This is a genomic window from uncultured Oscillibacter sp. (genome assembly GCF_950073225.1).
Lineage (GTDB): Bacteria > Bacillota > Clostridia > Oscillospirales > Oscillospiraceae > Oscillibacter.
The window spans coordinates 1-53,911 of sequence record NZ_CATMPS010000016.1; the positions used below are offsets into that span (position 1 = coordinate 1).

The 53,911-nt window shown below is 63.6% G+C and carries 58 protein-coding genes and 1 pseudogene (1 of these 59 cut by a window edge); 32 read left to right on the forward strand and 27 right to left on the reverse strand.

Going from position 1 to position 53,911, the window contains the following annotated elements; genetic code table 11:
- Both Q1M04_RS09170 and Q1M04_RS09175 read right to left on the reverse strand, forming a co-directional pair.
- Positions 1-99: pseudogene (locus tag Q1M04_RS09170) on the reverse strand (acetyl-CoA carboxylase biotin carboxyl carrier protein subunit); the annotation flags it as partial.
- 22 nt (positions 100-121) lie between these two features.
- A complete protein-coding gene (locus Q1M04_RS09175) occupies positions 122-388 on the reverse strand; it encodes an OadG family protein (RefSeq protein WP_293281376.1) in 267 nt (88 codons plus the stop codon).
- A gap of 223 nt (positions 389-611) precedes the next feature.
- Here Q1M04_RS09175 and sfsA point away from each other — a divergent pair, with 223 nt between their 5' ends.
- Positions 612-1,286: a DNA/RNA nuclease SfsA gene (sfsA, locus tag Q1M04_RS09180; protein WP_293281374.1), complete on the forward strand. Its 675-nt coding sequence runs from the start codon at positions 612-614 to the stop codon at positions 1,284-1,286.
- Here sfsA and ispE read toward each other — a convergent pair.
- Positions 1,283-2,149: a 4-(cytidine 5'-diphospho)-2-C-methyl-D-erythritol kinase gene (ispE, locus tag Q1M04_RS09185; RefSeq protein WP_297998497.1), complete on the reverse strand. Its 867-nt coding sequence runs from the start codon at positions 2,147-2,149 to the stop codon at positions 1,283-1,285. The two genes, sfsA and ispE, sit on opposite strands and share 4 nt — an antisense overlap.
- A gap of 10 nt (positions 2,150-2,159) precedes the next feature.
- Positions 2,160-2,936 carry a triacylglycerol lipase gene (locus tag Q1M04_RS09190; RefSeq protein ID WP_297998500.1) on the reverse strand — a complete coding sequence of 259 codons (777 nt, stop codon included), beginning with the start codon at positions 2,934-2,936 and terminating at the stop codon, positions 2,160-2,162.
- Positions 2,937-3,391: 455 nt separating this feature from the next.
- Between Q1M04_RS09190 and Q1M04_RS09195 the strand changes: the two genes are divergently transcribed.
- Complete coding sequence (locus Q1M04_RS09195; RefSeq protein ID WP_297301431.1) at positions 3,392-4,744, forward strand: sodium-dependent transporter; 1,353 nt, start codon at positions 3,392-3,394, stop codon at positions 4,742-4,744.
- Between the two features lie 127 nt (positions 4,745-4,871).
- On the forward strand, positions 4,872-5,198 hold the full coding sequence (locus Q1M04_RS09200) for a transposase (RefSeq protein ID WP_300447482.1): 327 nt from the start codon (positions 4,872-4,874) through the stop codon (positions 5,196-5,198).
- Positions 5,199-5,327: 129 nt separating this feature from the next.
- Here the strand turns inward: Q1M04_RS09200 and Q1M04_RS09205 are convergent, their stop codons facing one another.
- A complete protein-coding gene (locus Q1M04_RS09205; RefSeq protein ID WP_297998501.1) occupies positions 5,328-5,507 on the reverse strand; it encodes a hypothetical protein in 180 nt (59 codons plus the stop codon).
- A 108-nt stretch (positions 5,508-5,615) separates the two neighbouring features.
- Here Q1M04_RS09205 and Q1M04_RS09210 point away from each other — a divergent pair, with 108 nt between their 5' ends.
- Both Q1M04_RS09210 and Q1M04_RS09215 read left to right on the forward strand, forming a co-directional pair.
- Complete coding sequence (locus Q1M04_RS09210) at positions 5,616-5,867, forward strand: helix-turn-helix domain-containing protein (RefSeq protein WP_204789818.1); 252 nt, start codon at positions 5,616-5,618, stop codon at positions 5,865-5,867.
- A complete protein-coding gene (locus Q1M04_RS09215; RefSeq protein ID WP_307819243.1) occupies positions 5,864-6,091 on the forward strand; it encodes a helix-turn-helix transcriptional regulator in 228 nt (75 codons plus the stop codon). Before Q1M04_RS09210 ends, Q1M04_RS09215 begins: the two co-directional genes overlap by 4 nt.
- Before the next feature lie 42 nt (positions 6,092-6,133).
- On the opposite strand, the gene Q1M04_RS09220 is transcribed toward Q1M04_RS09215, so the two are convergent.
- Entirely contained in the window at positions 6,134-6,565 is a 432-nt protein-coding gene (locus tag Q1M04_RS09220) for a hypothetical protein (protein WP_297998502.1), read from the reverse strand.
- Positions 6,566-6,741: 176 nt separating this feature from the next.
- On the opposite strand from Q1M04_RS09220, the gene htpG reads away from it, so the two are divergent.
- Positions 6,742-8,625, forward strand: coding sequence for a molecular chaperone HtpG (gene htpG, locus Q1M04_RS09225; RefSeq protein ID WP_297998504.1), 1,884 nt, complete (start codon positions 6,742-6,744; stop codon positions 8,623-8,625).
- Positions 8,626-8,745: 120 nt separating this feature from the next.
- Here htpG and Q1M04_RS09230 read toward each other — a convergent pair whose 3' ends face one another.
- Together Q1M04_RS09230 and Q1M04_RS09235 are read right to left on the reverse strand one after the other, a co-directional pair.
- Positions 8,746-8,919 carry a protein CrcB-like protein gene (locus Q1M04_RS09230; RefSeq protein ID WP_297998505.1) on the reverse strand — a complete coding sequence of 58 codons (174 nt, stop codon included), beginning with the start codon at positions 8,917-8,919 and terminating at the stop codon, positions 8,746-8,748.
- 34 nt (positions 8,920-8,953) lie between these two features.
- Positions 8,954-9,499 carry a GNAT family N-acetyltransferase gene (locus Q1M04_RS09235; RefSeq protein WP_297998507.1) on the reverse strand — a complete coding sequence of 182 codons (546 nt, stop codon included), beginning with the start codon at positions 9,497-9,499 and terminating at the stop codon, positions 8,954-8,956.
- A gap of 218 nt (positions 9,500-9,717) precedes the next feature.
- Between Q1M04_RS09235 and Q1M04_RS09240 the strand changes: the two genes are divergently transcribed.
- The 10 genes from Q1M04_RS09240 (at position 9,718) to atpC (ending at position 19,055) form a co-directional block, all read left to right on the forward strand.
- Positions 9,718-10,170 (forward strand): MarR family winged helix-turn-helix transcriptional regulator, encoded by a 453-nt coding sequence (locus Q1M04_RS09240; protein WP_297998509.1) that lies wholly within the window; start codon positions 9,718-9,720, stop codon positions 10,168-10,170.
- Positions 10,164-11,549, forward strand: coding sequence for an MATE family efflux transporter (locus Q1M04_RS09245; protein WP_366131884.1), 1,386 nt, complete (start codon positions 10,164-10,166; stop codon positions 11,547-11,549). The genes Q1M04_RS09240 and Q1M04_RS09245 overlap by 7 nt, the downstream gene beginning before the upstream one ends.
- Before the next feature lie 372 nt (positions 11,550-11,921).
- Positions 11,922-12,635 (forward strand): hemolysin III family protein, encoded by a 714-nt coding sequence (locus Q1M04_RS09250; protein ID WP_297998512.1) that lies wholly within the window; start codon positions 11,922-11,924, stop codon positions 12,633-12,635.
- Positions 12,636-12,872: 237 nt separating this feature from the next.
- Entirely contained in the window at positions 12,873-13,697 is an 825-nt protein-coding gene (locus Q1M04_RS09255) for a F0F1 ATP synthase subunit A (RefSeq protein WP_293280566.1), read from the forward strand.
- Between the two features lie 192 nt (positions 13,698-13,889).
- Positions 13,890-14,096 (forward strand): ATP synthase F0 subunit C, encoded by a 207-nt coding sequence (gene atpE, locus Q1M04_RS16160; protein WP_366131887.1) that lies wholly within the window; start codon positions 13,890-13,892, stop codon positions 14,094-14,096.
- Between the two features lie 14 nt (positions 14,097-14,110).
- Positions 14,111-14,596, forward strand: coding sequence for an ATP synthase F0 subunit B (locus tag Q1M04_RS09265; RefSeq protein ID WP_293280570.1), 486 nt, complete (start codon positions 14,111-14,113; stop codon positions 14,594-14,596).
- Entirely contained in the window at positions 14,583-16,337 is a 1,755-nt protein-coding gene (gene atpA / locus Q1M04_RS09270) for a F0F1 ATP synthase subunit alpha (protein WP_297998515.1), read from the forward strand. The genes Q1M04_RS09265 and atpA overlap by 14 nt, the downstream gene beginning before the upstream one ends.
- A 1-nt stretch (position 16,338) precedes the next feature.
- Positions 16,339-17,235: an ATP synthase F1 subunit gamma gene (gene atpG, locus Q1M04_RS09275; RefSeq protein WP_295757280.1), complete on the forward strand. Its 897-nt coding sequence runs from the start codon at positions 16,339-16,341 to the stop codon at positions 17,233-17,235.
- A 6-nt stretch (positions 17,236-17,241) separates the two neighbouring features.
- A complete protein-coding gene (gene atpD, locus Q1M04_RS09280) occupies positions 17,242-18,645 on the forward strand; it encodes a F0F1 ATP synthase subunit beta (RefSeq protein WP_293281493.1) in 1,404 nt (467 codons plus the stop codon).
- Entirely contained in the window at positions 18,645-19,055 is a 411-nt protein-coding gene (gene atpC, locus Q1M04_RS09285; RefSeq protein ID WP_295757309.1) for an ATP synthase F1 subunit epsilon, read from the forward strand. The genes atpD and atpC overlap by 1 nt, the downstream gene beginning before the upstream one ends.
- 49 nt (positions 19,056-19,104) lie before the next feature.
- Here atpC and Q1M04_RS09290 read toward each other — a convergent pair whose 3' ends face one another.
- Both Q1M04_RS09290 and Q1M04_RS09295 read right to left on the reverse strand, forming a co-directional pair.
- Positions 19,105-20,427: a sensor histidine kinase gene (locus tag Q1M04_RS09290; RefSeq protein ID WP_295757278.1), complete on the reverse strand. Its 1,323-nt coding sequence runs from the start codon at positions 20,425-20,427 to the stop codon at positions 19,105-19,107.
- A 3-nt stretch (positions 20,428-20,430) separates the two neighbouring features.
- The gene (locus tag Q1M04_RS09295) at positions 20,431-21,147 is read right to left on the reverse strand and encodes a LytTR family DNA-binding domain-containing protein (RefSeq protein WP_297998517.1); all 717 of its coding nucleotides are present in this window, start codon (positions 21,145-21,147) and stop codon (positions 20,431-20,433) included.
- Positions 21,148-21,405: 258 nt separating this feature from the next.
- Between Q1M04_RS09295 and Q1M04_RS09300 the strand changes: the two genes are divergently transcribed.
- The 3 genes from Q1M04_RS09300 to Q1M04_RS09310 are packed head-to-tail and all read left to right on the forward strand — an operon-like array spanning position 21,406 to position 25,055.
- Entirely contained in the window at positions 21,406-22,164 is a 759-nt protein-coding gene (locus tag Q1M04_RS09300; RefSeq protein WP_297301260.1) for a TraX family protein, read from the forward strand.
- Between the two features lie 15 nt (positions 22,165-22,179).
- Positions 22,180-22,923 (forward strand): ABC transporter ATP-binding protein, encoded by a 744-nt coding sequence (locus Q1M04_RS09305; RefSeq protein WP_297998565.1) that lies wholly within the window; start codon positions 22,180-22,182, stop codon positions 22,921-22,923.
- A 2-nt stretch (positions 22,924-22,925) separates the two neighbouring features.
- On the forward strand, positions 22,926-25,055 hold the full coding sequence (locus Q1M04_RS09310) for an FtsX-like permease family protein (protein ID WP_297998519.1): 2,130 nt from the start codon (positions 22,926-22,928) through the stop codon (positions 25,053-25,055).
- 53 nt (positions 25,056-25,108) lie between these two features.
- On the opposite strand, the gene Q1M04_RS09315 is transcribed toward Q1M04_RS09310, so the two are convergent.
- The 4 genes from Q1M04_RS09315 to Q1M04_RS09330 all read right to left on the reverse strand — a co-directional run bounded on the left by Q1M04_RS09315 (position 25,109) and on the right by Q1M04_RS09330 (position 28,385).
- Complete coding sequence (locus Q1M04_RS09315) at positions 25,109-26,551, reverse strand: S-layer homology domain-containing protein (protein WP_297998521.1); 1,443 nt, start codon at positions 26,549-26,551, stop codon at positions 25,109-25,111.
- Positions 26,552-26,573: 22 nt separating this feature from the next.
- Complete coding sequence (locus Q1M04_RS09320) at positions 26,574-27,557, reverse strand: LCP family protein (RefSeq protein WP_297998523.1); 984 nt, start codon at positions 27,555-27,557, stop codon at positions 26,574-26,576.
- Positions 27,558-27,775: 218 nt separating this feature from the next.
- Positions 27,776-28,108, reverse strand: coding sequence for a hypothetical protein (locus Q1M04_RS09325; RefSeq protein ID WP_293279753.1), 333 nt, complete (start codon positions 28,106-28,108; stop codon positions 27,776-27,778).
- A 28-nt stretch (positions 28,109-28,136) separates the two neighbouring features.
- Positions 28,137-28,385 carry a sporulation transcriptional regulator SpoIIID gene (locus tag Q1M04_RS09330; protein ID WP_293279754.1) on the reverse strand — a complete coding sequence of 83 codons (249 nt, stop codon included), beginning with the start codon at positions 28,383-28,385 and terminating at the stop codon, positions 28,137-28,139.
- A gap of 139 nt (positions 28,386-28,524) precedes the next feature.
- Here Q1M04_RS09330 and Q1M04_RS09335 point away from each other — a divergent pair, with 139 nt between their 5' ends.
- From Q1M04_RS09335 to Q1M04_RS09350, 4 genes are all read left to right on the forward strand, one after another.
- The gene (locus tag Q1M04_RS09335; protein ID WP_297998525.1) at positions 28,525-29,673 is read left to right on the forward strand and encodes an aldo/keto reductase; all 1,149 of its coding nucleotides are present in this window, start codon (positions 28,525-28,527) and stop codon (positions 29,671-29,673) included.
- An 8-nt stretch (positions 29,674-29,681) separates the two neighbouring features.
- Positions 29,682-30,098 (forward strand): DUF3842 family protein, encoded by a 417-nt coding sequence (locus Q1M04_RS09340; RefSeq protein ID WP_297998528.1) that lies wholly within the window; start codon positions 29,682-29,684, stop codon positions 30,096-30,098.
- Positions 30,095-31,159, forward strand: coding sequence for a uridine kinase (locus tag Q1M04_RS09345; protein ID WP_297998530.1), 1,065 nt, complete (start codon positions 30,095-30,097; stop codon positions 31,157-31,159). Before Q1M04_RS09340 ends, Q1M04_RS09345 begins: the two co-directional genes overlap by 4 nt.
- Before the next feature lie 119 nt (positions 31,160-31,278).
- Positions 31,279-31,854 carry an ECF transporter S component gene (locus Q1M04_RS09350; protein ID WP_297998533.1) on the forward strand — a complete coding sequence of 192 codons (576 nt, stop codon included), beginning with the start codon at positions 31,279-31,281 and terminating at the stop codon, positions 31,852-31,854.
- 10 nt (positions 31,855-31,864) lie between these two features.
- On the opposite strand, the gene Q1M04_RS09355 is transcribed toward Q1M04_RS09350, so the two are convergent.
- The gene (locus tag Q1M04_RS09355) at positions 31,865-33,250 is read right to left on the reverse strand and encodes a PLP-dependent aminotransferase family protein (RefSeq protein ID WP_297998534.1); all 1,386 of its coding nucleotides are present in this window, start codon (positions 33,248-33,250) and stop codon (positions 31,865-31,867) included.
- Between the two features lie 106 nt (positions 33,251-33,356).
- Between Q1M04_RS09355 and Q1M04_RS09360 the strand changes: the two genes are divergently transcribed.
- Positions 33,357-33,917, forward strand: a complete 561-nt coding sequence (locus Q1M04_RS09360) for an ECF transporter S component (RefSeq protein ID WP_297998537.1) — start codon at positions 33,357-33,359, stop codon at positions 33,915-33,917.
- 59 nt (positions 33,918-33,976) lie between these two features.
- On the opposite strand, the gene Q1M04_RS09365 is transcribed toward Q1M04_RS09360, so the two are convergent.
- The 5 genes from Q1M04_RS09365 to Q1M04_RS09385 form a co-directional block, all read right to left on the reverse strand.
- A complete protein-coding gene (locus tag Q1M04_RS09365; RefSeq protein ID WP_297998539.1) occupies positions 33,977-34,789 on the reverse strand; it encodes a DUF975 family protein in 813 nt (270 codons plus the stop codon).
- 106 nt (positions 34,790-34,895) lie between these two features.
- Positions 34,896-35,873 (reverse strand): tRNA-dihydrouridine synthase, encoded by a 978-nt coding sequence (locus Q1M04_RS09370; protein ID WP_297998541.1) that lies wholly within the window; start codon positions 35,871-35,873, stop codon positions 34,896-34,898.
- Positions 35,870-36,220: an arsenate reductase family protein gene (locus tag Q1M04_RS09375; protein ID WP_297998543.1), complete on the reverse strand. Its 351-nt coding sequence runs from the start codon at positions 36,218-36,220 to the stop codon at positions 35,870-35,872. The genes Q1M04_RS09370 and Q1M04_RS09375 overlap by 4 nt, the downstream gene beginning before the upstream one ends.
- A 17-nt stretch (positions 36,221-36,237) precedes the next feature.
- Positions 36,238-37,329: a Xaa-Pro peptidase family protein gene (locus tag Q1M04_RS09380; protein ID WP_297998546.1), complete on the reverse strand. Its 1,092-nt coding sequence runs from the start codon at positions 37,327-37,329 to the stop codon at positions 36,238-36,240.
- 189 nt (positions 37,330-37,518) lie between these two features.
- Positions 37,519-37,779 carry a hypothetical protein gene (locus tag Q1M04_RS09385; RefSeq protein ID WP_295757262.1) on the reverse strand — a complete coding sequence of 87 codons (261 nt, stop codon included), beginning with the start codon at positions 37,777-37,779 and terminating at the stop codon, positions 37,519-37,521.
- Between the two features lie 106 nt (positions 37,780-37,885).
- Here Q1M04_RS09385 and Q1M04_RS09390 point away from each other — a divergent pair, with 106 nt between their 5' ends.
- The gene (locus Q1M04_RS09390; RefSeq protein ID WP_204789827.1) at positions 37,886-38,134 is read left to right on the forward strand and encodes a helix-turn-helix domain-containing protein; all 249 of its coding nucleotides are present in this window, start codon (positions 37,886-37,888) and stop codon (positions 38,132-38,134) included.
- Positions 38,135-38,164: 30 nt separating this feature from the next.
- Here the strand turns inward: Q1M04_RS09390 and Q1M04_RS09395 are convergent, their stop codons facing one another.
- A complete protein-coding gene (locus Q1M04_RS09395; protein ID WP_297998549.1) occupies positions 38,165-39,769 on the reverse strand; it encodes a CTP synthase in 1,605 nt (534 codons plus the stop codon).
- A 246-nt stretch (positions 39,770-40,015) separates the two neighbouring features.
- Here Q1M04_RS09395 and Q1M04_RS09400 point away from each other — a divergent pair, with 246 nt between their 5' ends.
- The 7 genes from Q1M04_RS09400 (at position 40,016) to Q1M04_RS09430 (ending at position 44,639) form a co-directional block, all read left to right on the forward strand.
- On the forward strand, positions 40,016-40,639 hold the full coding sequence (locus tag Q1M04_RS09400; protein WP_297998551.1) for a hypothetical protein: 624 nt from the start codon (positions 40,016-40,018) through the stop codon (positions 40,637-40,639).
- A gap of 79 nt (positions 40,640-40,718) precedes the next feature.
- The gene (locus Q1M04_RS09405; RefSeq protein ID WP_293279767.1) at positions 40,719-40,937 is read left to right on the forward strand and encodes a heavy-metal-associated domain-containing protein; all 219 of its coding nucleotides are present in this window, start codon (positions 40,719-40,721) and stop codon (positions 40,935-40,937) included.
- Positions 40,938-41,237: 300 nt separating this feature from the next.
- Entirely contained in the window at positions 41,238-41,903 is a 666-nt protein-coding gene (gene epsC / locus Q1M04_RS09410; RefSeq protein ID WP_297998554.1) for a serine O-acetyltransferase EpsC, read from the forward strand.
- Positions 41,904-41,927: 24 nt separating this feature from the next.
- The gene (locus Q1M04_RS09415) at positions 41,928-42,308 is read left to right on the forward strand and encodes a VOC family protein (RefSeq protein WP_297998556.1); all 381 of its coding nucleotides are present in this window, start codon (positions 41,928-41,930) and stop codon (positions 42,306-42,308) included.
- A gap of 20 nt (positions 42,309-42,328) precedes the next feature.
- On the forward strand, positions 42,329-43,771 hold the full coding sequence (gene cysS, locus Q1M04_RS09420) for a cysteine--tRNA ligase (protein WP_297998558.1): 1,443 nt from the start codon (positions 42,329-42,331) through the stop codon (positions 43,769-43,771).
- Positions 43,772-43,922: 151 nt separating this feature from the next.
- Entirely contained in the window at positions 43,923-44,156 is a 234-nt protein-coding gene (locus Q1M04_RS09425; RefSeq protein ID WP_204789146.1) for a helix-turn-helix transcriptional regulator, read from the forward strand.
- Between the two features lie 66 nt (positions 44,157-44,222).
- Positions 44,223-44,639 carry a hypothetical protein gene (locus Q1M04_RS09430; protein ID WP_295757253.1) on the forward strand — a complete coding sequence of 139 codons (417 nt, stop codon included), beginning with the start codon at positions 44,223-44,225 and terminating at the stop codon, positions 44,637-44,639.
- A 43-nt stretch (positions 44,640-44,682) separates the two neighbouring features.
- Here the strand turns inward: Q1M04_RS09430 and Q1M04_RS09435 are convergent, their stop codons facing one another.
- The 6 genes from Q1M04_RS09435 to purN form a co-directional block, all read right to left on the reverse strand.
- Positions 44,683-46,194 (reverse strand): IMP dehydrogenase, encoded by a 1,512-nt coding sequence (locus tag Q1M04_RS09435; protein ID WP_297998560.1) that lies wholly within the window; start codon positions 46,192-46,194, stop codon positions 44,683-44,685.
- Positions 46,195-46,324: 130 nt separating this feature from the next.
- Complete coding sequence (locus Q1M04_RS09440) at positions 46,325-50,041, reverse strand: phosphoribosylformylglycinamidine synthase (RefSeq protein ID WP_300345916.1); 3,717 nt, start codon at positions 50,039-50,041, stop codon at positions 46,325-46,327.
- A gap of 2 nt (positions 50,042-50,043) precedes the next feature.
- Positions 50,044-51,321 (reverse strand): phosphoribosylamine--glycine ligase, encoded by a 1,278-nt coding sequence (purD, locus tag Q1M04_RS09445; protein ID WP_293280623.1) that lies wholly within the window; start codon positions 51,319-51,321, stop codon positions 50,044-50,046.
- Positions 51,322-51,332: 11 nt separating this feature from the next.
- Positions 51,333-52,511 (reverse strand): phosphoribosylaminoimidazolecarboxamide formyltransferase, encoded by a 1,179-nt coding sequence (locus Q1M04_RS09450; protein ID WP_297999850.1) that lies wholly within the window; start codon positions 52,509-52,511, stop codon positions 51,333-51,335.
- A 34-nt stretch (positions 52,512-52,545) separates the two neighbouring features.
- Positions 52,546-53,655 carry a DUF2185 domain-containing protein gene (locus Q1M04_RS09455; RefSeq protein ID WP_297999853.1) on the reverse strand — a complete coding sequence of 370 codons (1,110 nt, stop codon included), beginning with the start codon at positions 53,653-53,655 and terminating at the stop codon, positions 52,546-52,548.
- 19 nt (positions 53,656-53,674) lie between these two features.
- Positions 53,675-53,911, reverse strand: partial view of a phosphoribosylglycinamide formyltransferase gene (gene purN / locus Q1M04_RS09460; protein ID WP_293280626.1) — the end only. 363 nt of this gene lie beyond the right edge of the window; the window shows 237 of its 600 coding nt (coding positions 364-600); the start codon falls outside the window, past its right edge; its stop codon occupies positions 53,675-53,677.

A 53,911-nucleotide genomic window follows, 5' to 3' on the forward strand; every position in this document is an offset into this window, starting at 1 on the left:
AGCGGGGGCCGCGGCGGCGGGCGCGGAGGCGGCCCCGGTCAGCTCCTCCAGTTCAATCTCATAGGCGGTGCCGTTGACGGTGACTCTGTACTTTTTCATGATGCTCTCTCCTTCTTGTTCCTTACAGTTTTTTCATGGATACGATGCGGATGCCCGTGATGCTGGTCCCCAGTTCCTCCGCGATGGCGGCGGAGACGGCGGCAGCGATCTCCTGGCGGTTCCCCTCCTGGGCGGCGGGGGCGGCGGCAACAGGGGCCGGGGCGGCGGGGGCCGGGCGGCCTCCCACGATTTTGCCCATGATCGTCGTCAGGACGATGAGGCAGATGAGCCCGAAGAACACGGTGCCCATGCCCATCAGGCAGACAAACAAACTTCCATATTCTGGCATATGCTCCCTCCTATAAATATAGATGCAGGGCTATTGTATCAACTTCCGCCGAAAAAAACAATGACTTTGGAGAAATTTTATCAGGGCTTTTTTGCCTAGTCCCCGGAGGCTGGACGTAAGTAATAAAACATGGTACAATTTTACGAATCCGGGGCGGGAAGCAGCGGGTTTATCCGTTAAGAAACCGGTAAAATTTCCCCGCCCCGCCGGAAAGGAGTCCGCTATGCAGTATCAAACCGTGGTCCCGGGCCGCTTTCTCGCCCGGCCCAACCGCTTCATCGCCCAGGTGGAGGCGGAGGGAGCCGTCCAGACCGTCCACGTAAAAAATACGGGCCGCTGCCGGGAGCTGCTGGTCCCCGGAGCGGCCGTCTATCTGGAGAAAAACAAAAACCCCGGCCGGAAGACGGCGTATGACCTCATTGCCGTGCGGAAGGGGGAGCTGCTGGTAAACATGGACGCCCAGGCGCCCAACCGGGTCTTTGCCGAATGGCTGGCGCCCCGCCTGCCGGAGGGGGCGGTCCTCCGCCGGGAGTACGCATATGGGGACTCCCGCCTGGACTTCTGCGTGGAGAGCCCCCGGGGCCTCTTCCTGATCGAGGTCAAGGGCGTCACCCTGGAGGACGGCGGCGCGGCCCGCTTCCCCGACGCGCCCACGGAGCGGGGGGTAAAGCACATCCGGGAGCTGCAAAAGGCGGCGGAGGCCGGGCTGGGGGCGGCGCTGTTCTTCGTGGTGCAGATGGAGGGCATGAAGAGCGTGGCCCCCAACGAGGAGACCCACCCCGCCTTCGGCGCGGCCCTGCGGGAGGCCGCCGCCGCGGGGGTCCGGGTGTGCGCGTGGGACTGCGCCGTCACGCCGGAGAGCCTGACCCTCCGGCGTGAGGTGCCGGTTTTGCTCTAAAGCAGCCGCCCAACCGGGAGCGCCTCAAAAACCTGGGCATAGCGGCGGCCCAGCTCCTCCAGCGCCCGGTTGGTTTCCGCCTCCGGGGAAAAGAGGCCGAACACCGCCGGGCCGGAGCCGGACATGGCGGCGGACAGGGCTCCGTGGCGGAGAAGGGCTTCCTTGATCCGCTGGATTTCCCGCCGCTCCGGCGGTTCCAGCACCGTCTCGAACACGTTGCCCACGCGCCTTGCCGCGCCCGCCAGGTCCCCCCGTTTCAGGGCGGCGGACATCCCGTCCACGTCCGGGTGGGGGAGGCTTTTGTCAAAGCGGAGCCGGGCGAACATGGGCCCCGTGGGCAGATCGAAGTCCGGCTTGCAGATCACAAAACGGCAGTCCGGCAGGGGGGGGAGGTCCGTCAGCAGGTCCCCCCGGCCCTCCGCCAGGGCGGTGCCGCCCCGGACACAGAAGGGCATGTCGCTGCCGATCTGCCCGCCCACGGCCTCCAGCGCCTCCCGGGGCATGGCCGGGGCGTATCTCTCCCGCAGCAGCCGCAGCAAAGCCGCCACGTCGGCGCTGCCGCCCCCCAGGCCCGCGTAGGCCGGGGTGTTCTTCTCCAGCGTCACCCGGAGGGACGGCCGGGGCCGTCCTATGGCGGCGAAGAACGCCTCCGCCGCCCGCTGTTCCAGGGTCTTCCCCTGGGGGAGGACGAGGCCCTGGGCAAAGAGAGCGAAGCCCTCCCCGGCCTCCTCCAGCGTCACGGCGTCGCAGAGGCTTACCGTCTGCATTACCATGCGCATCTCGTGATAGCCGTCCGGGCGGCGGCCCAGGATGTCTAAGGCCAGATTGACCTTTGCCGGGGCGGCCTGCGCATATCGTTCCATAAAGTCCTCCTTAAAATCCCATCTCCGCCAGCTCTTGAACCAGGCGGATATAGAACTCCCCGGCGTCAAAGCCGGGACGCTTCCGCCGCCGCCCTCCCGCGGCGTCTTGGTGGGACACGCCCGCCAGGGTGCCCCGCCAGCGCCCCCAGGCGGCGGAGTCCGGGGAGACCAGGCCGTCCGTGGGGGCGTCGGCCCTGGTGAGCCGGAGCTGGAGGCGGTCCATGGGGTCCCAGCCCGCCCCGTCCAGCCGGGCGCCCCAGCTTTGGTAGTAGACCAGGGGGCTGTCCGGGTTCTCTTCGTTGAAGCGGGCCATGGCCACGGGGGTTAGGGCGCTTACCGCCGCCGGGAAGTCCGGGTCCCGGTCTCCCCGGGCCCGCCAGAAGCCCTCCAGCCCCCGGCCCGCAATCCGGCAGACCCGCTCCCGCGCCAGCCACTCCGCCGCCGCCCGGGAGCCGTGGTGGGGCGTGCAGATGGTGGTGAGGGAGGCGGCCTTGGGGGCAAAGCCCAGGGTGGAGATGAGATACCGGGCCTCCAGCCCGCCCTTGGAGTGGGCCAGGAGGTTCAGCTTTTCGCTTCCCGTCTCCGTTAGGATGTCCTCCGCCCGGCGGAGAAGGGCCCGGGCGTTGCCGGGGACGCTGCCCCAGGCGTCCTGTCCGCTGAGAAAAACAGCGGCCCCATGTTCCCGGAGGATGTCCGCCACACGGCCCCAGTAGGGGAAAATCCAATCGTCCCGGCAGTTGAGGCCGTGGATGAGCAGAAGGGGGTATCGGGTCCGGCAGTCCGTCATAGGAGGCCTCCTTTCCGGCCTTGCGTGTCGGCGGATTTTGTGGTATGGCAGGGATAGGCGCCGCGAAAAGACGGCGGCGGTTGGTCCCGTTCCCCGAAAGGGGGTGACGGGATGGCGATTACATGGACGTTCCATATCCTTCATTGGACGATAACGCTCAAGGTAAAAAGCGGAAACCGCCACCGGGCAGGGTGACGGTTTCTCTTTTGAAGCTGTAATAATCTAGCCGGACCAACCGCTTGCCGCGGCGTCTGGAATTATTATAGGCCGAAACGGCCTTTCTGTCAAGCCCCGGCTTCGGCCGGGGCTTGACGTTCCAGTCTTTTTCCGCCCTTTCCGCCACGAAAGCATTGACATTTCCGCTAAGGCCCGTTATCATAAGAGAATCTGCCCGGGGCGGGATTTCCCGCCGGTGGGTTTTGCAACGAAATATACGAGAGAGGAACGAGAAACTTATGAAACGGGAGCGTTTTCAATCCCGCCTGGGCTTCCTTCTGGTAAGCGCGGGCTGTGCCGTCGGCATCGGCAACGTGTGGAAATTCCCCTATGTCACCGGGGAGAACGGCGGCGGCGTGTTCGTGCTGTTTTACCTGCTCTTTCTGGCGATCATGGGCGTGCCGGTTCTGACCATGGAGCTGGCGGTGGGCCGGGCCAGCCGCAAAAGCGCCGTGCAGGGCTATCAGGCCCTCCAGAAGCCGGGCAGCAAGTGGCACATTCACGGCTGGTTCTGCGTGGCGGGCTGCTGCCTTTTGATGATGTACTACACCACCGTCTCCGGCTGGATGCTGGGCTACTTCTTCAAGTTCGCCGGCGGGGCCTTTGACGGTCTTGCCGCCGGCGCGGTGGACGGGGTGTTCTCCGCCATGCTGGCGGACCCGGTGGAGATGACCGTCTGGATGGTTCTGACGGTGCTGGCGGGCTTTTTGGTGGTGAGCTTCGGCCTGCAAAAGGGCCTTGAGCGGATTACGAAGTGGATGATGCTGGGCCTTTTGACCCTCATCATTGTGCTGGCGGTCCACAGCCTGACCCTCTCCGGCGGGATGGAGGGCGTGAAGTTCTACCTCCTGCCCGACTTCCAGCGGGCGGCGGAGGCGGGCCTGGGCAATGTCATTACCGCCGCCATGAACCAGGCGTTCTTCACCCTGAGTCTCGGCATTGCCGCCATGGAGATTTTCGGCAGCTACATGAGCCGGGACAACACCCTCACCAGCGAGGCGGTGCGCATCTGCCTGCTGGACACCTTTGTGGCCCTGATGGCGGGCCTCATCATCTTCCCCGCCTGCTTCGCCTTTGACGTGGAGCCGGGACAGGGCCCGGCGCTGATCTTCATGATCCTCCCCAAGGTTTTCCTGAATATGGCGGGGGGCCGCCTCTGGGGGTCCCTGTTCTTCCTGTTCATGACCTTCGCCAGCTTCTCCACGGTCATTGCCGTCTTTGAGAACCTCCAGGCCAACGCCATCGACAACTTCGGCTGGAGCCGGAAAAAGGCGGCCCTGGCGAACTGCGTCTTCATCCTCATCGCCAGCATGCCCTGCGTCCTGGGCTATAACCTCTGGAGCGGACTCCACCTCATCGGCGGACGGGACGTGCTGGACAGCGAGGACTTCCTCGTCTCGAACCTGCTGCTGCCCCTGGGGTCCCTGGTGTACCTGCTGTTCTGCGTCAGCAAGAGCGGCTGGGGCTACGACCGCTATCTGGAGGAGGCCAACTCCGGGCAGGGCCTGAAAATGCCGCGCTGGCTGTGGCCCTACTTCCAGTTCGTCCTACCGGTGCTGATTTTGATCATTTTGATTCAGGGGCTGCTGTGAGCCGGAGCTCCAAAACTTAAATAAAGCGGCGGGGAATTTCCCCGCCGCTCAGCTTGTCGAAAAAGTCTGCCACAAGGCAGACTTTTTCATATAAAGACGATAAAATAGGGAATAAGGGGAGAGAGATATGTTGGAGCGAGGGAAAAACGAGCGCGGGGTCATAGAAATGGTGGATACGGAAAGTCTTGTGCCGGCGGAGCATCTGTTTCGGCAAGTGGATGCGGCGGTGGATTTTGAGGGGCTGTATGAAATTGCGGAGCCGCTGTACAGCGAGGATGAAGGGCGGAGGAGTATCGATCCGGCAGTGCTGTTCAAACTGGTGCTGCTCCAACACCTGGACGGGAACGTATCGCTGCGGGGGACGTTCCGCAGAGCACAGACGGATGCAGCGTACCGATGGTTCCTGCGATACACGCTGAGTGAAGAACTGCCTCACTCTATTTCCAAGCTTTGAGCTTGAAAATAATAACTTCCGGCATCGTTTTACAGAGGAAACAATCAATATCTTTGCGGCCTGTCTGGATATTCTCCAAACAGGCCGCTTTTCGACAGGCTGACGCGGCGGTTTTAAAACCGCCGCGTTTTACTTCTTCTTCCGGTGCCGCAGGTCATAGAGGAACTTTAGGGTGCGTTCTCCCTCTACCACCCGGCAGAACTTCCCGCAGCCCTCGCAGAGGTCCCGCCCATTGGACAGAACGTAGTCCCGCTCTGTCTTGCGGGTGTGGTTCATTCGGTTCCAGCAGTCCAGGCAAAATTCGGCCATTTGTACTCGCCCCCTATCTTAGTCATCTTTTGGATAATTCCATCATAGAGGGAATGCTAAAGTCAAGTTGATTCTACTCAATTAATGACTAAAACTGGCTTGGTGAGTATGAGGATATATGACCTGAACGGCAGATTTAACTGTTCCGGACTCCGCATCCGGGAGAGGCGGACAGAACTTGACCTTTCCCAAGAGCAGCTGGCGGCAAAACTGCAATTAGCTGGACTTGACATTACACAGAAGGCCATCAGCCGGATTGAGACGGGCCTTCGTGTGGTGGCGGATTTTGAAATCCCCTTTTTCGCCGACGCCTTGGGCGTGTCGCCGCTTTGGCTGTTGGAAAGGGAAGACAACGAATGATGGATTTCTGCGAGCGGATACGCGCTTTGCGGGAGGACCGGGATTTGACCCAGACGTTTGTCGCGGAGCTGCTGCATGTGGGACAAAAAACCTACTCGGATTATGAACTTGGCAGGACCCGAATTCCTCTGGACAGCGTGATTATCCTGGCGAAGTACTACAATGTCAGTATGGACTATATCTGCGGTGTCTCAAATGAGTGCCGGCACTTTCCAAGAGCATAGAAAAGACCGAAGGACTTGCATCCTCCGGTCTTTTTATTTTATTCAGGTCTTCGCCTTGATCTCCGCCCCGCACTTGGGGCAGGTAATCACAATTTTCCCCTTGCCCGTGGGAACCCGGCAGATGGTCTTGCAGCTCTTGCAGGTAAAATACTTGTGCTCCTTGTCGGCGTGGCGGGCCCTGGCCCCGGCGCTGCGGTTTTTTACGCCGCAGTACCAGTTTACCCACCGCTGATTCTCCATCCGCCGCCGGGAGAGATTCTTGGAAAACGAGCGGAACAAAATCACAATCATCAAAAAGAGCAGCACGCTCTCCAGAATCCGCACGGCCAGCCCCTTCTTCATAAAAAAGCAGACGAGCTCCGCCGCCCACAGGACCAGATACCCCCGGAACAGCGCCTGGTTCAGCTGGTCCCATCCGTTCCGCCCGTACATAAAGCGGGCAATCGCGCCGCCGATTCTCTGGAAGATGCTCATACCCTTGAACTCCTTTGCCGGTCCTGTCGTTTTCTGTTCCCTATATTCTACTCGCAACCAGGCGGACAAACAACCGCTTTGAGCGGAAATTTACAAAATGGTCATTTATTTTCCCCGAGGGCTGTGCTATATTTTAAAGTTGTTAAAAAATATAAAGAAGGAAGTGCAAGCAAATCATGGCAAAAAAACAGTTTAAGGCGGAGTCCAAGCGGCTCCTCGATCTGATGATCAACTCCATTTATACCCACAAGGAGATTTTCCTCCGGGAAATCATCTCCAACGCCAGCGATGCCTGCGACAAGCTCTGCTATCAGGCCCTCACCGACAGCGCCGTGGGCATGGACCGGGGGGATTTCAAGATTGAAATCACCGTGGACAAGGACGCCCGGACCCTGACGGTCTCCGACAACGGTATCGGCATGGACAAGGCGGACCTGGAAAACAACCTGGGCGTCATCGCCTCCTCCGGCTCCTACAAGTTCAAGCAGGAGTTGGGAGAGGACGCCAAGGACACCGACGTCATCGGCCAGTTCGGCGTGGGCTTCTATTCCGCCTTCATGGTTTCGGACCAGATCACCGTGGTGACCCGGAAATATGGGGCGGAGAGCGGGTATAAATGGCAGTCCTCCGGGGCCGACGGCTACACCATCGCCGAATGCGAAAAGGAAACCGTGGGCACCGACATCGTCATGCACGTCAAGGCCGACACGGAGGATGAAAAATACGGCGAGTTCCTGGAGAACTGGAAGCTCCAGGAGCTGGTGCGGAAGTACTCCGACTACATCCGCTTCCCCATTCGCATGGAGGTTTCCAAAACCCGGAAGAAGGAGGACTCCCCGGAGGACAAGCCGGAGTATGAGACTTATACCGAGGTGGAGACCCTGAACTCCATGGTGCCCATCTGGCAGCGGGCCAAGAGCGAGGTCACCGCCGAGGAGTACAACAAGTTCTACCGGGACAAGTTCCACGACTACGCCGACCCCCAGCGGGTGATTCCCGTCTCCGTGGAGGGCAGCGTCACCTACAAGGCCCTGCTCTTCGTCCCCGGGGCCGCGCCCTTCGACTACTACACCAAGGAGTTTGAAAAGGGGCTTCAGCTCTACTCCAACGGCGTGCTGATCATGGACAAATGCGCCGACCTTCTGCCGGAGCACTTCCGCTTCGTCCGGGGCGTGGTGGACTCCCCGGATCTGAGCCTGAACATCTCCCGGGAGCTTCTCCAGCACGACCGGCAGCTGAAGGTCATCGCCGGGAACCTGGAGAAGAAGATCAAGGCGGATCTGGCGAAATTCCTGGCGGAGGACCGGGAGGGGTATCAGACCTTCTGGAAGAACTTCGGCCGCCAGCTGAAATACGGCGTGGTGAACGAGTACGGCCGCCACAAGGATCTGCTCCAGGACCTGCTGCTGTTCTACTCCTCCACGGAGAAAAAGCCCGTCACGTTGGACGAATACGTCTCCCGGATGAAGGAGGACCAGAAATATATTTATTACGCCGCCGGGGAGACGGTGGACAAAATCGACAAGCTCCCCCAGACCGAGGGCCTGCGGGACGCGGGGACGGAAATCCTCTACTTCACCGAGGAGGTGGACGAGTTCTGCGCCCAGACCCTGCGGACTTACAAGGAGAAGGAATTCCGCTCCGTGCTGGACCAGGAGATCGAGGAGGGCGCGGAGAAAAAGGCCGAGGAGGAGGCCGAGGCCCACAAGAGCGCCTTTGACTTTGTAAAGGAGGCCCTGGGGGACAAGGTGAAGGAGGTCAAGGCCAGCGCGAGGCTGAAATCCCACCCCGTCTGCCTCACCGCCGGGGAGGGCCTGAGCTTTGAGATGGAGAAGTATTTCCAGGCCGTCCAGCCCGACGCGTCCATCAAGGCGGACCGGATTCTGGAGCTGAACGTGGAGCACCCCGCCTTCCAGGCCCTGGAGGCCGCCGTGGAGGCGGACCCGGAGAAGGCGAAGGCCTACGCCGCCCTGCTGTATAACCAGGCGCTGCTGATTGCGGGACTGCCCCTGGAGGACCCCTCCGGCTATACCGATTTGGTGTGCGGACTGATGAAATAAGCGTTTGCGTGCCCCGGCGAAAGCCGGGGCACGTTTTCGAAACAAGGCGGGAATCAAAAACGAGCAGCTGCCCCATACGGGGAAGCTGCTTGATAGCGTTCAGCTTTTCGATTTGGAGATTCACGATAAGATTCCCGCAGCCATTGCAATCGCACAAACGAATATTACTCCCGCGCTGAATGTGACAATCACTTTTTGAACCTTTTTATCCCCGTTTACCGCCATATCGATTTTACCTGAAAACAGGGCGCAGACAATGGCGGCTATCATCAATAATACTGAGAATTTTTCCATGCTTTCCCTCCATAAATTCAGCTTTATCCGTTTATCACAATTCCAATCTCATATAAATAACTTCCTGAAATCCTGCTGATCGAGAATGAAAGCCTTTCGGATTCCTGCCATATTCAACAAATCCAGCTTTTTGATACATGGCGAAAGCTCTTGTATTGCCTGCAACCATATTTAGTTCAAGCTGGATATATCCCGCGGCCTTTGCGCATTCAATACACGCCGCGGTTAATGCCCGTCCAATTCCCAGCCCCCAAAATTCTTTGGCGACACTGACGCCAAATTCGGCACGATGGCGAATCTTGTATTTTTTGCCCACTGCCTCAATCCCGGCGGTTCCTACAATGGCATTGCCGACTAAGGCGACAATTTCGATTTCATGCTCACTTTCCAATTTCTCTTTTAGGAATTGGCTTTCCTGCATAACATCAAAGCAATTCTCGTCTGGATAGGTAAGCAAATAATCCGTTTCTCCATGTGTCAGATGAAAGTTATCAAGTACAGCTTGCGCGTCAGATTCCATTCCGTTTCTCAAACAGCATTCAACACCATTTTTTAACAGGATCACTTGATTATATTGCATCGCGGATACCTCACAAATTCTCGCTTTTCAGAACTGATTATAGCACACAGCGGTTGCCGCATCAACCCGGTTTTGCAGAACCGGCCGGAGCGACGTTCCGGCGGTACGTTTTTCAAACGGGATATGTTCCATCGCCTCTTGACAGAGGCACGGCGCGGTGCTATACTCATATAGTTCTAAAAAGAACAGTTTGAAAAAGAACAAAGGAGGACGGGCCTATGATCACCATTGCCCAGCTTACCCGTCTGCCCCGGAAGTTTTCAAAATACTACGACCGGCAGTTTCTCCCCCTGCTGGAAAAGACGGGAATCTCCATGCGGGAGCTCCACGTCCTCCTCTTCCTGGCCAACCACCCCGGCCAGGACACCGCCCGGGACGTGACGGAGCTGCGGGGCCTGGCGAAGTCCCAGGTTTCCCAGGCGGTGGAGGCGCTGACAGGCCGGGGCCTTCTGGCCCGGCGGGCCGACGGGGAGGACCGGCGGGTCGTCCACCTGGAAATCACAGAACAGGGCGCGCCCCTGGCCCGGGAGGCCCAGGCGGTCCAGGCCGCCTGCGGGCGGCTGCTGCTGGCGGGGCTGACGGAGGAGGAGCAGGCCGTGTTCCTGGCTCTGCTGGAGCGGGTGCTGCGGGAGACGGAAAAATTGAGCGTGGAAAAGGAGCGTTTATCATGAATCAAAAAAGTGTGGACCTGGGCAGCGGGAAGGTAAGCAGGCTCCTGTTCTCCCTGGCCCTGCCCACCATCACCTCTCAGATTGTCAATATGCTCTATAACCTGGTGGACCGAATTTACATCGGCCACATGAAGCCTGTGGACACGGTGGGGGCCCTGGCCCTCACCGGGGTGGGGGTCTGCCTGCCCATCATCATGATCATTTCCGCCTTCGCCGCCCTGGTGGGCATGGGCGGCGCGCCCCGGGCCTCCATTCAGGAGGGGCGGGGGGACCCGGAGGGCTCCCAGAGGATCATGGGCAACAGCTTCACCCTGCTGGTAATCACCGCCGTTGTACTGACGGTGGTATTCCAGAGCTTTGCCGAGCCCCTGCTGCTGACCTTCGGGGCCAGCGGGAACACCATTGGCTACGCCCTGGACTATCTGAAGATTTACACCATGGGCACCCTCTTTGTCCAGGTGACCCTGGGCATGAACGCCTATATTACCGCCCAGGGCTTCACCACCGTCAGCATGAAAACCGTCCTCATCGGCGCGGGGCTGAACACGCTGCTGGACCCCATTTTCATCTTTGGTTTCGGCCTGGGGGTCCGGGGCGCGGCCCTGGCGACGATCCTCTCCCAGGCGGTTTCCGCCGCGTGGGTGCTCCGCTTTCTCACCGGGCCGAAGACCAAGTGGCGGCTGCGGAGGGAAGACCTGCGGCCCCGGCCAAAGGTATTCCTGCCCTGCCTGGCCCTGGGGCTGTCCCCCTTTATCATGCAGTCAACGGAAAGCCTCATCGCCGTGTGCTTCAACTCCTCGCTGCTGAAATACGGCGGGGATTTGGCGGTGGGGGCCATGACGGTGCTGACCAGCATGATGCAGTTCGCCATGATGCCCCTCCAGGGTTTGACCCAGGGCTGTCAACCCATCATCAGCTACAACTTCGGCGCGCGGAACGCCCGGCGGGTGAAGGACGCTTTCGTCTGCCTGCTGAAATCCTGCGTAGTTTACTCGGCAGTCCTCTGGGCGGCGGTGCAGCTGTTTCCGCGGGTGTTCGTGCAGATTTTCAACAACACCCCGGAATTGGTGGATTACGCCGCCTGGGCCCTGCGCATTTACATGGGCACCACCTGCCTCTTCGGCGTCCAGATCGCCTGCCAGCAGACCTTCGTGGCCCTGGGAAACGCCAAGACCTCTTTGTTCCTGGCGGTGCTGCGGAAGATCATTCTGCTGATCCCCCTCATCTATATCCTGCCGAACTTTTTCGCCGATAAGACCTTCGCCGTCTTCCTGGCGGAACCGGCGGCGGACTTCCTGGCGGTGACCGCCACCGCCTCCATGTTTGCCGTTCAGTTTAAACGGAGCATGGCGGAATTGGAGGGGAGCGCTGAAAAATGAGAATCGGGAAGCCGGGCCAAACGGTCCGGCTTCTTTTTTAGAAATGGGAGGCCTGGATGTGCGGCTCCGCTTTTGTGAAAAGGCGAATGGCCGCGGGAGAGAGGAAGCGCCGCCTCCCGCGGACGGGACAGCGCAGCTCCGCAGCCCGCGCTAGTTGAACTAGCGGGTACAATTGGAAGCGGACTGGAAAAATATGAAAAATTTCAGCGATTTATCCAAAGATTTCCGCGCCGGCTTGTGCTAAAATCCAGGGCGTTGGGATAGATTTAAAATATTTCGCAAAAACTACTTGCAATATAAATACAAATCGTGTAATATGGTTTTAGAAACTATATTACACGGTATAAGCAGCTTGCGCTGAGGAGGAGCATTATGGAGGCCGTTTTGACGAAACAGGAATTGCAGCGGGCCCGCCTGCGGGCGGTCCGCCGGGCGAAAATACAGGCCCGGAACGAGCCACCCCGGCTGACGCTGGGGGCGGAGGTCTTCAACGCCGTGAGCCACGGTCTGGGGGCCCTGGGTGCGGCGGTGGCGCTGACGCTGCTGCTGCTCCGGTCCCAGGGGGCTATGGAGCTGCTGGCCTCCTGCGTTTACGGAATCAGCATGGTGGCGATGATGCTGATGAGCTGCGTCTACCACGCCATGCCCGCCGGCTCCCAGGTGAAGCGGGTCTGCCGGAGGTTCGATTACACGTCCATCTATCTGCTGATCGGCGGCACCTTCGCCCCGATTCTGCTGGTGTATTTGGGCGGAGCCGCCGGGGTGGCCATCTTTTGCGTCCAGTGGGCGGTTATCCTCACCGGCGTGACGCTGGTGATGGTCTTCGGCCCGGGCCGCTGGCGGGCCCTGCACTTCACGCTGTACTTCCTCATCGGGTGGAGCGGGCTGGTATTCCTGCCCCGGATGTACCTTTACAGCCGGACCCTGCTGTGGTTCATCTTCGCGGGGGGGCTGGCCTACACCCTGGGGATGATTCCCTTCGCCGGGAAGAGGAAGTATGACCACTGTGTCTGGCACGTCTTCGTCCTGGCGGGGGCGGCCCTGCACTGGGTGGGCATTTACACCCAGATCTACGCCCTCCGCTGACCCAAGCCAAGCCGGAAATCCGGACTCCATCCTCCCGGGAATGGGGTCCGGATTTTTTTCGCGCCCTCCGGGCATCAAGGACGTGTTAAAGTTTGGGCCGGGAAAGGATTTACGCAAGCGTTTTCGCTCTTGAAAGACTTGACTTTTCCGGAGGAGTTACTATAATCAAACCGTAGCAAATCCACGCCCCCTGCCCGCGGGCCTGGGCGGGGGAGCTTGGGAGAGAGGGGATGCTTGATGAAAGAACATAAAAAGGGCCTGGCGCTGTGGCTGGCCGCAGTCCTGGCGCTGCTGGCGGGCGCGCTGCTGGCGGGGTCTCCCGGCCGGACGGAAACCGTGAAGGAGGCCATGCGGGATGCCGTGCTCCACGATGTGAACCGGATCAGCCTCTTCGGGCTGAAGGAGGTGAACCCGGGGCTGATCTCCGCCTTTACGGTGACGCTGATGCTGCTCCTGGCCGCCGCCTGTATCCGGGTCTTCGTGATTCCGAGGTTCCAGTACAGGCCGGGGAAATTTCAAATGCTGCTGGAGGAGGTGGTGGGCCTTTTCAGCGGCATGGCGAAAGGCAGCAGCCCCCACCGATGGGGCTTCCTGGGGGCCTATATCTTTGCCGCTGGGGCCTACATCTTCGTGGGGACGCTTTTCGAGCTGCTGGGCCTCCAGGCCGTCACGGTCCACGGCCACCCCATCACCCTGCCCGCTCCCCTGTCCGACGTGAACGCCGCCATTGCCATGGGGACCTTTTCCTACTTGACGATTCTCTCCGGCGGCATCGCGGTGAACGGGGTAAAGGGCGTGGGGAAGACGCTGAAGGAGTTCTCCCTGCCCATTTCCATGAGCTTCCGGCTCTTCGGCGCCCTGCTCAGCGGGCTGCTGGTGACGGAGCTGGTGTACTACTACGTGAGCCTGAGCTTTGTGCTGCCGGTGATTGTGGGCGTGCTGTTCACCCTGCTTCACGCGCTGATTCAGACTTATGTGCTGACCATGCTGACGGCCCTGTATTACGGCGAGGTGTCCGAGCCCTCCCCGCCGAAGGAGAAGAAAAAGCGCCGGGCCGCCTGAGCGGGGCCTGAAAACAAACATAATGGGAGGATTTTTGTGATGAGCAAGTTTGTAAAGAAGCTGTGGATGCTGGGCCTGGTGCTGCTGCTGGCGGCGGCCCTGGCCGTGCCCGCCCTGGCGGCGGAGGAGGAAACCGGGGCGCCCAACGCCCAAGAGGAGGTCCAGGGAGAGGACGCCTCCGGCGGAAAGGGCCTGGCCTCCGCCGTGGCCATCGGCCTGGCGGCCCTGGGCGGCGGCCTGGGCATGGGCATCGCCACCGGCAAGGCGGTGGAGAGCATCGGACGCCAGCCGGAGGCCGAGAGCAAGATTCGGACCATGCTGATGCTGGGCCTGGTCTTTATCGAGACGGCCATCATCTACGCCCTGCTGGTGGTCATCCTCATCATCTTCGTGTTGTAAGGCAGGTGGAGGCTGTGAATATTCCCCTGAATGTTGACTGGCAGCAGATTCTGCTGCACTGGATGAACCTGGCGATTCTCACCGGCGGGCTGTACTTCCTGCTCTACAAGCCGGTGAAGCAGTTCATGGAAAAGCGGGAAGCCTATTACCGGGATTTGGAGGATCAGGCCGCCGGGAAGCTCCGGGAGGCGGAGGAGCTGAAAGCCGCCTACCGGGCCAAGCTGGACGGGGCGGAGGAGGAGATCCACCAGGCCCGGGCCAAGGCCCAGGCGGCGGTCCAGCAGTCCGTGGAGGAGCAGATGGCCCAGGCGAAGCAAATCGTCGCCAAGGCCAAGGAGGAGGCCGCCAGCAGCCGGGAGCAGATCATCCGGGAGTCCCAGCGGGAGCTGCGGGAGCTGACGGTGGCCGCGGTGAAGAAGCTGACGGTGAAGGCCGACACGGACCTCTTCGACCAATTCCTGAATTTGGCGGAGGGAGGAGGAGCCCATGAGGACCACTAGAGGCAGCCTCAAGGCGGAGCTCCGCAGCGCCGTCAAGCCCACGGAGGAACAGCTCCGGCGCTTTGAGAAATTTCTGGCGGACAAGTACAAGCGGAAAATTCCCCTGCAATGGGAGGAGGACCCGGCGCTGAAGCAGGGCTTCCGCCTCCAGGTGGGGGCGGACATGTACGACTGGACCTTGCAGGGCCGGGTGCGGCAGTTCCGGGACTACGTCCGGGGACTGGAAAGCGGGTCCAACGACATCCTGCCCCTGATGCGCCAGGCGGTGGAGGACTGGACCGTGGCCGTGGCCCCCGAGGAGATCGGCGAGGTGACGGCGGTGGACGGCGAAATCGCCTCCGTCAAGGGTTTGGACCACGCCCAGTATGGCGAGATTTTGCTGTTCAGCTCCGGCGTGAAGGGCATGGTCCAGGATCTGCGCCGGGACGGCGTGAGCTGCATCCTCTTCGGCAGCGGCGAGGAGGTCTGCGCCGGAAGTATGGTCCGCCGGACCCTGAAAACCGCCGGCATGCCGGTGGGCGAGGGCTTCCTGGGCCGGGTGGTGAACGCCCTGGGCGTTCCCGTGGACGGAAAGGGAAAAATCATTGCGGAGGCATACCGGCCTATTGAGACTCCGGCCCCCGGCATTCTGGACCGCCAGCCGGTGAACACCCCCATGGAGACGGGCCTTTTGGCCATCGACTCCATGTTCCCCATCGGCCGGGGCCAGCGGGAGCTGATCATCGGTGACCGCCAGACCGGAAAGACGGCCATCGCCCTGGATGCCATCTTGAACCAGAAGGGGAAGGACGTGGTGTGCGTCTATGTGGCCATTGGGCAGAAGACCGGCAGCGTGGCCCAGATTGTGGAGAACCTGAGCCGCCGGGGGGCCATGGAGTACACCGCCGTGGTCACCGCCCCGGCCAGCGCCTCCGCCGCCCTTCAATATATCGCGCCCTACGCGGGCTGTGCCCTGGGGGAGCACTTTATGCGCCAGGGCCGGGATGTGCTGATTGTCTACGACGATTTGAGCAAGCACGCCATCGCCTACCGGACACTGAGCCTCCTTTTGGAGCGCTCCCCGGGGCGGGAGGCCTACCCCGGCGACGTGTTCTACCTCCACTCCCGCCTTTTGGAGCGGGCGGCCCACCTCTCCGACGAGCTGGGGGGCGGCAGCATGACCGCCCTGCCCATTGTGGAGACTCAGGCGGGGGACGTGTCCGCCTATATCCCCACCAACATCATTTCCATCACCGATGGGCAGATCTTCCTGGAGAGCGATTTGTTCTTCGCGGGCCAGCGGCCCGCCGTCAACGTGGGCCTCTCCGTCTCCCGGGTGGGCGGCGACGCCCAGACCAAGGCCATGAAGAAGGCCGTGGGAACCCTCCGGCTGGATCTGGCCCAGTACCGGGAGATGGAGGTCTTCACCCAGTTTTCCAGCGACCTGGACGACGCCACGAAGCGCCAGCTCCGCTACGGCCAGGGCCTGATGCGCCTTTTGCGCCAGCCCCGGTACGCGCCGCTGTCCCAGCACCAGCAGGTCATCATCCTGGTGGCCGCCATGGCGCGCGTGTGTCAGGACGTGCCCTTGGAGCGGATGGATGCCTTCCGGGCCCATCTGCTCTCGGAGGTGGAGGCGGAGGCCCCGGATCTGTGCAGCCGCGTGGACCGCACCGGCCGGCTGAGCCCGGAGGACCGGGAGGAGATAGCCGGCCTGGCGAGGCGGGCTTTGGAGAGCTTCGCCGGAAGGAAGGACGGCTGACATGGCGGGAACCAAGGAGCTCAAGACCCACATCGAGAGCGTGGGAGAGACCCGGAAAATCACCAACGCCATGTATTTGATCGCCTCCACCAAGCTCCGCCGGGCCCGGCAGGAGCTGGACCAGACCCGGCCCTACTTCGAGGCCCTCCGGGGGGAAATCCGGCGGATTTTCCGCACGGCCTACAACGTGGACAGCCGCTTCTTCTACCCGATGGGCAGCGACGCGCCTCTGAAGGGGACCTATGGCTGCCTCCTCATCACCGCCGACAAGGGCCTGGCGGGGGCCTATAACCAAAATGCCATCCGGGTGGCCCAGGAGCTTTTGGAGCGGCACCCGGACACGAAGCTCTTTGTGGTGGGGGAATACGGACGGCGGTTTTTCGACCAGCGGAAAATCCCCATTGAGCACAGCTTCCTCTACACCGCGCAAAACCCCACTATGGCCCGGGCCCGGGAGATCAGCGCGCTGCTGCTGGACGGCTTTGACCGGGGGGAGCTGAAGGAGATCTACCTCATTTACACGGACATGGAAAGCGCCATGAGCGCCCAAGCCCGCTCCACCCGGCTCCTGCCCTTCCACCGGACCCACTTCGCCGGAGCCCCGGCGGGGGAGGGGGCCATGACGGAGCGCTTCGAGTTCTACCCCGATGTGGGGACCGTGCTGAACAGCGTTATGCGGAGCTATGTCACCGGCTTTATCTACAGCGCCTTGATCGACAGCTTCTGCTGCGAGCAGAACGCCCGGATGAGCGCCATGGACAACGCGGACCGGAACGCGGAAAAGCTCCTGGGGGAGCTGTCCCTCCAGTATAACCGGGTCCGCCAGGCGGCCATTACCCAGGAGATTACGGAGATCTCCGCCGGGGCCCGGGCCCAGCGCCAAAAGAAGGGGAGGTAACCGAATTTGGAAAGAGGCATTATTGTACAGATATCCGGCCCTGTGGTGGACGTGGATATCCAAAGCGGAGAGCTTCCCCGGCTGCGGGAGGAGCTGACCGTGGAGAAGGACGGCGGCCTCCGGGTGATGGAGGTGGCCCAGCATGTGGGGAAGCGCACGGTGCGCTGCGTCATGCTCTCCCCCAGCGAGGGCCTGGCCCGGGGCCTGGCGGTGGACGTGCCGGATAAGACCATCGAGGTGCCCGTGGGCACGGCCACCCTGGGGCGGATGTTCAACGTCCTGGGCCAGCCCATCGACGGCGGCGGCCCCGTGCCCGAGGGCACGCCGAGAAAGAGCATCTACCGCAAGCCCCCCGCCTTTGACGAGCAGAGCCCGGCGGTGGAGATTCTGGAGACGGGCATCAAGGTCATCGACCTCTTGGAGCCCTATCCCCGGGGAGGCAAGATCGGCCTCTTCGGCGGCGCGGGCGTGGGCAAGACCGTCCTCATTCAGGAATTGATTCACAACGTGGCCACGGAGCACGGCGGCTACTCCATCTTCACCGGCGTGGGAGAGCGCTCCCGGGAGGGCAACGACCTCTGGCGGGAGATGCGGGAGAGCGGCGTCAGCGAGAAAACCGCCCTGGTCTTCGGGCAGATGAACGAGTCCCCCGGCGTTCGGATGCGGGTGGCCCTGGCGGGGCTCACCATGGCGGAGTACTTCCGGGACAAGGAGCGCAAGGACGTGCTGCTTTTCATCGACAACATTTTCCGCTTCGTCCAGGCGGGCAGCGAGGTATCGACCCTCCTGGGCCGGATGCCCTCCGCCGTGGGCTATCAGCCGACGCTGGCCAACGAGATGGGAGAGCTTCAGGAGCGGATCACGTCCACCAAAAACGGCTCCGTCACCTCCGTCCAGGCGGTCTACGTCCCCGCCGACGACCTGACGGACCCGGCCACGGCCACCACCTTCGCCCATTTGGACGCGACGACGGTGCTGAGCCGGAAGATCTCCGAGCAGGGCATCTACCCGGCGGTGGACCCCCTGGCCTCCTCCTCCCGGATTTTGGAGGCGGACGTGGTGGGAGAGCGGCATTACCGCGTGGCCCGGACCTGCCAGGAGATTTTGGAAAAGTACATGGAGCTTCAGGACATCATCGCCATCCTGGGCATGGACGAGCTCAGCGAGGAGGACCAGAAGACCGTGGCCCGGGCCCGGCGGCTCCAGCGCTTCTTTGCCCAGCCCACGACAGTGGCGGAGAAGTTCACCGGCATCCCCGGGGTCTACGTCCCCTTGAAGGACACCCTGGAGAGCTTTGAAAAGCTGGTAAACGGCGAGCTGGACCAGTACCCGGAGGCGGCTTTCTACAACGTGGGTACCTGGCGGGACGTGGTGGAAAAGGCGAAAAAGATCGAGGCGGGTGAGGCGTGATGGAAGTCTTTCAGGCCCACATCCTGGCGGCGGACCGCTCCTTCTACGAGGGGCCCTGCGTCAGCCTGACCGTCCCCACCAGCGACGGGGAGCAGGGCATCCTGGCCCATCACAGCGACATGATTGCCGCCATCCTGCCGGGGACCCTGCGCTACCAGACTCCGGAGGGGCCCGTCCAGCTGGCGGCGGTGTCCTCCGGCTTGGTGAAGATTGAGAAAAACGAGGTCCTGGTGCTGGTGGACTCCGTGGAACGGCCCGAGGAGATCGACGCCGCCCGGGCCCGCCGGGAGGCCGATGAGGCACGGGAGGCCATGCTCCAGAAGAAGAGCCGCCAGGAGTACCAGCTGGCCCAGGCGACCCTGGCCCGGGCCATGAACCGCCTGCGGGTGAAGGGTACGGAAATCAAATAGCAAATAGAGCGAAACGCGCCTCTCCCCAGATGGGAGGAGGCGCGTTTTTTCACGGCAGCAGAGGCAGGCACACCACCAGCTGGAACCGCCCGCCTCCGGCCCGGGTCTCCAGGGACCCGCCCAGGCGCTCCGCGATTTCCCGCATCCCCGCCAGGCCGAAGCCGTGGGACGTCCTGTCCGCCTTGGTGGTGGCAAGGTCCGGGGCCAGCTCCCCGGCGTAGGCGTTTTCCACCCGGAGCATGAAAAGGCCCTTTTCCGCCCGGCAGCGGAGGGTGACGGTCTTGTCCTCCGCTTCCTCCGCCGCCTCCATGGCGTTGTCCGCGGCGTTTCCCAGCAGGGCGCACAGGTCCACCTCTGCCAGGGGCAGATCCTTGGGCAGGGACACGGAAAAGTCCGCCGTGAGGCCCGAGCGGCCCATGGCCTCCGCCTTGGCGGAGAGGACGGCGTTGGCCGCGTCGTTTTCGCACAGCCGCTTCCCGCCCCGGAGGGCGGGGGAGTCGGCAAGCTGGTCGATGTATTGCAGGGCCTTGCCGTCCTCCCCCATGTCCACCAGGCCCCGGAGGGCCGTCAGGTGGTTCCGCAGGTCGTGGCGGAGGGTGCGGACCTGCCGCTCCTCCCGCTGGAGGCCCTGGTAGTAGCTTTCCCGGAGGGAGGCCAGCTTGTCTGCCTCCTCCAGCCGCTGGTGGTTTTCCAGTACCAATATGGCGTACAGCAGGGCCAGGGAGGTGAGGAAGATAAAGGGGAGCACCGCTACCCCCAGATTCATAATCAGGCCGTGGAGAAGAGCGTTGCTGTAGATATAATCCGACTGGAGAAGGGGCAGCAGCACCACCGCCAGCAGCGAGCTGAAGGGCATGGCGGCCAGGAGCAGCACCAGATTCCAAAACCGGGGGGAGAGCTGGGGCGGGCGCTTTGGCAGGTGTTTCCGCGGCGCCAGGTACAGCAGGGCCCAGACGGCGAGGCGGATGAATTTACTGCTGTAGTAATACAGATCGTCCAGGCCGAAGTTGGCCATAATGGGGCCATAATAGGTATCCAGCACGGCGTTGACGGACATGATGAGGCAGAAAAAGATGACCGTCAGCGTCAGCCGCCCGGCCCGGTCCCCCTTGGAGGCCAGCAGGAGCACGGGGAAAAAGAACAGCAGGATGAACAGCAGATTGGTGTCCCCCAGCCAAATCACCATGTCGGAGATGCTGCCCAGAAACAGGACCAGCGCGATTCGCCAGCCCCGCCGGGGCTTCACCGCCAAAAAGGCGGACACGATCCGAAAGAGGAAGAAGCCGCTGGTAAACACCAGGATCAGCCAGAACCAATTTTGAAAGCAGAGCAGCAGGTATTCCGCCAGGCTGATTAAAAACGTTGAAGCCATGGCCTAGCCCTCCAGGGCCGTCCGGGCCAGGGCGGCCAGGGCGGCGGAGCGGCAGGCCCGGCTGACGGGAAGCGCCTCGCCGCCCACAAAGACCTGGCTTCCCTCCATCCGCTCTACGGCGGCGGTGCGGACCAGATAGCGCTGGTGGACCCGGACGAAGGACTCTCCCACGTCCCGCTCCACGTCGTCCAGCTTGCCGTAAAAGGTATAGGTCCGGACGGCGGAGACGCAGGTGACCTGCCGCCGGTCGGAGGCGAAATAGAGAATGCTCTTCTTGGGAATCCGGTACAGCGTCTCGCCGCTGCGGCAGAGGAAGGCCTGGTCCCCCTCCCGGAGGCGGGCCTCCGCCGCCCGGTCCAGCACGCCGTCCAGCTGGTCCGGCTTGGGGGGCTTCATCAGGTAGCCCAGGGCCCCCACGGAATAGCCGTCGAACACGTAGTCCGTGTAGCCGGTGACAAAGACCAGCAGCAGTCCCTCGTCCGCCTCCCGGAGGCGGCGGGCGGTCTCCATGCCGTTCAGCTCCCCCATTTCAATGTCCAAAAATACCAGGTCCAGCTCCCCGGCGTGGCTGCCCAGCCAGCGGAGGAGGCCCTCCCCGGAGGAGAATTCAAAAAAGGACGTGTCCGCCCCGCTCCGCCGCCGCTCCAGGGCCCGCTCCAACGCGGCCCGGAGGGCGACGCGGGCGTCGGCGCTGTCGTCGCAGATGCCGATTCGCAGCATGGTATCATCTCCTTGCGGTTTGCTGGGGCTATTATAGCATATCCCCGGCCATTCGCCAAACCAATTATGACGGCAAAAGCGCCAAAGATGACGCCGCTTGCGCCGGAGCCCCCAAACTTTACAACAGACCCGCCAAAGAGAGCGGCCCCGTTTGCGGGGGCCGTTTTTTTGCGCTATTCTGGCAATGGAAGCGGACGTAAGCATTTACAGCCGGACTTCCGTATCAATCGCTGCCACAGAATAAAGGGAGTGCTTGCTATGAATTGGAATTCCATCCGCGCCGCCCTGACCACCCCCACGGAGGTCCCCCGGCAGGGGCCCCGGCTGCAAACGAATCTGGACACGGACCTTTTGAAGCTCGCGGCCATCGTCTCCATGCTCATCGACCATGTGGGCGGCGCCTTCTTTCCGGAGGTCGGGGCCTTCCGCTGGATTGGGCGGCTGGCGTTTCCGATTTTCTGCTACTGCCTGACCGTGGGACTGCTGTACACCCGAAACATCAAGCGGTATCTGGGCCGCCTGGCGGTGTTCGCCGTGGTCTCCCAGCCCTTCTACGTCCTGGCCTTCCACCCCCATGACTGGATGGTGGACCGGAATTGGAGCAACTGGAACATCTTCTTTACCCTGTTTTTGTCCCTCCTGGCCATGTACGGGCTGAAGGAGCGGAAGTGGTGGCTGTTCCTGGGGGCCTTCTTCGCGGTGAGCTGGTGGAACTTCGACTATTCCGGCATCGGGATTCAATTGATGCTGATTTTCTTCCTCTGCCGGAACCACCCCAAAATTGGCGCGGCCCTCTATGTGCTGACCTACCTGCCCTGCCTCTGGGGCGGCTATCTGGAGGACCCGCTGGCCTTGAAGCTGGGCGGCTTCGCCGTGGACTGGGCTGTGTTTGCCCTGCTGGCCGCGCCGCTGATCTTCCTCCCCACCCGCTCCGGGCTGAAAATCCCCAAGTGGTTCTTCTACGCCTTCTATCCCGCCCATCTCGCCGTCATTGCGGCAATTCAATTCATGCTGTAAGAAAGGATGACTATGATGCTGACTGTAGAAAATCTGTGCAAATCCTATCAAGTGGGAAAGACCTCCTACGAGGTGCTGAAGGGAGTCTCCCTTCAAGTGGGAAAGGGTGAGTTCGTGGCCGTTATGGGCCCCTCCGGCTCCGGCAAGACCACCCTCTTGAACTGTATCTCCTGCTACATCCCCGCCGACTCCGGCAGTATCCGCCTGGGGAAAACCGAGCTGGCCCGCCTGGGGGAGGACGCCCTGGCGGAGGTCCGCAACAAGCAGCTGGGCTTCGTTTTTCAGGACTTCCTCCTGCTGGACGGCCTGACGGTGCGGCAGAACATTTTGCTTCCCGCCATCATCGGCGGCGTCGTCTCCGGCATGACGGAGCAGCGGGCGGATCAGCTCTGCGAGGTCTTTGGCATCGCGGGCATCCGGGACAAATACCCGGCGGAGATCTCCGGCGGCGAGAAGCAGCGCACCGCCGTGGCCCGGGCCCTCATCAACCACCCGCTGCTGATTCTGGCCGACGAGCCCACGGGCAACCTGGACTCCAAGTCCACCCGGGCCGTCATCCGCTCCTTTGAGCAGGCCAAGCAGGCCCTGGAGGCCACGATTTTCATGGTGACCCACGACTCCTACGCCGCCTCTTTCTGCGACCGGGTGGTGATTCTCCGGGACGGCGTGGTCTGGAAGGTGCTGGAGAAGAGGGCCACGGAGCGGGAGACGTTCCAGGACCAGCTTCTGGACGCGGTCCGGGAAATGGGGAGGGAATAACCATGCGCCATTTTTCCGAAGTTTATGCCCTGATGCGCCGGAGGAACAAGAAGCAATACGCGCTCCTCTCGGGCTGCTGCTTTTTCTCCGTGCTGCTGATTACGGCCTACGTCTGCATGATGCGGGCCCCCACCATCCTGAACGTCCTCCCCGAGGGGGGCGACAGCCGCAAGCAGGTCATGATGATCTTCACCCTGGCGGTCATCGGCTGCGCCGTGTTCACCACCTACGCCTCCGGTCTCTTCTTCCGGCAGAAGTCCCGGGAGACCGGCGTGTTCCTGGCCCTGGGGGCCACCCGGGCCCAGGTGCGGGGGGAGCTGTACCGGGAGCTGGGAGTGATCTCCCTGGGCTCCTGCGCCGCCGGGGCTCTTCTGGGCGGGCCGCTGGCCTGGGTGCTGTGGCAGGTATTCCGTCTCTGCGTGGTGGATACGGAGGAGATGCGGCTGGTGTTTGACCCGAACGCCTATGTATTGTCCCTGGCCTTCTCCGCCTTTGTCATCGCCATGATGTTCTTCCTGGGGAGCCGGTCCGTGAAGCGGACCAACATCATCGACATCGTCCAGGAGTCCCACAAGTCCGAGCCCATCCGGGATGTCCCCCGGTGGTACGGGCCCGTTGGCATCGGCCTGCTGGCCCTGGGGGGCTTTCTGGGCTATATGTCCTCCGTCTTCTTCATAAGCATTCTCCACTGGTATCCCCCCGAGGGGCTGACCGCGGTCTTTTACGTCCCCGCTTTGATTGGCCTCTATATGATTCTCCTGCACACGGTGGTCAACGGCTGGAACGGGAAAAAGAAGCTCTACAAGGACCTGATCGCCACCAGCCAGATGCGCTTTCAGGGCCGCCAGACGGTGCGGAACATGCTGGTGATGACCCTGCTGATTGCCGGCGCGTACTTCGGCAGCTTCTACACCCCCATGCTGAGCACCGGGTCCATGATTTCCTATGACCAGCGTCCGGTGGATTACGTCTACAACTTCCGGGCGGACCAGGACATCCCCCTGGAGGAGGAGGTCCGGGCCCTGGCGGAGGAGTACGGCGTGACCGTCACGGACTTCGCCGCCGTCCCCATGCTCCGCCTGGCGGTGGACGGCGAGGACCACATTGAGGAGGAGGGCCCCATGGGCACCACCTGGCGCGCGGAGTACAAAGAGGTCATGAGCACCGAGCTGTTTCTTTCCGCCTCCGGCTACGAGGCTTTGACAGGGGAGCATGTGGACCTGGCCGGCGGCGAGATTCGCGGCGTCGTCGACACGGAGGGGAGCAAGCTGGGCTTTGCCCCGGACAAGAGCCTCGTGACCAACTATCTGACCGGGGAACAGCTCCCCGTCACGTCCCTGGAGCCCCTGCGCTATGACAGCCTCTTCGGGCGCTATGTGATGAACGACGCCGACTTTGCCGCCCTGGGGGCGGGCCTGACGGAGGAGTGGCGGGAGACCCAGGTCTGCTTCAACGTGGAAAACTGCGAGGAGACCTATGACTTCGCCAAAGCCCTGTTCAACGAGATTGTGGACCACTCCACCATCGAGGTGGCCCAGTTTGACGGCTGGGACCCGGTGGTCCGGGACCAGTACCTGGCGGAGGAGGGCGCTTACTTCCTGGACCGGGAGAACTGCGCGGAATACGGCTTTACCGTCATCGACTACGCTCAGCGGGACAGCTCCGCCTTCCGGATGGACTGGCAGTACATGCCTGCGTTCCGGATTTTGGACAGGATGGACTTTGTAAAGACCTCGGCGGTGTTCCTCATCCTCTTTGTCTTTGTGGCTGTGGTGTGCTTTGCCGCCGTGTTTGTGATTGCCTATACCCGGTGCATGACCATCGCCCTGACAAACCGGAAGGTCTACGACGACCTCAGGCATTTGGGGGCCTCCAACGCCTATCTCCGCCGCTCCGTCCGGGGGCAGGTGAAGCGGGTGTTCCTGGTGCCCGCCCTGGCGGGCACGGGGTTGATTTACGCCTTTTATGTCATGATTATGTACTTCAACGGCAGTCCCGCGGGCATTACGCCCAGCGAGGCGGCGGGCCTCCTGGCCAACCTGGCGGTGGTGGCGGCGGTGTCCGCCCTGATCTACGGCGTGTACCGCCTGACCCTGGCCCAGGTGTGCCGGGCCCTGGACATCCGGCGGTGAGCCTCCAAAAGACGGCAAAGCGGCGCGGGGACAAGTCCCCGCGCCGCCGGCGCTTACAGGATGCTTTTTTCCGCGTGGATCTCCATGGACTGCTGCGGGGTCATGGCAAAGTAGTCGTAGATGGTTTCGCTGCCGCTGTCCCCCCAGGTGGTGTCGATGTGGTACTCCGTGCCGTCCAGGATGGCCACGGACCAGATGTGGTCCCCCTGGATGATGGTGGAGCATTGGATGCCCTCCAGCTTTAGAAGCAGGTTGTAGGCCCCGGTGTAGCCGTCGCAGACGGCGGTCTTTTTGGCGAAGAGGCTGTAGGGGATGTGGCTGAGGGAGTCGTCCTTGGCGTGGTAGTCGTAGGCGCAGTTGTCGCAGATCCAGTCGTAGTAAACCAAGGCCTTTTCCTTCTCCGTCATGTCCAGGCGGAGGGCCCCCTCCTCCCAGAGCCGATCGTGGACGGCGGCGGCGGCCTCTATGCTGGCGGCCCGGTACTCCTGGGTGCGCCGCCCCGCCCCGGCGGCGGAAAAGCTTAAGGTCACCAGCTCCCGGCTCCAGGTGCAGTGGACCTGGTTATAGCCCTGCTCGCAGTGGTCCTTCATCACGGCCAGGGACTGGTCCATGAGCTGGCGGGACTTCTCCTCGGAGAGGCCGGGCAGGTGGAACACCAGCTGGTCGCTGCCCTGGGCCAGCATGTAGCGCAGGGCGCTTTCCAGCTCCTCCTGCGTGGAGGGGGAGGGCACGAACTCCCCCGGCTCCACCAGGTCCGGCAAGGTGGCGCCGGCGGCGCTGTAGAGGTGGCTGAGATCCCACTGAGGCCGGACCCGCAGGGCGGGGTCCAGCATACGGGTGAGCATGGCGGCCAGGGCCCCCCGGGTGATGGGCTCGCCGGGGAGGAAGGAGCCCGACGCGTCGCTGCCCGTGGAGACGCCCTTGCGGTAGAGGTCCAGGATGTCCTGATAGTAGGGGGTGTACTCGCTGACGTCGGAGATGAAGCGCCGGGAGGAGTAGGCCACGGTGACCAGTTCCCCGTGGACAGGGGGCAGGGCCTCCTCCGGCAGGACGCGGGCCAGGACGTGGGCCACCTGGGCCCGGGTGGCGGGCTCGTAGAGCTCCATGTAACCGCCCACGAAGTCCGCCTCCAGCGCGCCCTCCGCCTGGAGGTAGCGCAGGTAGGCCAGGGCCCCCGGGGTGCTCTCCCGGCGGTAGGCCAGGGCGGCCTCGGCGTCCCCGGCCCGGTAGAGGCCCCGGACCCGCCCGGCGAAGATGACGGCCTGTCCCAGGGTCACCGGGTCCCCCGGGCCGAAGGTGCCGCCGTCCTTCCCGTTGGAAAGGCCGTACTCATAGAGGGCCGTTACGTTGTCGTAGAAGGGGGAATCCGGCGTCAGGTCGGAGAACTCCCCGGCGTAGGTCCGGCCGCGGGCAAAGCCCGCCGCCTGGGCGGCCTGGGCGGGGAGGGCCAGCAGCAGGCAGACGGCCAGCAGCAGGGCGGAAAACGTTTTTTTCATGGCGTTCCTTTCGGACGGTGGGTTAGGTTAAAATGTTCAGATCCTCCGCCGTGCGGTCCTCGGTATAGGGGTTCAGGTACTGGTTTACCATGGCCAGGACCTCCTCCTGGTCCAGGTAGATGTAGGGGTCGTGCCACTCGCCGGGAAGGGTGGCGAAGCTGATGTTGTCCATTCCCATGTTAAGGACCTCTCCGCCCAGCCAGGCCAGGTTGCCCGCGTTGAGGTCGGTTTCCACATAGTTGATGAAGATGCCGCACAGGTCCGGCAGCTTCAGGGCGATTTCGGGGGTCATCAACTGCTTGGCCACGGCCTTCAGGAAGTCCTGCTGGGTCTGCATCCGGCCGATGTCCTGGGAGGCGTAGGCGCTCCGGCAGCGGACCACCTTCAAAGCCTCCTCCCCGCTCAGGTGCCGCATGCCCTTGGAGAAATGGATGGAAAGGTTCTGATAGGGGTCTTCATAGTGCATGTCCACCGGAATGTAAAAGTCCACGCCGCCGATGGTGTCCACCAGGGCCTGGAACCCCTTCAGGTTCACCAGCACCGTGTAGTCCACCGGGATGCCCAGCTGGCCGGATATCGTGTCCGCCAGCAGCTCCATGCCCCCGGCGTTGTAGGCGAAGTTAATTTTGCGGTTTTTCCCGTTGATGCTGGATTTGGTGTCCCGGGGGATGCTGACGCCGTATACATAGCCGTTTGGCACGTCCACGGCCACCAGGATGTTTGTGTCCGTGCCGCCGTTGTCGTCGTCCCGGCCGGAGAGCAGGATGGTCCAGAACTGGGGCTTGCGCTCATAGTGGGAGCGGAGGGCCTCCGCCTCCTCGTCGGAGAGGTCGTCCGAAACGGCGGGGGTATTTACCCGCTGGATCATGACGGAGTCCCCGGCTTTCTGGTCCGGGGCCCGGAAGTAAACCCGGACCACGGCGAAGCACAGCCCGATGAGGATGAACAACAGCAGCAGGGTCACAAGCCAGGGGCTGCGCTTCCGGCGGCGAAGTCTGGATGCCATGGGAAACCTCCTGTGCGCCCACCGCATGGGCGCGTATCATCAAAAGTAAGCGCGGGAAAAAGGCCCGTCCAAAGGCGGAACGGGGATGTTTGCTTCATTATAAAGCGGTCCCCGGAAAAAGACAAGAGAAAAAATAGCGGCATCGCCGCTATTTTTTCTGCCGGAATCTCGCGGTTTCTGTCATTTCTTACAAGGGATTTAAAATATTTTCAGAAAGTTTACAACTTAGACAAATTCTCGCCATCCTTTTCCGGCTCCGCCGTGTTTTCCGCCGCCGGGGGAGACGCCGCCAGCTGCTCCAGCAGGACCTTGATGTCCGCCAGAAGCTGGTTCTGGTAGGACAGGGCGCAGCGGATATAATGCATGGCGGGCTCCGGCGCGGGGGAGGGCGGGTCTTCCAGCGGGTGGGGCCAGCGGCGGACCTCCGGCTCCGTGTAGATGGGCGTGCCCGGCGGGGCGGTTTCCCGGCTCGGGGACCGGGAGACGGGCACGGCCCGGATGCTCCGCCCGCCCGCCGGGCTCCTGGGCCGTCCGTGTTGTCGATTTGCCATGATTCAGGGTCCCTCCTTCCGCGCTCTTTCAGTCGCCGCGGTATTTTTTGCGGGTGGCGATGCCGCCCCGGATGTGCCGCTGGGCCTTGTTCACGTCCAGCACTTCCTTCACCTGCAGGTACAGCGGGCGGTTGAACAGGGGCAGCCGCTCGGAGATGTCCTTATGCACCGTCGATTTGCTGATGCCGAACCTCTGGGCGGCGGCCCGGACCGTGGACCGGTTCTCTATGATGTAAAGAGCCAGGCGCTCCGCCCGCTCCTCCATATTTCCCTTCAAAACATCCTCACTCCCTGCCTCTTGTTGGTCCATCCTATGCGCCGCGCCGCCGGGAAATGCGAAAAACTTCTTGACATGGAGCGGGCTCCACATGTTATGCTGGGAGACGGACAAGTGAGAAAACAAGGAGGAACAGAATATGCGATATCGTACGTTGGGCCGGAGCGGCCTCCGGGTGGGGGAGATCGGCGTGGGCTGCGAGGGCTTTTTGGAAAAGACCCCGGAGCAGGTGCGGGAATGGCTGGACGTGTGCGAGGCGGCGGGGATCAACTGCATCGACCTCTACGCGCCCAACCCGGACTTTCGTTCCAATCTGGGCCGGGCGCTCCGGGGGCGGCGGGAGAAGTTCGTCCTCCAGGCCCATCTCTGCACCATCTGGAAGGACGGGCAGTACAAGCGGACCCGGGACGCCGCGGAGGTCCGGGAGGGCTTCGCGGACCAGCTCCGGCGGCTGGAGACGGACCATGTGGAAATCGGCATGATTCACTACGTGGATTCCCTGGCGGACTGGGAGACGGTGAAAACCGGCCCGGTGATGGCCTATGCCCTGGAATTAAAGGCGGCGGGGACCATCGGCTGCGTCGGCCTTTCCAGCCACAATCCCCAGGCGGCCCTGGCGGCGGTGAGGTCCGGGCTTATCGATGTGCTGATGTTCAGCGTGAATCCCTGCTATGACCTTCAGCCCGCTTCCGAGGATGTGGAGGAGCTCTGGGCGCCCAAGAACTACGCCGCACCCCTTTTGAACATGGACCCGGAGCGGCAGGAGCTCTATGAGACCTGCCAGCGGCTGGAGGTGGGAATCACCGTCATGAAGGCCTTCGGCGGCGGGGATCTGCTCAGCGATTCCCTCTCCCCGGCGGGGAAGGCCCTGACGGCCTTCCAGTGCCTCCAATACGCCCTGGACCGGCCCGGCGTGGGCTGTGTCATGTCCGGGGCCCGGAGCCTGGAGGATCTGAAAAAGAGCGCCGCCTTTGAGGAGGCCCCGGAGGCGGAGCGGGACTATGCCGCCGCCCTGGCGGAGCTGCCCAAGATCAGCTGGAAGGGCCACTGCATGTACTGCGGCCACTGCGCCCCCTGCCCCCAGGGCATCGCTGTGGCGGACGTGACGAAATTCCTGAACCTCTCCCTGGCCCAGGGCGCTGTCCCCGAGACGGTCCGGGAGCACTACGCCGCCCTTCCCCACGGGGCGGGGGAGTGCGTCCGGTGCGGGGCCTGTGAGAAGCGCTGTCCCTTCGCCGTGCCCGTTATGGAAAACATGGCGAAGGCGGCGGAGCTGTTCGGGAGGTGAGGGGCCGGATGCGCACGGTTTTGATATTGGACGGCCAGGGCGGCGGCGTGGGAAGCCGGCTGGTGAAGCTGCTGAAGCCCCGCCTGAGCGGGGACTGCCGCCTCCTCTGCGTGGGAACCAACGTGGCGGCCACCGCCGCCATGCTGAAGGCCGGGGCCGCCCAGGGGGCCACAGGGGAGAACGCCGTGGTCTACAACGCCGCCCGGGCGGACGTCATCCTGGGGCCCATCGGCGTGGTGCTGGCCAACGGCATTTTGGGGGAGGTGTCCCCCGCCATGGCCACCGCCGTCTCCGGGTCCGGGGCGGTGAAGATTCTGATTCCCTCCTCCTCCTGCGGCGTGTATGTGGCGGGAGTGGAGGAGTGCCGCCTGGAGGAGTACCTCCGCCGGGCGGCGGAGCTGGCGGTCCGGGAGCTGGGCCTATGAGCGGCGGCTTTTTGGGGACTGCCCGGGCGCACTGGGCGAAATACCCCCGGATGGAGCCCCGGGACTTCGCCAAGCTGGCCTATCAGAGCGAGTTTGGCCCCGCCCACATGGCCCAGGGCCCGGACAGGGTGCTGGCGGCCCTGCTGGCGGAGCGGAAGGAGGCGGGGCCGGATCCCCTGCCCCCGGAGCCCATCGGGGGCGGCCTGTGCCGCTTCCATATCACCCAGGCCCTGTCTTCCCTGTGGGAGCTGCCGCTGATTGGGCGGATGTTCGCCCGGACTGCGGGCCTGACGGAGGGCACGGAGGCGGGCCTCTTTGAAAAGCTGGAGGCGCTGGCGGTTCTTCCGGTTCCCGGCCTGCCGGACTATCTGGAGAGCTGGCGGCGGGAGGGCTGTCCGCCGGTGCGCCACAGCGAGGCGTTCCGAAACGCCTACAACCCCCACTACCGGGTTTTGCGGCTGGACTGCGCCCGGTACCTCCCGGCGCTGCTTCCCCTGGAAAAGCTGGCCCGGGACACCCCGGAGCGGCGGAAGGGCCCGGCCCTCATTGCCATAGACGGCCGCTGCGGCAGCGGGAAGACGGGCTTTGCCGCCCTGGCGGCGGGGGTGCTGACCTGCTCGGCCGATGTGGTGCACATGGATGACTTCTACCTCCCGCCGGATAAGCGGGGGACGGATTGGATGGAGGTCCCCGCCGGGAACATGGATCTGGAGCGGTTGAAAAAGGAAGTGCTGTCCTCCCTTGACCGGGACGGCGGCACGGCCTACCGGCCCTATGACTGCCGGGCGGGCCGCTTGAAGGAAGCGGTGGAGCTGTGGGAGCCCCTGACCCTTGTGGAGGGCACGTATTCCCAGCACCCGGCCCTGGCAAAGTACTATGATTATAAAATCTTCCTCACCTGTGAGCGGGAGGAGCAGATCCGCCGCCTCCAGGCCCGGGAGGGGGATTATTTCCCTACCTTCGACCGGGTGTGGCGGACGCTGGAGGAACGGTATTTTGCCGCCTGCGGCACGGAGGGGGCCGCCGATTTGGTGGTGGATACCACAGGATTTTTCGATTGAAAAAAAGGGGCTTGGCAAGCGCCGGGCCCCTGTGGTATACTGGTCGGGAAGCAACCCGCCGCCAGGAAGGCGGCGGACTGTCAGAAGACGGGAAAACTGATTTGCAAGGAGTTTTTCCCATGAACGAAACCAAGACCCAGCGACCCGTCCAAACCCTGGCCATGGCCGCCATGCTGATGGCCGCGGGCTTCGTCCTGCCCTTCTTCACCGGGCAGATCCCCCAGATCGGAAAGATGCTCTGCCCCCTGCACCTGCCCGTTTTGCTGTGCGGCTTCCTCTGCGGCTGGAAGTACGGCCTGGCCGTGGGCTTCGTCCTGCCCCTGCTGCGCAGCGCCACCCTGGGGATGCCTCCCATGTTTCCCACTGGCATCGCCATGGCCTTCGAGCTGGCGGCTTACGGCTTCCTGGCGGGCTTCCTCTATGCCCGGTCCCGCTGGCAGTGCGTCATCTCCCTGTACCGCTGCCTGATCGCCGCCATGATCGGCGGACGGATTGTCTGGGCCGTGGCCCGGGTGATCCTCTCCGGCGTGTCCGGCCAGGCGTTCACCTGGCAGATGTTCCTCTCCGGCGCGTTCCTCACCGCCATCCCCGGCATTATCCTTCAGCTGGTGTTCATCCCCGCGGTGATGGTGGCCCTGGATCGGACCGGGCTGGTCCGCTTCCGCAAAAGCAGGGAGACGGTTCCGGCGGCCTAAGCCGCCCGAATCAGCGGGAGGTCAGGAAGACCTCCGCCAGCATGGACTCCATTTGGTCCAGCCGCGCCGCGTCCAGCCCCGCGTAATTGACCACCAGCGTATGGTCATAGGCGGGATCGGGAACGGCGGCGTATTCCGACAAAAACCCAAGACGCACACCCAGGCCCTCCGCCCGACGGCGGAGGGCCTCGTCGTCCTCCTCCGTCTTCAGCCGGAGGAGGAAATGAAGCCCCGCCCCCCGGTCGGTGAGGGAGGCGGCAAAGGGGCACTGCCGGAAGCGCTCCAGCACCGCCTCCCGGAGGAGGCGGTATTTTTTCCGGGTCCGGGAGAGGTGCTGCTCATACCCGCCGCCGCCCAGGAACCGGGCCAGCACCTGCTGCTCCAGGGCGGGAACGGTGGAGGCGTAAAAGCCCAGCTCCCGGCGGCAGCGCTCCAGCAGCCGGGGCGGCAGGACCATGAAGCCCACCCGCATGGAGGGGGAGATGGTCTGGGAGAAGGTGTTCATGTAAACCACCCGCCCCCGGCCGTCGATGCTCTGAAGGGTGGGGATGGGCCGCCCCGTGAAGCGGAACTCGCTGTCGTAGTCGTCTTCGATGATGATCCCGTCTGCCTCCTCCGCCCAGCGGAGAAGGGCCTGGCGGCGGGCGATGGGGGTGACGATGCCCGTGGGGTAGTGGTGGGCGGGGGAGAGATGGGCCGCCGTGGCCCCGGAGGCGTACAGGGGATCCAGGGCCATGCCTTGGCCGTCCAGGGGGATGGGGCGGCAGGCCGCGCCCCACTTGCCGTAGACCTGGCGGATCTTGGGGTAGCCCGGGTCCTCCAGGGCGATGACCGCATCCCGGCCCAGGAGCTGGGCCAGAAGCAGATAGAGATACTCCGCCCCCGCGCCCACGACGATCTGCTCCGGGGATACCGCCATGCCCTTGAAGTCCCGGAGGTCCCGGGCGATGGCCTGCCGCAGGGCGGGGAGGCCCTGGTGGGGCACCGGGGATAGGTGGGCCCCCTCAGAGAGGACCTGGCGGGTCAGCCGGGCCCAGAGGGCGGAGGGGAAGAAGGAAGGGTCCGCCTGGCCGCTCTTTAGGTCCAGCCGCCAGGCGCGGGGAGGCGCCTCCGCCGGGAGCCCGCCTCCCGCCTCCGCCGCTGGAAGGCGGGGGTCCACCGAAGAGACGAAAAAGCCCCGCCGGGGCCGGGCGTCCACATAGCCCTCCGCCTCCAGCTGCTGGTAGGCTCCCTCCACGGTGACCACGGACACCCGCAGATGCTCCGCCAAAGCCCGCTTGGAGGGCAGGCGCTCCCCCGCCGCCAGGGCGCCGCTGAGGATGTCGTCCCGGAGGCGGCAGTAAAGGTATTCATAGAGGGACAGGCTCCCCCGGGCCTCTAAATCATATGTCAGCATGGCCGCGCCCTCCTCTGACCTTATAAAAAATCCCGGTCTTGGCTATTCCTATCCTATCACAAAGGCGGTATGATGGCAATATCAACCGGCAAAGGAGAAAGGCGCGATGGAAAAGATTTTGAACCGGGAGACGGGGCGGATGGACGCCCGGCTGCTGGCCCTGACGGGGCTGTTCGCCGCTCTGGGCTGCGTGGGGACGATGGTTTTGCAGGTTCCCTCCCCCACCGGCGGGTACATGAACCTGGGGGACGCGGTGGTGATTTTGGGGGCCTGGCTGCTGGGCCCGGTATACGGGGCGGTGGCCGGGGGTGTGGGCCCCGCCATGGCGGATCTATTGAGCGGCTACGCCGTCTATGTTCCCGCCACCCTGGTGATCAAGGCCGTCATGGCCCTGACGGCGGCGCTGATGTACCGGGCCCTGGGGAAGAAGGGGCTGCTTCTCTCCGCCCTGGCGGCGGAGGTTCCCATGGTTCTGGGCTACTGGCTGTTTGACGGGGCTTTGGCCGCCCTTTCCGGCGGCGGGACCCTGGGCCTGTGCCTTATGGGCAGCGCAGCGGGCCTTCCCAGCAACCTGGTCCAGGCCGCCTTCGGCGCGGCGGCGTCCACGCTGCTGGCCCTGGCCCTGCGGCGGAGCGGCTATGCCCGGAAGCGGTTTCCAAACCTCTGAGCGGTGGAAAACCCCAGCCCCCAAGGCGTTGCCTTGGGGGCTGGGGTTTCATACGAGGTTCAGCCCAAGCCGTCCGGGGCGTTCCAGCCCTCCCAGGGGGAAGCCTGGGGCGGTTCCGCCCCCAGGCCTACGCCGGAGGTGCGCTTGGCGGTTTCGAAGTAGCTGAGCTGGACACAGACGTAGTTGGGGAAGTAGAACAGGGCCACCGCTATCTGCCAGACGCCCAGGATGAGATCCAGGGCGATGAGGGGCAGGCCGAAATATGTATCCGGGGCGGGGATGCCGTAGAGCATCTGGGCGGTGATGTCCCGGGCCACCAGCTGGGCAAGCAGGGTGGAGGGAAGTCGGGCCAGCAGGATCCAGCCGATGTAGCTCAGGTCCAGCATGAACAGCTGGGACTTGTAGCCCAGGGTCTGCCGCTTGCTCATGTCCAGGGCCTCCATAGCGCCGATGCCCGGGTTCTCGTAGAGGTTGAACCGGGCGAAGCTGTAGCGGTAGGCGGCGATGATGCCGGGAATGAGGAAGAGCAGGGACCAGAGGAAGATGAAAAGGGCGGTGATGAGGTCCAGGAGAATGAGCTTCCCCACGAAGGAAAACCCGTCGAAGAGGGTCAGGTACTCGGCCCGCTCACCCCGGCGGATGGCCATGCAGTACAATACGAAGCCCGCCGACAGGACGGCGTTCAGCAAAAAGGCCAGGATGGAGATAAAAATGCCCAGGAAGCCGCCGCCCCCCAGGGACGAGATCAGCCCCAGGGCCAGGCACAGCCCCATGAGCAGGGCGGCCATGGCCTTGGGGGGAACCTGGGCCTCCCGCAGCAGCTCCGCCGCCTCTCGCTTGCATTGCTTCCGGTCGATATGTTCAAACATCATGATAGGGCCTCCTGATACGTGGTTATGTCATTGCCTTAGTTTAGCACAATCCGGGCCGGATGGCAAGCGGCAAAACGGACCCGCCGTTTCGGCGGGTCCGTCCATTTCATGCCAATTCCCCCTGGGGAGCGTCCAGAAGCTCCAGCTCCTGGAAGATCCGGGCCTCCAGCTCCTCATAGGCCCGGGGGCCCCGGGAGCGGCGCATCCGGCCCCCCAGGCGCTCGCCGTTTTCAAAGAGGTGGATGAGGTAAAACCAGACCTCCTTCATCCGCTGGGAGGCGGGGGCGGCCTGGCTGTCGGGGGCGGCCTGGCCGTAGAAGTCCTGATAGGCCTGGTAGAGCTCCTGGGTGAAGGCTTGCAGCTCTTCTTTAGAAGCGGCGGGACCGCCCCGGAGCCGCCGCAGAAGCGCCGGGTCCGCGACGGCCCCCCGGCCGATCATGGCGGCGTCCAAGCCGGGGAATTGGGCCTCCAAGGCCCGGACGCCCGCGACAGAGGTCAAATCCCCGTTGTAGCACACCGGGTTTTTGCTCTCCGCCACGGCCAGGGCGAACAGATCCATATGCACCGCCCCCCGGTACTTCTCCGGCCGGACCCGGGGGTGGACGGTGAGACAGGCGATGGGATAGCGGTTGAAGATCTCCAGCAGCCGGGGGAACTCCTCCGGCGTGTGATAGCCCAGCCGGGTCTTCACGGAGACAGGGACCCGGGCAGCGGAAAAGACCTGGTCCAAAAACCGATCCAGGCGGTCCGGGTCCATCAGCAGGCCGGAGCCCTTCCCCTTGGCGGTGACGGTGCCGGAGGGACAGCCCAGGTTCAGGTTGACCTCCTCATAGCCCATGTCCGCCAGGGCCTCCGCCGCCCAGACAAAGTCCGCCGCCTGTTTCGCCATCACCTGGGGAACCTGGGGGAGCCCTTCCGGGTTTTCCAGTTCCCGGCGGTCTCGGGGGGTGATGACATGCTGGTCCGTGGGGGAGATGAAGGGGACGAAATAGCGGTCCGCCCCGCCGAAGTGCGCGTGCCACACCCGGCGGAAGACCCGCTTTGTGATGCCGTCCAGGGGGGCGAAGTCCAGGCGGGCGATCATCCCAGCGTCTCCTCCCACTCCTGGGGCTTGAAGCCGGTGAGGACAAAGCCGTCCCCCACCAGAATGGGCCGCTTTACCAGCATCCCGTCGGTGGCCAGCAGGGCCAGCTGCGCCTCCTCGTCCATGCCGGGAAGCTTGTCCTTCAGGCCCAGGGCCTTATACTGGAGGCCGCTGGTGTTGAAAAAGCGCTTCAGGGGCAGGGCGCTGGCTTGATACCACCCGCGGAGCTCCTCCGCCGTGGGGTTTTCCAGCTTGATGTCCCGGACCTCACAGGCAAGGCCCTTCTCGTCCAGCCATTTTTTCGCTTTCTGACAGGTGGTGCACTTGGGATACCAGAGCATGAGCATGGGGGAATCCCTCCTTTTTAGAGAATCAGCAGTTCCTTGGGGGCCTTGGTCAGATTCCGGCGGCCCTCCGGGGTAATCAAAATCACGTCCTCGATGCGGACGCCTAAGTTCCCGGGAATGTAAATCCCCGGCTCCGCCGAAATCACCGCCCCGGCGGGGAGGGGCTTTTCGTTGGAAGCGGCGGCGTTGGGGGACTCGTGGATTTCCACGCCCACCCCGTGGCCGAAGCTGTGGGTGAAATACTCCCCATAGCCCGCCTCCGAGATGACGGCCCTTGCGGCGGCGTCCACCGCCTTGCCGGGGACCCCGGCCTTCGCGGCGGCGATGCCCGCCTCCTGGGCGGAGAGGACGGTTTTATAGACCCGCTCCATCTCCTCCGTCACGGACCCCACCGCCACGGTGCGGGTCATGTCGGAGCAGTAGCCCCCGTAAACGCAGCCGAAGTCCATGGTGACGAACTCCCCGGCTTGAATCTCCTTTTCCGAGGGCACGCCGTGAGGCAGGCTCCCGTTGGGGCCGGAGACTACGATGGGGTCGAAGGACATGTCCGACGCGCCGTAGTGCAGCATGAGGTATTGAAGCCGGGCGGCGATTTCCTTTTCCGTCACGCCGGGGCGGACTTCCTTCAAAATGTCCTCCAGGGCCCGCTCGGCGATGCCCTGGGCGGCTTCCATGGCTTGGAGTTCCGCCGCGTCCTTAGTCTGCCGGAGCTTCAAAATGGGTTCCGAGGCGGGAACCAGCTCGCAGGGGGGGTGGCCCTCCTCGTCCAGGGCCTTTTCCAGCCGCCGGAAGGACTGGACGGACATGGCCGCGTCCTCGAAGCCCAGGCGGCGGACGCCCTTTAAAAACACCAGCTCCTTGAGCTGGTCCATCAGGCCCTTTCCGGGCTTGACCTCCCGGAGCTCCGCCCCGTCCAGATGGCGGGCGGCGGCTTCCGTGTAGCGGGCGTCGGTGAAAAACACCGCGCCCTTTTTTGTCACGAGGGCCGTGGCGTCCGCGCCGGGGGTGAAGAAGCCGGAGGCGTAAAAGCGGTTGGCCTCCCCGGTGAGGAGGACCGCGTCCAGGTTTTCCGCCTCTAAGGCGGCGGCAATGGCGGGGTAGTGGTTCATAGAGCAATAGTCCTTTACTCGCCCTGACGGGCGGGGGAGATTTGGATACCAGCGATGGCTGGTTCATTGCACCCCCCATTTTCTCTTTTCCTTCCAGAAGGAAAAGAGAAAACGGGCCGTGCACGGTCCAAAAGAGAAAAGGAAGTATGGGCCCTTCGGGCCAATTTTTTGCCCTTCTATCGATAGAACTTACCAGTCATGGCGGGTGGTAAAAACACCGTGGTCCTCCAACGCGGTTAGGATGGCCTCAATTCGTTGGAAGCATTCCGGGTCCTCCAGGCTGTCGTCGTTTAGAATGCTGCGGATTTTCTCAAGGGCCCGCATGGCCCTTGATTCCGTCTCCGCGGCTATTCGCTTCACGGTTTCCTCCTGCTTCAAATACCGCATGACTTCCAGGCCGATGGCCTCCGCCGCCAGCTCCTCCTGCGCGGTCAGTTTCTCGTAGTTCATAAAAACCTCCTTTTGACCTTTAGCGAATGTCAATTATTCCCTCATTTTATCATAAAATAAATGAAACGGTCGAATGACAATTACCAAAGGTCAGGACGGGTTTTTCATGTATAAAAACCGTGCCCCGAATGGGCGGTACAATCTTTGCGGCGGCTGGGTGGCCGCCCTTCGCAAAGCGAAAATGCCCAAACTGTCCCAGCGGGGGTTGGCGGACTTGCTCCAGCTGGGCGGGCTGGACGTGGACAAGAACGCGGTCCAGCGCATCGAGAGCGGGCAGCGGTTTGTAACGGACATCGAATTGAAGGCCCTGGCCCAGGCATTGGGCGTGACGGTGGAGGAATTGTTGGAACCGTAGGAGCTCCGGGAAACCGGAGCTCCTGTTTTTTTATTCTTCCGCCGTTTTGGCCGCCGCCCTCACGAACCCATAGAACAGCGGGTGGGGCCGGTCGGGGCGGCTCTTGAACTCGGGGTGGAACTGGACGCCCACGAACCAGGGGTGGTCCGGCAGCTCCACGATTTCCACCAGGTGCCCGCTGGGGGACAGGCCCGCCAGACACAGCCCACGGGCCTCCATCTCGGCGCGGAAATCGTTGTTGAACTCGAAGCGGTGGCGGTGGCGCTCGGAAATCTCGGCGGAGCCGTAGAGGCGGCGGCTTTCGGTGCCCTCCTTCAACTCGCAGGGGTAGCGGCCCAGGCGCATGGTGCCGCCCTTGTCGGTGACGTTCACCTGGTCCGGCATCAGGGCGATGACGGGGTGCTGGGTGGTCTCGGAGAACTCGGAGGAGTGGGCGTCGGCATAGCCCAGGACGTGCCGGGCAAACTCAATGACGGCCATCTGCATCCCCAGGCACACGCCGAAGTAGGGGATCTTGTTCTCCCGGGCGTAGCGCACGGCCTGGATCATGCCCTCGATGCCCCGGTCGCCGAAGCCGCCGGGGACGATGATTCCGGCGCAGCCCCCCAGCTCCTCCTCCAGGTTCTTCTCCGTCAGGGTCTCGGAGTTCACCCAGCGGATATCCACCACCACGTCGTTGGCGGTGCCCGCGTGGTTCAGGGACTCCACCACGGAGAGGTAGGCGTCGTGGAGCTGGACGTACTTGCCCACCAGGGCGATTTCCACATGCCTGTGGGCGTTTTTCTCCCGCTGGACCATGGCGGTCCACTCCCGGAGGTCCGCCTGGGGGGTGATCAGGCCCAGCTTCCGGCAGACCACCGTGTCCAGTCCCTCCTTGGCCATGAGCAGGGGGACCTCGTAAAGGGTCTCGGCGGTGGCGTTTTGAATCACGCAGTCCGGCTCCACGTTGCAGAACAGGGCGATCTTCCGCCGGATGTCGGCGGTGATGGGGGTGTCGCAGCGGCAGACCAGAATGTCCGGCTGGATGCCCAGGCCCAGGAGCTCCTTGACGGAGTGCTGGGTGGGCTTGGACTTCAGTTCCCCGGAGCCGGGGACCTCGACAATGAGGGGCACATGGATGAAGAGCACGTCCCCCTGGGGCCGCTCGGCCCGGACCTGGCGGATGGCCTCCAGAAAGGGCTGGGACTCGATGTCGCCCACGGTGCCGCCGATTTCGCAGATGACCACGTCCACGTCCTCGCTGGCCATGGCGTAGACCCGGCTTTTGATTTCGTTGGTGATGTGGGGGATGATCTGGACGGTGGCCCCCAGGTAGTCCCCCCGGCGCTCCCGGTTCAGAACGGACCAGTAGATCTTGCCGGAGGAAATGGAGCTGTTGCCGCTCAAATCCTCGTCCACAAAGCGCTCGTAGTGGCCCAGGTCCAAATCGGTCTCCGCGCCGTCCTCGGTGACGAAGACCTCGCCGTGCTGGTAGGGGCTCATGGTGCCGGGGTCCACGTTGATATAGGGGTCGAATTTCTGATTTCGCACCCGGACGCCCCGCTGCTTCAAAAGCCGCCCCAGGGACGCCGCGCAGATGCCCTTGCCCAGGCCGGAGACCACGCCGCCGGTGACAAATACGTATTTTGTTGCCATACCGCTCTCCTATTCTTTCGTTCTGTCCGTCCGCCGGACCGCATATACCCTGTCATATTATCATTTGGCCCCCCGCTTGTCAACGGGGCGGGCGGAGCGAAAAAGGGGAGGAGGGGAAATCCCGCCCTCCGCGGCGCCGGCCCCTCCGGTTTTTCAGGCGGCGCTGGAATAAAAAGGATGCCCCTTGTAAAACGCCGCCGCCTGTGGTAGAATCAAGGGGAAATTTTGAGAGGAAGCGGTGGCCTTATGGAGAGTTATTCCTTTAAAAGCGTGGCCTTCGGCGGGTTTGACAAGCAGGACGTGGTGCGGTATTTGGAACAGTCCTCGGAAAAGGCCGCCGCCGCCCAGCGGGAGCTGGAGGCGGAGAACGAAATGCTCCACAGGCAGGCGGCGGACCAGATGGAGGAGCTGGACCGCCTCCGGGTCCAGGTGGAGGAGCTGACGGAGCAGCGGGACCGCCTCCGGGAGAAGCTGGAGACGGAAGCCGCCGTCCGGGCGGACTTGGAGCCCCTGCGGGCCCTGGAGCAGGAGGCGGCCCGGCTCACGGCGGAGCGGGACGCCCTCAAGCCCGACGCGGAGGCGTACGCCCGGTTCCGGGAGCGCCTGGGGGCCATTGAGTGCGAGGCCCGGAAGCGGGCCGACGATTTGGAGGAAGAGGCCGCCGCCCAGACCCGCCGGACGGTGGGGGAGTTCCAGGACCGGTACCAGCGGCTGGTGAGCGCCTTTGAATCCACGGCGGGCCATGTGAACAGCGAGCTGCGCAAAATTGAGGTGATGCTCAGCCAGCTGCCCCGGGCCCTGGACCAGACGGGGGCGGAGCTGAACGAGCTGGCCGCCCGGCTGGAAAAGAAGCCGGAGGAGAAGGGCTGAGCGCCGGTTTCATATTCGCTTGGAATGAAAAAACGCCCTTGGGGAAAGCTAGTCCAAACGTTTGGAAGGAGCGATTCCCATGGCCCGTTTGAGCACCTATTTTTCCCTGGAGAACGCCGGGGACAAGCACGACGAGAAGCTTTTAAAGCAGGGGCTGGACATGCTGCCCGGCGTCACCTCCGTCAGCCTCAGCGGCCGGGGCTGCGTGGCGGTGGACTATGATTCCACCGGCGTCCGGCAGGAGCAGATCCGGCAGAAGGTCCAGGAGCTGGGCTATCAGCTGAAGTGTGAGGACTGAAAAAACTTGACACGGCGGGCGAGTCTTGCTAATATACTAAAAGAGTCAAGTGAATACCGCGATGATCGGAAAGAGTAACGGCTTACCCGAAGAACAGAGAGGGCGCGTCACCGGCTGCAAGCGCGCCTGCGGAGGGAGCCGCGAAGTGCGTCCGTGAGCGGGAGGGGAGACCCTCCGCCCGGCCCCCGTCAAGGGCCCCTTGAGTGATAAATGAGAGTGGAACCGCGATTCGTCGCCTCTCGTACTTCGGTACGGGAGGCGCTTTTCACTTCCTCCCGGCCCGGCAAGGAGTGATGTTGGATGTATTTGACTCGCCTGGGCGGCTTGCTGGCCGCCTACCAGCGCCGGGACCCCGCGGCCCGGAGCAAGCTGGAGATCTTCCTGCTCTACCCCGGGGTGCACGCGCTGCTGTGGCACCGGGCGGCCCACTGGCTGTATCTCCGCCGCCGGTATTTCCTGGCCCGCTGGATCTCCCAGCACGCCCGGAACACGACCGGCATTGAGATTCATCCCGGCGCCACCATCGGGCGGCGGCTGGTCATCGACCACGGGATGGGCATTGTCATCGGCGAGACTGCCGAGATTGGGGACGACTGCCTGCTCTACCAGGGGGTGACCCTGGGAGGCACCGGGAAGGACCAGGGAAAGCGCCACCCCACCCTGGGGAACAACGTGATGGTGGGCTCCGGGGCCCGGGTGCTGGGCCCCTTCAAGGTGGGGGACAACGCCCGCATCGCCGCCGGGGCGGTGGTGCTGCGGGAGGTGCCGCCGGGCTCCACCGCCGTGGGCGTCCCCGCCCGGATTGTCCGGGTGAACGGCTGCCCCGTGTACTACGCCGATGATGTGGACCAGATCAGCGTCCAGGACCCGGTGCGGGAGGAGCTGGAACGGCTGGCCCGGCAGGTGGAGGCGCTGGAGCGGACCTTGGCGGACGGGGAGAAGGCCCGCCGGAGGCAGCCCGCTTAACGGGCGGGAAAAGGAGGCGCGCGTATGCGGCTGGAACGAATGCACCATGTGGCGATCATCGTCTCGGATTACCAAAGGGCCCGGGAATTCTACGTGGAGAAGCTGGGCTTTCCGGTGCTCCGGGAGAACTTCCGGGAGGAGCGGGGAGACTGGAAGCTGGATTTGAAATTCGGGGACGGAGAGCTGGAGATTTTCGCCATCCCCGGCGCGCCGGAGCGGCCCAGCTACCCGGAGGCCCGGGGCCTGCGGCATCTGGCCTTCCGGGTGGAGAATATCGAAGAGGCCGTCCGGGACTTGGAGGCCCGGGGAATCCCCTGTGAGCCCGTTCGCTGGGACCCTTACAGCGAAAGGCGGATGACCTTTTTCCGCGACCCGGACGGGCTGCCCTTGGAGCTGCACGAATAAAAATAAGGAGGAGCTTTCTTATGTATCTTTATAATTCCGCGACCCACAAGAAAGAAGAATTCAAAACCCACACCCCCGGCCGGGTGGAAATGTATACCTGCGGCCCGACGGTGTACCACTTCGCCCACATCGGGAACCTCCGGAGCTATATCATGGAGGACGTGCTGGAGAAGTATCTCCGCTTCGCCGGGTACGACGTGAACCGGGTCATGAACATCACGGACGTGGGGCACCTTTCCAGCGACGCCGACACCGGAGAGGACAAAATGCTCAAGGGGGCCAAGAGGGAGAACAAGACGGTGATGGACATCGCCAAATTCTACACCGACGCCTTCTTTGACGACTGCCGGAAGCTGAACATCAAGACCCCCGATGTGGTCCAGCCCGCCACCGGGTGCATCGACGAGTATATCAAAATCATCTCCAAGCTGGTGGACACCGGGTACGCCTATCTGGCGGGAGGAAATGTGTACTTCGACAGTTCCAAGCTGGAACGCTACTACATTTTCAACGACCACGACGAGGACGATCTGGCCGTGGGCGTCCGGGAGGGCGTGGAGGAGGACTCCAACAAGCGGAACAAAAACGACTTTGTGCTCTGGTTCACCAAGTCCAAATTTGAGGACCAGGCCCTCAAGTGGGACTCCCCCTGGGGCGTGGGCTATCCCGGCTGGCACATTGAGTGCTCCGGCATCTCCATGAAGTACAACGGGGAATACCTGGACCTCCACTGCGGCGGCGTGGACAACGCCTTCCCCCACCACACCAACGAGATTGCCCAGTCGGAGAGCTACCTGGGCCATCCCTGGTGCCCCCAGTGGTTCCATGTCCACCACCTGAACGACCCGGCGGGGAAGATGTCCAAGTCCAAGGGGGAGTTTTTGACCGTCTCTTTGCTGGAGGAGAAGGGGTATGACCCCCTGGCCTACCGCTGGTTCTGCCTCCAGAGCCACTACCGGAAGACCCTGGTGTTCACCTGGGAGAACTTGGACAACGCGGCGGCGGCTTATACGAAGCTGCTGAACCGCGTCGCGGCGCTGAAGCCCGAGGGGGACGTGGACCCGGCGGTGTTCGGCGAGTATCGGGAGAAGTTCCTCCAGCAGGTGGGGAACGACCTGAATACCTCCATGGCGGTGACGGCGGTCTTCGACGCGCTGAAAGCCAAGACCAATGACGCCACCAAGCTGGCCGTCATCGGGGAGTTCGACAAGGTGCTGTCCATGAGCCTTTTGGAGAAGGCGGCGGCCCTCCGGGAGAAGGCGGCCCAGGCGGTCCAGAGCGGCGGCGGGGACTATGTGATCACCGGCGAGGGAGACCCGGAGATTGACGCCAAGGTGCTGGCCCGCTATGAGGCGAAGAAGGCGAAGAACTTTGCCGAGGCGGACCGGATTCGCGACGAGCTTAAGCGGCAGGGCATTGAGGTCACCGACGTGAAGGGCGGAGCGGCCTGGAAGAGATTGTAAGAGAGCGGGAAAAGCCCCCGGCGCCGGCCGGGGGCTCCTTTCATGAAAAAATATGAAGGGAACTTCATGCTTTCTCTTGACGAGGAACAAACATTGTGGTAATATGAAGCTGGCTTCATAAGAAGCGGACTTCACATGCGGGAGGGATGGCGTGAAAACAAAGGTGAAGGAGCTGCGGACCGCCGCGGGCATGACCCAGCAGCAGCTGGCGGAGCGGGTTCATGTCTCGGCGCGGACCATCATTTCCATTGAGAAAGAGCAGTACAGCCCGTCGCTGATGCTGGCCTATCGGATGGCGGAGGTCTTTGGTGTGACGGTGGAGGAGCTTTGCTGTCTTCGGGAAAATCGGGAATGGGAGGACCGGAAGTATGAGGATTTGCCATAAGAGGCGGCTGCCCGGCCATTGGCGCGGCCGCGTATGGAAAGACTTGCTTGAAGGAGAGGATTTGTCATGAAAATCTATCATAAGAAGAACTTTGCCTTTGGCCTCTTCGCCCTGTTTTTGGGGGCGCTGAACCTGGTGCGGGGCGCTTTGCAGGGCTTTGACTGGCACGACGGCGCGCTGGTGGGGCCTTTGCTGCTCCTGGGCGGGGCCGGGGTCCTTCGGAGCCTGTCCCCCAAGTGGTCCCGGGAGGACAAGGTGGAGGAATGGGACGAACGGAACCGGCTGGTGAAGCTGAAATCCAGAAGCCAGGCGTACTGTATCAGTCAGATTGCGTTCCTGGCGGCGGAGCTGGTGCTGATTGCCTGGGGAAAGACGACGGGGCAGGAAACCCTGATTTACGTGGGCCTGGGGCTGATGGCGGCGTTTTTCATCTCGCTGGTTACGGATTTCTTTACCTGGGTGTACTATGATGAACATACCTGAATAAGGGAAAAGGCCCGCCTCCCATGGAGGCGGACCTTCTTTTTTAATTTCTCCCCACCGCTCCAGCGGAGTCCTTGAGGAGCACGTCGTGCGCCCCGCCCTCCACAATGGAAACGGAGCTGACAAGGGTCAGCTTGGCTTTCTCCCGGAGCTCGGGAATCGTCAGCGCGCCGCAGTTGCACATGGTGGAGCGGATCTTCGCCAGCGTCGTGGCCATGCCGTCCGCCAGGGCTCCGGCATAGGGGACGTAGGAGTCCACGCCCTCCTCAAAGGAGAGCTTCGCCGCGCCGCCCAGGTCGTAGCGCTGCCAGTTCCGGGCCCGGGCGCTGCCCTCGCCCCAGTACTCCTTCATATAGCTGCCGCCAATGAGGATTTTGCTGGTGGGGCTCTCGTCGAACCGGGAGAAGTACCGGCCCAGCATGCAGAAGTCCGCGCCCATGGCCAGGGCCAGGGTGATGTGGTAGTCCTGCACAATGCCGCCGTCGGCGCAGATGGGGACGTAAACGCCGGTTTCCTCAAAATACTTGTCCCGCGCCGCCGCCACGTCGATGACCGCCGTGGCCTGGCCCCGGCCGATGCCCTTGGTCTCCCGGGTGATGCAGATGGAGCCGCCGCCGATGCCGATTTTCACGAAGTCCGCCCCGGCGTCCGCCAGGAAGCGGAAGCCCTCGCCGTCCACTACGTTGCCCGCGCCCACTTTTACCGTGTCGCCGTAGCGCTCCCGAATCCATTGCAGGGTCCGGGCCTGCCATTCGGAGTAGCCCTCGGAGGAGTCGATAACCAGCACGTCCACCCCGGCGTCCACCAGGGCGGGGACCCGCTCCGCGTAGTCCCGGGTGTTGATGCCCGCGCCCACCACATAGCGCTTCTGGTCGTCCAGCAGCTCCAGGGGGTTGCCCTTGTGGGAGTCGTAGTCCTTGCGGAAGACGAAGCTGGCCAGATGCCCGTCCGGAGAGACGATGGGCAGGGCGTTGAGCTTCCGGTCCCAGATGATGTCGTTGGCCTCTTTCAGGCTGGTGCCCTCGGGGGCGTAGATGAGCTTCTCAAAGGGGGTCATAAAGTCCGTCACGGGGGTGGCGGGGTCCAGGCGGCTGACCCGGTAGTCCCGGCTGGTGACAAGGCCCAGGAGCTTTCCCGTGCCGGTGCCGTCGTCGGTGACGGCCATGGTGGAGTGGCCGGAGCGCTCTTTCAGGGCCAGCACGTCCGCCAGGGTGTCCCCGATCCGCAGATTGGAATCGCTGGTGACAAAGCCCGCCTTGTGGTTTTTCACCCGGCGGACCATTTCCGCCTGCTGTTCCACGGGCTGGGAGACGAAGATGAAGGCGATGCCGCCCTCCTTGGCAAGGCCGATGCCCATCTGCTCGCCGGAAACCGCCTGCATGACGGCGGAAACCATGGGCACGTTCATGGTCAGGGGGCACTCCTCGCCGCGTTTGAACTTCACCACCGGGGTTTTCAGGGTTACGTTGGCGGGGACGCACTCGGCGGAGGAGTATCCGGGGACCAGCAGGTACTCGCTGAAGGTATGGGAGGGCTCGGAGAAAAAGTAGGCCATGACGAACACCTCATTTCTATAAATTTTACGCAGTATACACGATGGGGGGCGGTTTGTCAAGCCCCGGCGGCGCGCAGGAACAGAAAGGGGAGGGAGAACAGGGGCGGACCCGCGTGTCCGCCCTTCTTCCTCAGAGAACGGCGAAGTAATCCCTGGCGGCCTGGAAAAGCTGGAGGTCATACTCGCCGGGGACGTTCCGGTACAGCCCCGGGCCGATGCGCTCGGCGTGGCCCATCTTGCCGAAAACCCGTCCGTCGGGAGAGGTGACGCCCTCCACCGCCCAGGCGGAGCCGTTGGGGTTGAAGTCCGGGTCCATGGTGGGCAGGCCCTCCAAATCCGCGTACTGGGTGGCGATCTGCCCGTTTTCCGCCAGGGCTTTTAAAAGCTCCGGGGCGCAGAGGAAGCGGCCCTCCCCGTGGGAGATGGGGACGGCGTAAACCTCGCCGGGATTCACCCGGGCCAGCCAGGGGGATTTGTTGGAGACCACGCGGGTGTTTACAATTTTGGACTGGTGCCGCCCCAGGCAATTGAAGGAGAGGGTGGGGCAGGTCTCGTCCGTATCCCGGATTTCGCCATAGGGGACGAGGCCCAGTTTAATGAGGGCCTGGAAGCCGTTGCAGATGCCAAGAGCCAGGCCGTCCCGGTTTTTCAGCAGATCCATCACCGCCTCGGAGGTTTCCGGCCCCCGGAGGAAGGCCGTGATGAACTTGCCGGAGCCGTCGGGCTCGTCGCCGCCGGAGAAGCCGCCGGGAAGGAAGAGGATCCGGCTTTCCCGGAGCTTCCGGGCGAAGGCGGCGGCGGATTCGGATACGTCCTTAGCGGACTGGTTGTTAATGACGAAGATTTCCGTCTCCAGGCCCGCCCTCTGAGCGGCCCGGGCGCTGTCGTATTCGCAGTTGGTGCCGGGGAAGACGGGAATCAGGACCTTGGGCTTCGCCGCGCCAATCTTGGGAACGGGCCGGGTGAAGGCGGGGCAGTCCAGAACAGGGGCGTTGCCCTCCACGGGGGTCCGGGTAGGATACACGTCCGCCAGGACGGCCTCGTTCAGCGATAACAATTCGTCAATTGAGGCGGAATCAGTCCCGATCGTAATCACCGGTTCGGTGATGGTATGGCCGATTTTCCCGCAAAAGCCGTCTGGGTGACAGTTACCGATGTCCTCGGTCAGCTCCGCAATGATGGCCCCGGAGCGGGAGGTATACCATACAGGGCTGTTTTGGCTCATCCCCTTGAACCCGATCCGGTTGCCGAAGGACATCTTCATGACCGCCTCGGCCATTCCGTTTTCCACTGCCCAGGCGGCGGCAATCTTCCCCTTCCGGTGGAGGCGGAGGAACTCCGCCCAGGCCGCCCGCTGATCCTGTGCGCTGCCGTCGGGCTGGAAGAGGTACACCGGGTGGCCCGCTTCCTTGAACTCGGGGGTAATCACATCTCCCGCCTGGATGGGGGCGATGGCGAAGGAGATCAGCGTGGGCGGTACGTCCAGGTCCAGGAAGGAGCCGGACATAGAGTCCTTGCCGCCGATGGCCGCCGCGCCGTAATCCATCTGGGCCTCCATGGCTCCCAGGAGGGCGGCGAAGGGCTTGCCCCAGCGGTCCGGGTCCTGGCGGAGCTTTTCGAAATACTCCTGCAAGGTCAGATAGGCGGTTTTGTAGTCCGCGCCGGCGGCTACCAGCTTGGCGATGGAAGTAGTCACAGCGTCGTAGGCCCCCCGGTAGGGATAGGCGGAAAGCCTCTCCGGGTCGCAGGCCCAGGCCATGACGCTGGCCTGTTCCGTCTCCTGGCCCGGGAGGACCGGGAGAAGGGCGGTCATGGACTGGGCGGGGGTCCGCTGGGTCCTGCCGCCGTAGGGCATAGTGACGCTGCCCGCGCCAATGGTGCTGTCAAACCGCTCCACCAGTCCCCGGCGGCTGGCGCTCTTGAGACTGGAGGCCATGCTTCGCAGGTCTGAGGCTCCGGCTGGCTGGAAGGGGGAATGGGTTTTTCTGTCCACATCCGGCACGGAAACGCCGGCGTGCTTCACCGCGCCGTTGGAGTTCAGGAACTCCCGGCTCAGGCTGACAATGGTTTCCCCTTGCCAGTGCATGACCATGCGGGGCTCCGCCGTCACCACGGCCACCTGATAAGCCTCCAGGTTTTCCGCCCTGGCGGCGGCGATGAAGGCTTCCGCGTCCTCGGGGGACACCACCACCGCCATGCGCTCCTGGCTCTCGGAGATGGCAAGCTCCGTGCCGTCCAGGCCGTCGTATTTCTTCCGCACCGCGTCCAGGTCGATGGTCAGGCCGTCCGCCAGCTCGCCGATGGCGACGGATACGCCGCCCGCGCCGAAGTCGTTGCACCGCTTGATGAGGCGGGTGACCTTCCCGTCCCGGAAGAGGCGCTGGATTTTCCGCTCCTCCGGGGCGTTGCCCTTCTGGACCTCGCTGGCCATGGTTTGGAGGGATTTTTGGTTGTGGCTCTTGGAGGAGCCGGTGGCCCCGCCGATGCCGTCCCGGCCCGTGCGGCCCCCCAGGAGGACGACCACGTCCCCGGGGGCGGGGCGCTCCCGCCGGACGTTTTCCGCCGGGGCCGCGCCGACGACCGCGCCGGCCTCCAAATGCTTGGCGACGTAGCCCGGGTGGTAGACCTCGGCGACATGCCCGGTGGCCAGGCCGATTTGGTTTCCGTAGGAGGAATAGCCCGCCGCCGCCGTCTGGCAGAGCTTCCGCTGGGGGAGCTTGCCGGGCAGGGTCTTTTCAATAGGCGTCCGGGGATCGCCGCAGCCGGTGAGGCGCATGGCCTGATGGACATAGGCCCGGCCGGACAGGGGGTCCCGGATGCAGCCGCCGATGCAGGTGGCCGCGCCGCCGAAGGGCTCGATCTCCGTGGGGTGGTTGTGAGTCTCGTTTTTGAACATCAGCAGCCAGTCCTGGGTTTTCCCGTCCACCAGGGCGGGGACGTGGATGGAACAGGCGTTGATCTCCTCGCTCTCGTCCAGCTCGGGGAGGAGGCCCCGCTTTTTCAGGGCCTTGGCCGCGATGGTGGCGATGTCCATCAGGGTTTCGGGACGGTCCTTGGCCTTCTCGCCGTAGACCTCGCTGCGCAGCTTCAGGTAGTGGTAATAGGCGTGCTTGACATTCGGGTCCTCGATTTCTCCGCCGCTTAAGTGGGCGGAGAAGGTGGTGTGGCGGCAGTGGTCGGACCAGTAGGTGTCCACCACCCGGACCTCCGTGATGGTGGGGTCCCGCTTCTCCGTGTCCCGGAAATAGCCCTGGAGGAATGCCAGATCGTCTAAATCCATGGCCAGGCCCAGCTTCTCCAGCAGGGCCTGAAGGGCCGCGGCGTCCATGGCGGTGAAGCCCGCCAGGGTCTCCACCCGGCGGGGGGCGGCATGGGTGCGGGCCAGGGTCTCCGGCTTTTCCAGGGAAGCCTCCCGGCTCTCCACGGGATTGATGACGTAGCCCTTGATTTTTTTGAGATCCGCTGGGGTGAGAGCCCCTTCCAAGAGATACACCTTGGCATACGACACCAGGGGGCGGTCCACCCCCGCCATGAGCTGGACGCACTGGGCGGCGGAGTCCGCCCGCTGGTCGAACTGCCCCGGCAGGGCCTCCACCGCCAGGACGGCGTGGGGGCCCTCCGGCAGGGGGAAGCTCTCCTCATAAATGAGGTCCACCTGGGGTTCGGAGAAGACGATGGACTTGGCCCTTTGGAAGACCTCCTCCGAAAGGTTTTCCACGTCGTAGCGGTTCACCAGCCGGAGGCCGGTGAGGGCGGAGACGCCCAGGATGGTCCGGAGCTCCGTTAAAAGCCCCTGGGCCTCCAGCCGGAGGGCGGGCTTTTTTTCTGCGTATACGCGTCTTACCATGTTCAGCCCTCCAGGGCCCGGAGGGCCCGCCGTCCGATGTCGTGCCGCAGGTATTTCCCCTCGAACCCGATGCGATTCGCGGCGGCGTAGGCGTCCTTCAAAGCGGCTTCCAGGGTGTCCCCGGCGGCGGTGACGCCCAGAACCCGGCCGCCGCTGGTCACCAGCTTCCCGCCGGACAGCTGGTCTCCGGCGTGGTAGACGGTGACGTTTTCGGGGAGGTCCTCCGGGATGGAGAGCTCCTTCCCCTTTTCATAGCTGCCGGGATAGCCGCCGGAGGCCAGAATGACGCAGGCGGCGGCGCCGCCGTGCCACTCGACCGTCAGGTCCCCCAGGGTTTCGTTCTCCACGGCCTGCATGACCGTCAGCAGATCCGTTTTCAGCAGGGGGAGGACCACCTGGGTCTCCGGGTCGCCGAAGCGGCAGTTGTATTCGATGACCTTGGGCCCGTCGGGGGTCATCATCAGCCCAAAATACAAACAGCCCTTGAAGGGACAGCCCTCCGCCCGCATGGCGGCCAGGGTGGGGAGGAAAATCTTCTCCATGCACTCCGCCGCCGTCTCCGGCGTGTAGCAGGGGTTTGGGGCCACGGTGCCCATGCCGCCGGTGTTCAGGCCCGTGTCGCCGTCCCCGGCCCGCTTGTGGTCCATGGAGGAGACCATGGGGGCGATGGCGGTTCCGTCGGTGAAGGCCAGAACGCTGACCTCCGGGCCCGTCAGGAACTCCTCAATGACAATTTCGTTGCCGGAGTCGCCGAAGGCCTTGTCCTCCATAATGGACTTCACGGCGGCCTCCGCCTCCTGGAGATTCTGGGGGATCAGCACGCCCTTGCCCAGGGCCAGGCCGTCGGCCTTGACCACGATGGGGAAGGAGGCGGTTTTCAAATAGGCCAGGGCCTTGGCGGGATCATCGAAGACCTCATACCGGGCGGTGGGGATGCCGTATTTCTTCATCAGGTTCTTGGAAAAGACCTTGCTGGCCTCGATACGGGCGGCCTTGGCCTCGGGGCCGAAGCAGGGGATTCCCGCCTCGTGGAGCCGGTCCACGCAGCCCAGGGCCAGGGGGTCGTCCGGGGCCACCACGGCGAAATCGATGGCATGGGACTTGGCGAAGCGCACGATTTGCTCGACGTCCTTGGCCCCGATCTCCGGGACGCACACCGCGTCGGCGGAGATGCCGCCGTTGCCGGGGAGGGCGTAGATGGTTTCTGCCTGGGGATTTTCCTTTAATTTCTTTATGATCGCGTGTTCGCGGCCTCCGCCGCCGACGACGAGTAAGTTCATGGAAAGCCTCCTCAATGGTGGAATAAGCGCATTCCGGTGAAGCACATGGTCATGCCGTATTTGTCGGCGGTCTGGATGACATGGTCGTCCCGGATGCTGCCGCCGGGCTGGACAATGTACTCCACGCCGCTCTTCCGGGCCCGCTCCACGTTGTCCCCGAAGGGGAAGAACGCGTCGGAGCCGCAGGTGACGCCGCTCTGCCTGGCGATCCAGGCCTTTTTCTCCGCCGCCGTCAGGGGCTGGGGGCGCTCTTGGAAGACCCGCTGCCATTCACCGTCCGCCAGCAGGTCCTCCCACTCGTCGGAGAGGTATACGTCGATGGCGTTGTCCCGGTCCGGGCGGCGGATGTTTTCCAAAAAGGGCAGGGCCAGGACCTGGGGGTGCTGGCGGAGCCACCAGTTGTCCGCTTTGGCGCCCGCCAGGCGGGTGCAGTGGATGCGGCTCTGCTGGCCCGCGCCCACGCCGATGGCCTGTCCGTCCTTCACGTAGCAGACGGAGTTGGACTGGGTGTATTTCAGGGTGATGAGGGCCACCATCATATCCGTCTTCACCGCGTCGGGGAGGACGTGGCTTTTCGTGACAATGCCGCTCAGCAGGGAAGCGTCGATTTTATATTCGTTCCGGCCCTGCTGGAAGGTGACGCCGAAAACGTCCTTGTACTCCTGGGGGGCGGGGGTGTAATCCGGGTCGATTTGGACCACGTTGTAGCCGCCCTTTTTCTTACATTTCAGAATCTCCAGGGCCTCGGCGGTGTAGCCGGGGGCGATGATGCCGTCGGAGACCTCGGCCTTGAGGTACTGGGCCGTGGCGGCGTCGCACACGTCGGAAAGGGCCGCCCAGTCGCCGTAGGAGCACAGCCGGTCCGCCCCCCGGGCCCGGATGTAGGCGCAGGCAATGGGGCTCAGGTCCGCGCCGGGGTCCACGAAGTAAAGCTTCCGGTCCGTCTCGCTGAGGGGCAGGCCCACGGCGGCCCCGGCGGGGGAGACGTGCTTGAAGCTGGCGGCGGAGGGAAGGCCGGCGGCCTGCTTCAGCTCCCGGGCCAGCTGCCAGGAGTTCAGGGCGTCCAGGAAGTTGATATAGCCGGGCTTGCCGTTCAGGACGGTGAGGGGCAGGTCCCCGCCGTCCTTCATGAAGATGCGGGAGGGCTTCTGGTTGGGGTTGCAGCCGTATTTCAGTTCCAGCTCGTTCATGGTCCGCGCTCCTTTGTATGTGTATTGATGGTGGTCAGTCCTCTGTCAGCTCAAAGGGCTCCGGGCGGAATTTCCCGTTCTCCCGGACGAAGGCGCTCCGGCAGGGGGCGGTCAGCAGGGGGATGATCTCCGGGTCCAGGTTGCAGGCGGTGTTCAGGTCGTAGATTCCCGTGTGGCTGATGTCGGCGATATAGTCCTCGCTCTCGTCGCCGGAGAAGAAGCGCCAGCCGCTGTCGGGGAAGCTGGTTTCCGGTTCCTCCCGGTAGCACCAGCCCACCGGACAGCCGTCCACGGCGATGCGGTCCGTGACAAAGCAGCCGTTGGGCCCCTCCCAGTTAGGAAGATACAGCTTCATCTCCGAGGGCCAGAGGCGGTACTCCTTTTCCCGCCTGGGCGTGTACCAGAAGCCGCTGTCCCAGGCGGCGTCGTTGGCCAGCAGCGTCCGCACCAGATCCATCCACAGCCGCTGGGCTTTCTGGAGATCCGGCAGGGCGGTCCCCTGGCGGAAGTCCCAATACAGCGCGCCGCAGACCAGGCTGGCGGCGTACTCCTCCCAGCTGTGGAAGGCCTGGGCCTGGACGATCTGCTCTTCGGCCAGCTCGTCGAACTCCTCCCGGGTCAAAAGGCCGCAGGCCAGCGCCGCCCGGAGGTGGCCCGTCCGCTCGCTGATGTCCCAGGCCAGATAGCCCAGATGGCCCATCAGGGGATAGAACTGGGCGGAGAAGTCCCGCATCCGGATGAAGAATCCGGCGGAGTCAGGCTTTAAGGAGGCCAGGTCAAAGAGGGGACGGCCTTCCCAGACGGCCTCAAAGTCCAGGTAGTGGTCCTGGCAGTGGAACTGCCGGTCGCAGAAAGCCAGGAGGCTCTGCTTGTCCGTGATGCCGAAGACGGATTTCAGGTGATTCCGGCAGAGGGCGGCGCCGGCGTCCGTGGCGCAGAGGGGCAGGGTGGTGAAGCAGTCCGCCCCGTTACCCTCCGGGAGGCCCGGAGTCTTCCGAAGGGAGGGAACGCCCGCAAGCAGGGCGATAAAAGCGTCCCGCTCACAGGGCCTGCGCTCCCGCCGGGAGCGGGACAGCAGGGGCTGAATGTCCCGGGCCAGGGGGCCGTCCTGGGGGTGGAAATCGTGAAGCTGAGAGCGTTCCATTGTAAAACCTTCCTTTCCGTCAGCGGGCCAGGCCCTGGGCGACAAGCTCCGCCGCCTGGGGCAGCAGCACCCACTCCGCTTGTTCCATCACCCGGCGCTGGAGGACCTCCGGCGTGTCGCCGGGGAGCACCTCCACCGCCTTTTGCAGGAGGATGCGTCCTCCGTCGGGAATTTCATTGACCAGGTGCACCGTGGCTCCGGTGACCTTCACGCCCTTATGAAGGGCCGCCTCGTGGACCCGCAGGCCGTACATCCC

What these genes read in the sequence shown, in the direction of transcription:
- Q1M04_RS09300 (WP_297301260.1), top strand. Translation starts at nt 21,406, where the DNA reads ATGAATTGGAATTCCATCCGCGCCGCCCTGACCACCCCCACGGAGGTC.
- Q1M04_RS09320 (WP_297998523.1), bottom strand. Translation starts at nt 27,557, where the DNA reads ATGGCATCCAGACTTCGCCGCCGGAAGCGCAGCCCCTGGCTTGTGACC.
- Q1M04_RS09360 (WP_297998537.1), top strand. Translation starts at nt 33,357, where the DNA reads ATGGAAAAGATTTTGAACCGGGAGACGGGGCGGATGGACGCCCGGCTG.
- Q1M04_RS09385 (WP_295757262.1), bottom strand. Translation starts at nt 37,779, where the DNA reads ATGAACTACGAGAAACTGACCGCGCAGGAGGAGCTGGCGGCGGAGGCC.
- Q1M04_RS09400 (WP_297998551.1), top strand. Translation starts at nt 40,016, where the DNA reads ATGGAGAGTTATTCCTTTAAAAGCGTGGCCTTCGGCGGGTTTGACAAG.
- sfsA (WP_293281374.1), top strand. Translation starts at nt 612, where the DNA reads ATGCAGTATCAAACCGTGGTCCCGGGCCGCTTTCTCGCCCGGCCCAAC.
- Q1M04_RS09240 (WP_297998509.1), top strand. Translation starts at nt 9,718, where the DNA reads ATGATCACCATTGCCCAGCTTACCCGTCTGCCCCGGAAGTTTTCAAAA.
- Q1M04_RS09455 (WP_297999853.1), bottom strand. Translation starts at nt 53,655, where the DNA reads ATGGAACGCTCTCAGCTTCACGATTTCCACCCCCAGGACGGCCCCCTG.
- Q1M04_RS09405 (WP_293279767.1), top strand. Translation starts at nt 40,719, where the DNA reads ATGGCCCGTTTGAGCACCTATTTTTCCCTGGAGAACGCCGGGGACAAG.
- Q1M04_RS09435 (WP_297998560.1), bottom strand. Translation starts at nt 46,194, where the DNA reads ATGGCCTACTTTTTCTCCGAGCCCTCCCATACCTTCAGCGAGTACCTG.
- atpC (WP_295757309.1), top strand. Translation starts at nt 18,645, where the DNA reads ATGGAAGTCTTTCAGGCCCACATCCTGGCGGCGGACCGCTCCTTCTAC.
- Q1M04_RS09310 (WP_297998519.1), top strand. Translation starts at nt 22,926, where the DNA reads ATGCGCCATTTTTCCGAAGTTTATGCCCTGATGCGCCGGAGGAACAAG.
- Q1M04_RS09415 (WP_297998556.1), top strand. Translation starts at nt 41,928, where the DNA reads ATGCGGCTGGAACGAATGCACCATGTGGCGATCATCGTCTCGGATTAC.
- purD (WP_293280623.1), bottom strand. Translation starts at nt 51,321, where the DNA reads ATGAACTTACTCGTCGTCGGCGGCGGAGGCCGCGAACACGCGATCATA.
- Q1M04_RS09350 (WP_297998533.1), top strand. Translation starts at nt 31,279, where the DNA reads ATGAACGAAACCAAGACCCAGCGACCCGTCCAAACCCTGGCCATGGCC.
- Q1M04_RS09390 (WP_204789827.1), top strand. Translation starts at nt 37,886, where the DNA reads ATGTATAAAAACCGTGCCCCGAATGGGCGGTACAATCTTTGCGGCGGC.
- Q1M04_RS09205 (WP_297998501.1), bottom strand. Translation starts at nt 5,507, where the DNA reads ATGGCCGAATTTTGCCTGGACTGCTGGAACCGAATGAACCACACCCGC.
- Q1M04_RS09380 (WP_297998546.1), bottom strand. Translation starts at nt 37,329, where the DNA reads ATGAACCACTACCCCGCCATTGCCGCCGCCTTAGAGGCGGAAAACCTG.
- Q1M04_RS09210 (WP_204789818.1), top strand. Translation starts at nt 5,616, where the DNA reads ATGAGGATATATGACCTGAACGGCAGATTTAACTGTTCCGGACTCCGC.
- Q1M04_RS09355 (WP_297998534.1), bottom strand. Translation starts at nt 33,250, where the DNA reads ATGCTGACATATGATTTAGAGGCCCGGGGGAGCCTGTCCCTCTATGAA.
- Q1M04_RS09430 (WP_295757253.1), top strand. Translation starts at nt 44,223, where the DNA reads ATGAAAATCTATCATAAGAAGAACTTTGCCTTTGGCCTCTTCGCCCTG.
- Q1M04_RS09220 (WP_297998502.1), bottom strand. Translation starts at nt 6,565, where the DNA reads ATGAGCATCTTCCAGAGAATCGGCGGCGCGATTGCCCGCTTTATGTAC.
- Q1M04_RS09450 (WP_297999850.1), bottom strand. Translation starts at nt 52,511, where the DNA reads ATGAACGAGCTGGAACTGAAATACGGCTGCAACCCCAACCAGAAGCCC.
- Q1M04_RS09200 (WP_300447482.1), top strand. Translation starts at nt 4,872, where the DNA reads ATGTTGGAGCGAGGGAAAAACGAGCGCGGGGTCATAGAAATGGTGGAT.
- Q1M04_RS09235 (WP_297998507.1), bottom strand. Translation starts at nt 9,499, where the DNA reads ATGCAATATAATCAAGTGATCCTGTTAAAAAATGGTGTTGAATGCTGT.
- Q1M04_RS09370 (WP_297998541.1), bottom strand. Translation starts at nt 35,873, where the DNA reads ATGATCGCCCGCCTGGACTTCGCCCCCCTGGACGGCATCACAAAGCGG.
- atpA (WP_297998515.1), top strand. Translation starts at nt 14,583, where the DNA reads ATGAGGACCACTAGAGGCAGCCTCAAGGCGGAGCTCCGCAGCGCCGTC.
- Q1M04_RS09255 (WP_293280566.1), top strand. Translation starts at nt 12,873, where the DNA reads ATGAAAGAACATAAAAAGGGCCTGGCGCTGTGGCTGGCCGCAGTCCTG.
- Q1M04_RS09305 (WP_297998565.1), top strand. Translation starts at nt 22,180, where the DNA reads ATGCTGACTGTAGAAAATCTGTGCAAATCCTATCAAGTGGGAAAGACC.
- Q1M04_RS09195 (WP_297301431.1), top strand. Translation starts at nt 3,392, where the DNA reads ATGAAACGGGAGCGTTTTCAATCCCGCCTGGGCTTCCTTCTGGTAAGC.
- Q1M04_RS09230 (WP_297998505.1), bottom strand. Translation starts at nt 8,919, where the DNA reads ATGGAAAAATTCTCAGTATTATTGATGATAGCCGCCATTGTCTGCGCC.
- Q1M04_RS09295 (WP_297998517.1), bottom strand. Translation starts at nt 21,147, where the DNA reads ATGCTGCGAATCGGCATCTGCGACGACAGCGCCGACGCCCGCGTCGCC.
- Q1M04_RS09290 (WP_295757278.1), bottom strand. Translation starts at nt 20,427, where the DNA reads ATGGCTTCAACGTTTTTAATCAGCCTGGCGGAATACCTGCTGCTCTGC.
- cysS (WP_297998558.1), top strand. Translation starts at nt 42,329, where the DNA reads ATGTATCTTTATAATTCCGCGACCCACAAGAAAGAAGAATTCAAAACC.
- Q1M04_RS09340 (WP_297998528.1), top strand. Translation starts at nt 29,682, where the DNA reads ATGCGCACGGTTTTGATATTGGACGGCCAGGGCGGCGGCGTGGGAAGC.
- Q1M04_RS09175 (WP_293281376.1), bottom strand. Translation starts at nt 388, where the DNA reads ATGCCAGAATATGGAAGTTTGTTTGTCTGCCTGATGGGCATGGGCACC.
- epsC (WP_297998554.1), top strand. Translation starts at nt 41,238, where the DNA reads ATGTATTTGACTCGCCTGGGCGGCTTGCTGGCCGCCTACCAGCGCCGG.
- atpG (WP_295757280.1), top strand. Translation starts at nt 16,339, where the DNA reads ATGGCGGGAACCAAGGAGCTCAAGACCCACATCGAGAGCGTGGGAGAG.
- Q1M04_RS09190 (WP_297998500.1), bottom strand. Translation starts at nt 2,936, where the DNA reads ATGACGGACTGCCGGACCCGATACCCCCTTCTGCTCATCCACGGCCTC.
- Q1M04_RS09365 (WP_297998539.1), bottom strand. Translation starts at nt 34,789, where the DNA reads ATGATGTTTGAACATATCGACCGGAAGCAATGCAAGCGAGAGGCGGCG.
- ispE (WP_297998497.1), bottom strand. Translation starts at nt 2,149, where the DNA reads ATGGAACGATATGCGCAGGCCGCCCCGGCAAAGGTCAATCTGGCCTTA.
- Q1M04_RS09325 (WP_293279753.1), bottom strand. Translation starts at nt 28,108, where the DNA reads ATGGCAAATCGACAACACGGACGGCCCAGGAGCCCGGCGGGCGGGCGG.
- Q1M04_RS09345 (WP_297998530.1), top strand. Translation starts at nt 30,095, where the DNA reads ATGAGCGGCGGCTTTTTGGGGACTGCCCGGGCGCACTGGGCGAAATAC.
- Q1M04_RS09335 (WP_297998525.1), top strand. Translation starts at nt 28,525, where the DNA reads ATGCGATATCGTACGTTGGGCCGGAGCGGCCTCCGGGTGGGGGAGATC.
- htpG (WP_297998504.1), top strand. Translation starts at nt 6,742, where the DNA reads ATGGCAAAAAAACAGTTTAAGGCGGAGTCCAAGCGGCTCCTCGATCTG.
- Q1M04_RS09440 (WP_300345916.1), bottom strand. Translation starts at nt 50,041, where the DNA reads ATGGTAAGACGCGTATACGCAGAAAAAAAGCCCGCCCTCCGGCTGGAG.
- Q1M04_RS09395 (WP_297998549.1), bottom strand. Translation starts at nt 39,769, where the DNA reads ATGGCAACAAAATACGTATTTGTCACCGGCGGCGTGGTCTCCGGCCTG.
- Q1M04_RS09250 (WP_297998512.1), top strand. Translation starts at nt 11,922, where the DNA reads ATGGAGGCCGTTTTGACGAAACAGGAATTGCAGCGGGCCCGCCTGCGG.
- Q1M04_RS09215 (WP_307819243.1), top strand. Translation starts at nt 5,864, where the DNA reads ATGATGGATTTCTGCGAGCGGATACGCGCTTTGCGGGAGGACCGGGAT.
- Q1M04_RS09375 (WP_297998543.1), bottom strand. Translation starts at nt 36,220, where the DNA reads ATGCTCATGCTCTGGTATCCCAAGTGCACCACCTGTCAGAAAGCGAAA.
- Q1M04_RS09315 (WP_297998521.1), bottom strand. Translation starts at nt 26,551, where the DNA reads ATGAAAAAAACGTTTTCCGCCCTGCTGCTGGCCGTCTGCCTGCTGCTG.